This is a genomic window from Ureibacillus sp. 179-F W5.1 NHS, from assembly GCF_045369345.1.
In the GTDB taxonomy this organism is placed as follows: domain Bacteria; phylum Bacillota; class Bacilli; order Bacillales_A; family Planococcaceae; genus Ureibacillus; species Ureibacillus halotolerans.
Genome location: NZ_JBIQFG010000022.1, coordinates 1 through 53,692 on the forward strand (window position 1 = coordinate 1; position 53,692 = coordinate 53,692).

The window sequence follows — 53,692 nt, forward strand, 5'->3', positions numbered from 1 at the left end:
CAAGTATATAGAAATCGGTGATTACGTGCTTTTTTATTTATGAAATTTTTTTAAACCCCAACAAATATTATAGAGCCAAAAAGTAAACCGCCCGCCTTCCCAAGCCAACGGTTTACTTTAACCATGGTGCTGATTGCCCTTAAAGCAATCTGTTAAATTGCTAGGACTACTTGATGGCACCCATCAAGTAGTCTTTTTAATGTACTCGTAAATTAACTAGATTATAACATGGCGAATAGCCATTTAGAAAAAATATCATTTTTGTGCATCGGAAACGGGATAAGAAACGTTCCATTTTATAAACAACGAAGTAGTATATTTTATCTAAATTGAGAATAATCTGATTTTTGATGAAGTATTATACTAGCAATAATGGTATAATAAGGTTAGCGATTTAATAGGGTTTTGTGGGCGGTCAGCACTCGTTTTTCCTCTACTCTTTGAGGAGAGGGGGTGTTGCTATGACAATGACTGAAACATGATCGATATCATTTCCGAAAGAGTAATCGATTAGGAGGTGATATCGATTGTTGAGTATAGAAGCGTTGTCTCTTACGATTGATGTGGCTGTTCTTGTAGTGATGATTCTTACATTGTCCTACACGTTCACACAAAAAAAGTAAACCGCCCGCCTACCAAGCATACGGTTTACTCTTTACTGTGATGCTGATTGCCCTTGAAGCAATCTGTTAAATTGCTAGGACTACTTGATGGCACTCATCGAGTAGTCTTTTTTAATGTACTCTTAATTTAATTAGATTATAACATGGGAATTTTAATTTGGAAAATAAAAGCATAAATCTTTAAACAGAATTTTAAAAAAATCTATTGGAATGTACAGTCCAAAATATGCTGATAAAGTATGTTCCACTCGTGATGGTAGGCGGAAATGTCTTGAGGGTTTATGAACATACGCTTTGAAGATTCAAATTTTCCTTCAAAAGGGAGCAGTTTTGTAATAGTCATTTTGTAAAACAGTTGGTAGCCAATTTTAGGATATGGGCTACTCTCTGTCCAAAAAAGATTTTCACTATGATCAACGATTATGTATCCTAACAATTGGCTTTCGCCTTCTACATAACCTTCTTCTAACACCTCTCGTTTAAGGCAATTTTCCGGTGATTCACCAGATTCGATATGTCCTCCTGGAAAATCCCATCCTCTCTTATTTAAATGAACTAATAATAAGTTGCCACCTTGAAAACAAAAGCCATGGACACTTGTGATTAGATGCCTTTGAGGAAGTACCTCACTTTTCTTCCATGTTAATTTAACCTTTGATTCTCCCCAATGGACATAAGTAGTTGTCATGTTTCCCCTCCAAATTGATATGGGATAATGGTTTGGTTTAATCTAGAAAATCAGTTTTGCATATGTATCATGAGCGCGGATAAAAAAATGATCTTGTTCAAACTAATGCTTTGCTTGCTTTTGTATTCGATAGGTTGAATAGATGGAAAAACCCATTAAAAGACCTGATATTATAGGAATTCCTGTTTTTAATTCCACATGCGCAGAAAAACTATAAACCATTAAATAAACCCCTATACCAAACAAAATAATGAAATTCAAAACGAGAAAGCCATTAGTTTTCATAATAATCCCTCTTTTTCCCATTTATTAATAATTTAACCTATTCTCATCTTAAGTAATTTGTTTTATTTTTTCATCTATTAGGCATTAACTTTTCAAGGGGACCTTAAATGGCAGTATCATCAAACATGGTTTTTAGACAAATGAAATATATTTAGAATATTAAAAGTATTGACATATTGAACCGGATGATTTAAATTTGATACTAATTTTATTTTAAAAAGCGATGAAGAGGATACGAATCATTTTAGAGAAGATGAAAAGAGAGGGAAATCACCGGCTGAAAGTTTCCTAATTGGACGAAATGATTTACTACCTTAGAGCTGTGCTAGGAAACTAGTGACGTGTGCAGGCGTTATCTGCATTCAATGAGCTACTGATGCATTTGCATAGGTAGGAATTTGGGTGGAACCACGGGTAATCAACACATGCTCGTCCCTTAGTGGACAAGTATGTGTTTTTTATTTGCCTTAAAGGCAACAAATTAGAAAAGGAGTGTTAGGATGTCAAATCAACAAGTGTTAATTCAATTTCCAGATGGCAAACAAGCGCAGTTTGCAAAAGGTGTAACACTAACCGATATTGCAAAAGCAATTAGTCCGAGTTTAGTGAAAAAAGCCATTGTAGGAAGTGTAAATGAAACCACATATGATTTGGCGAGACCGATTCTAACCGATGCTCAAATTGCTATTTATGAGGCACATTCAGTAAAAGGTATGGAAGTCATTCGCCATTCGACAGCCCACTTATTCGCACAGGCTATAAAACGTTTATATCCAGATGTTCATTTAGGGGTAGGTCCCGTTATAGAAAATGGGTTTTATTATGATATAGAGATGGCACATTCATTAGTGCCGGAAGATTTAATTGTTATCGAACGAGAAATGCAAAAAATAGTTAAGGAAAATCTTAAAATTGTTCGTAAAGAGGTCACAAGGGAGGAGGCAAATCAACTTTTTGCACATGATCCATTAAAGTTGGAATTACTTGATGCAATCCCATTGGATGAACCGATAACAGTGTATGAACAAGGAGAGTTTTACGATTTATGTAGAGGTCCACATGTACCTTCCACAAATAAATTACAGTATTTTAAATTAATGAATATTTCGGGTGCTTACTGGCGTGGAGATAGTCATAATCAAATGTTACAACGCATTTATGGTGTGGCATTTGCCAGTAAAGAAGAAATGCAAAATTATTTCAACTTCCTTGATGAGGCCGAAAAACGAAATCATCGAAAGTTAGGAAAACAACTCGAACTATTTATGTTTTCAGAAGAAGCTCCAGGTATGTCATTTTATTTAGCAAATGGACAGATTATACGCAATGAACTTGAATCATTTCTTCGGGATTTACAAACAGCATATGATTATAAAGAAGTTCGAACACCTTTGATGATGAATCAGCGATTATGGGAACAATCCGGACATTGGCAGCACTATAAAGAAAATATGTATTTTACACAAGTAGATGAACAAAAATTTGCTTTAAAGCCAATGAACTGTCCCGGTCATATGCTTATTTATAAAAATGATTTGCACTCTTATAGGGATTTACCGATTCGCATGGCTGAATTTGGACAAGTCCATCGTCATGAATTTAGTGGGGCATTAAATGGTTTGTTACGTGTTCGAACATTCTGTCAAGATGATGCACATATTTTTGTAACACCTGAACAAATTGAAGACGAAATCACGTTAGCATTAAAGATTATTGATCATGTATATCAAGTATTTGGGTTTGATTATGAAATTGAGTTATCGACACGACCAGATGACTACATGGGTGATTTAGACTTATGGAACAAAGCTGAGCGGGCATTAGAAAATGTTTTAAACAATATAGGTTCACCATATAAAATCAATGAAGGGGACGGTGCATTTTACGGACCGAAAATTGATATCCATATTAAAGACGCGATTAACCGTAGCCATCAATGTGCAACAGTACAACTTGATTTCCAACTCCCTGAAAAATTTGATTTAACTTATGTAAATGAACAAAACGAAAAAGTAAGACCTGTTGTCATTCATCGTGCAGTATTTGGTTCAATTGATCGATTCTTAGGTATTTTAATTGAACATTTTGGAGGAGCATTCCCACTCTGGTTAGCGCCAAAGCAGGTTGAGATAATGGGTGTTACCGAAGTGCATAATGAATACGCGACAAAAGTATATAAGCTCTTGCAAAAAGCAGGAATACGAGCTTCTATCGATAGTCGTCATGAAAAGCTTGGAAGAAAAATTCGAGATGCACAAATAAAGAAAGTCCCTTACTTGATTGTTTTAGGTGACCAAGAGCAAAAAGACCAAACAGTTACAGTTAGGGGATATAAGCAGAGCGTACAAAAAACAATGTCCGTAGAGGAATTTTTACACGAAATATTAAAAGAAATAGATGAAAAGTCTCTACCAATGAATATGCGTTAAAAATAGTAATCCTAATTATCAAATTAAGAACGCCTTAAACCCTCTTTCATTTTTTGAAAGAGGGTTATTGCATTTAAATGAAGATGTTTATTGCTTGAAAGAAAGGTGCGGAATACTTAATAAAGTTTTAGTAAAGAATAGTGTCTAAAGAGGTGATTCTTTTTTGCTATGATCGGACTTATAATTGCCGTTATCCTTTTAAACACGGTTGCGTTTATTACGGTTAAGCGACTAACTAAAAATCAAATCGTCCATATGTGGACATTTACCGTCTTATTTCAACTAATTGTTGATCTCTATTTAGGTACTAAATATAACGCTTATTGGTATTTTAGCGATAGTGAAATTGAATGGTCTGATTTACCAGTGCGAATTATCTTGACGCCGCCTTTTATACTCATGTTTTTAAATTTTTTCCCGTTTCGCACTTCTTTTTTAAAGCGTTTCCTTTATATTGTATTTTGGTCTATAGTATGTGTCATTTATGAAGCACTAGCTTTGCTTCCAGAACCTTGGGGCTATTTCCATTATGGATGGTGGAAATTAGTTTATTCAGTACCTATTTATCCGATTTTACTTATCATTGAGTTGGCTTTTTATAAATGGATATGTAAATTGGAAAAAGCGTTATAAGATAACTAAGGGGTTGCAGCGGTATGAGGAATTTTACTAATAATAATACAGCCAGACGCTATAAAACCCATGTCAGTTTAGTTGGAACTACCCAACTCCATTTGCGAAACCCTTATATTATTGCTTGGTGGTCAGCTGCTTTTCCTGGTTTTGGCCATCTTCTATTATCGAAATATTTGAGAGGCTATGCCCTCATTTTATGGGAACTTCTTGTGAACAATATGGCCCATTTAAATTATGGAATTATTTATTCTTTTACCGGGAATTTTAAAATGGCGAAGGAAGTGCTAGAACCAAGATGGCTCCTTTTGTATCTTCCCGTCTATATTTTTGGTATTTGGGACAGTTACCGGAGTGCAGTGGATATGAACAAAGTCTACTTATTAGCGGAAAGGGAAAATGCTAATTTTAATTCTTTTATTATTGGGGCTGTAGAAGTGAATTATTTAGATAAAAGAAGACCGAGTATGGCGATATTTTGGTCCTTTTTAACACCGGGATTAGGTCAATTGTATATCCATCGAGTAATTACAGCCACTTTTATGGTGTCGTTTATGATTGTCTTTGTCTACTTTTCCAATGTCCTTGTCGCGGTTCATTTCCTCTTCATGGGTGAAATTAGCAAAGCGACTGAAGCACTTAACCCACAATGGTTTTTATTTATTCCATCACAAATTGGCTTTGGCGTGTATGACGCATACGTAAATACAGTGGAAAATAATAAACTATTTGATAGTGAACAACGAACATTTTTGCGAAAAAATTACAACCAATTTCGTATAAAAATACCAACATCTGATGAGGTGTAATCCATTGCAAATAATTTCTACCTTTGAGCATTCCACATATCTTGAGTTAGCGATTACGGCTATAGAACAATTAGGGGTACACAAAAGTCAAATTCTTGCTGTCCCGCTTGTGAATCGCACCCAAGAAAGAAGATTATTTGATACACTTCATCGAGCTGATGGTATTAGTTTGTTTGATAAGGGAGCGGCAATCGGAACGGCATTTGGTGTAATTGGAGCATGTATCGGTTTTCAATTAGAGTGGGGTCCGATTTATTGGGGGTTAATCGGTGGAGCGGTTGGGTTTGTGACGGGCTTTTTGATCGATTTCATCCTTTATAAAGTAATTTATAAAAGAAAAAGGGTGCTAAAAGGGAAGCATTCAGAGGTCGTTTTAGTCATCAATTGTCCGAATGAACTAAGTGAAAAAGTGGAACAATTGCTTTGGGATCACCTTGCATTAGGAGTGGCTAAATTAGAAGATTAATTCCAGGGGGAATGAAAGTATATAAAAAGTGCACGAACCGTAAAAAACGAGTTGATGTGCACTTTTATTGTTCTTAAAATGAGTAAAATTCACCGTCATCTGGCACTAAAACGTTAGAGATGCTTTTTTCTTTAATGAATTGTTTTAATTCCTCCCGAGACAACGTCCAATGATTAACGGCTTCCATATGAACGGAAATAATTTTTGCATTAGGGGCAGCCTTATACACTTCATAAATATCATCTATCCCCATAACGAGGGAACCGCCTTGCAGGAATTGATTATCTCCACCATTGACAACCAAGATGTCCGGTTCATGTGTTTCGATTACATCTTGAACCGCTTCATACCATACTGTATCTCCTGCAACGTATAAAGTTTTTTCCGTTACATGTTTGAAGACAACACCACACACTTGACCTGCAAGCTTTAAAATTTCTCCTCTGCCATGCTTGCCTTTTGTTTTTATTAATTGGATATCTTCAAAGACCGTATCCTCTTGTAAAACCTCGACATTTTGGAAACCAGCCTTTTGAATTTCCGTAGCATCTTCTTCATTTTGGGAAAAAAATTTGATGTCCTTTGGCAATGATTCCTTAGCTGCATCATCCCAATGGTCTAAATGCAAATGCGTAACAATAACCGCATCGATATTTTGAACGATCTTGTCAATGGAAGTGGGCAACTCAACGATCGGATTTTTTTGATCTTGTCTTGGTGAATTAGGGAAAGGAGGGTAAGTTCCTTTTTCCGCTAACATAGGGTCGATTAAAAACCTTTTCCCTCCATATTCAACAACCATCGTTGCATTACGAATTTGATGTATATTCATATTCATTAACTCCTTTTTCGGGTATTCTTTAAACTGTGTATAGTTTAAACTATGACCTATTGATGGATACATAGAAAAAATAAAGTCTTTTGCCTGTTTGACTTTATTAATGAAAGGAGTTAGTGACATGTTAGATCGCACGGACAGGCTGATTTTAGAGGAACTATCTAAAAACAGTCGACTCACTATGAAAGAATTAGGAGAGAAAGTGCATTTAACGGGGCCAGCTGTTTCAGCAAGGGTGGCGAAACTAGAAGATAGTGGCGTTATCGAAGGGTATACCGTTAAAGTGAACCAAGCGAAATTAGGCTGTCCAATCCATACTTTTATAACAATCATTACGCAAAATACGTATCATCAGCCTTACTTATCATTTATAAAAACGCAAGAACAATACATCTTGAATAACTATAAAATTAGTGGAGACGGTTGCTACCTTCTCGAATGTCGCTTCCCTTCAAACGAAGAATTGAATCAATTTTTGACCGCTTTAAATGAACATGCGAACTATAAATTATCCATTGTGATTGATAAATAACGAAAAGGGTGCATTTATAATAATGCACTCTTTTACTGTTGTTAGGGGAAGGAGAGTTGGTTGAGAGTCGAGAACTAGTATAGGGAAAGGGGGATGTGACGTTGGGACGTTATATCAGTATGTTTTTTCTAACGGTATTTACAGGGATACTACTTATGTTTTTAATTTTGTTGGTATTAGGTGATTTAGTTGGCGAAGTTGATATAGCTCTATGTATTCTATTCATTATTTTTGGTTCTTTTATCATCACCCAACTTTTTTACATAATCGATTTAATGAAGAAGGGCAGGAAATGAGGACTCATAATGAGGGAAGTACAATTATTTGAACAAATGAAATTGTGGCGTAAATGGACTGTTGACTTTCTTCGGACGATACCTGAGGAGATTGCGGACCAAATTCCAAATGGCCATCATAATAATATCCGCTGGAATGCCGGTCATATTTTAGCAGGGTGGGATAATACAATGTTTCCCGCAGTTCACCTGGAAAGACAAATGCCTCTATCTTATCATTTGATGTTTCCGAGCGGGAGTAAACCTGATAATTGGACAGAGCAACCTCCGTCAATGGAAGTACTAATAAAACAGTTGGAACAACAAGTACATGCGATTGAACAAGCTTGTAAAGGACACCTAGACGAACCGCTAAAAGAATTCTTTTTAGGTATGAAAACATTAGGGGATATGGTCGTTTTTCATATGAATCATGAGAGTTTACACATGGGGATTGTTAAAAGTATGAAGCAGATGCTAATAAGCGTTGAACAATCGTAGCCCAACGCTCGGTTAAAGTCTTATTAATTCAAGTATTTTAAATCAATTGCTGCTTCATAGGGTTTTAGAGGACGTTCTTCTTTTATTTTTTGAACGAAATCCGGATTTGCAAGTAGAGGACGTCCAAAGGCAGCAAGGTCAATAGTACCTTCCATAATCGCTTTAGAAGCACTGTCTGGATTTAAATTTCCGACCCCAATGATCATACCATCCCAATATTTTCTTACGAGTTGATGAAAAGTCATATCATTCACCATTTTTTCGGTAAAGTCATTTGTGGAAGGGTGTATAATGTGGAGTCCTACTTCGTGAAATACCTGAATAAAAGCCTTTATATTCTCTTCAGGATTGGCCCATCTATAACCTGGGATATCATCTTTCAATTCGGAAAATCGTATAATGGTTTTATCTTTACCAACTTCATTGATAACCGCCATTAATAATTCCTTCATAAAAGATAAGCGATTTTGTAAATTGCCTCCGTACTCATCCGTTCGCTTATTCGTCATTTCACAATTAAATTGATCAATTAAGTAACCATGAGCCCCGTGGATTTCAACTCCATCAAATCCAGCCTTGATGGCGTTTCGAGCAGCTAATGCATATTCTTGAATAACTTCCTTGATATCCATTAAAGTCATTTCTTCTGGAGTATCATATGGTTTTCGCAATCGATGGACAAGTCCATCCGCCTTTATAGGAGAGGGTGCTTGTGGTGGCAATCCTCCAGTCAGTTCTCGATGTGTCAATCTTCCTACGTGCCAAAGTTGAGCAACAATCGTTCCTCCTTCTTCGTGAACAGCTTCCGTTACTTTCCACCATGAATCCACTTGGCTGTCCGTATATAGCCCAGGTACACCAAAAGTTCCTTTTCCTCTAGGTGAAGGATTAATACCTTCTGTAATAATTAGCCCAATACCGTCTTTCGCTCTTTTCCGGTAGTAGTGGACAATATCTTCACCAACAGTACCTGTTTCATTATTAGCAAAGCTCCGTGTCATTGGTGCCATTACAATTTTTGTTTTCAAGTGCCAGTTACCAATCTGAGTTGAACTTAATAATTCATTGATCCCCATGTTGTCCTAACTCCTTTATAAAAGTATTAACTTCTAGGATTATTTTATATAATGAAAAGAAGGAGTTATATAGAAAAATCCAGTTTATAAAGTGCTATTAGTTTTAAATTAATTTTATTTTAAGTAATTTACTTAAAAAATAAAGGTGGTCGTTATTGTGGATGAATTGGATAAAGAAATCCTTTTGATTTTACAGGAGAAAGGTCGAATTTCCATGACGGAACTTGGAAAAGAGGTAGCCCTCTCTCAGCCAGCGGTTACAGAGCGAGTGCGCAGAATGGAGGAAAAGGGAATTATTGATCATTATCGGGCGATTGTAAGAGCAGAAAAAATCAACAAACCGATATCAGCCTTCCTGTTATTCCATACGAAAAACTGTGAAAACTTTGTAGAATTCTGCAATCAATCAAAGGATGTAGTGGAATTACATAGAATTAGTGGCCAATATAACTTTTTAGTAAAAGTAGTGACGGAAACCCTTCAATCCCTTGAAGTTGCCATAAACGAGATGGGGATATACGGAGATTCAACAACATTAATCGTACTATCTTCACCAATCGAAAATGATAAATTGATTCCAATAATAAAGAACGATTGAAGGTATCGGTAGGGCATCATTATTCTCACCATCTATCCTTTTAATCTATTTGATAAATGTTTTAGAAAACCAAATATTCAAGAAAACGATCCTTTAGATGTATGATACTATCTACTATGTACAAACCAAATGCATATATTATTAAACCTATTATAAGGATTACTAACGATTTAAAAGAGCTTTTCCAGCCCCCGATATTTTTCCGGCGTAAAATGTAATCCGTTATAAAAAATAAAACAGATGCTAATAAACTAGTCCAAAGTAAAATTAAACCGAAAAGTAAGTGGAAAGCGAACGAAATATAAATTTCGAATTTTTTGTTCGTGTAGTTTGAAAGAAAACGGGCTATGTAATCACTTATAGTAGAAGTAATCGCGCCATAGATGAAAATCATCGGAAAGCTGAATGCCAGATATACTGGAGTGGCTTGCAAAAACCAAAACAAGTATTCTCCAACAGTATCCAATTCATTATTAAGCATATGAATGATTGTGAAAATCAAACCTAATAGCACGCCAAATAAGGAACTGGAAATAACTGCAGCTATCGTTTTTCTAGACAATATAAGGCTAATTTCATGTTTAAAACTCATATCCTTCTCCCCTTAAAGTTACAATTCTTAACCAATTCGATAAAAAGTCCTTTTCCATATTGTAACAGTTTAAATTGTTGTATGAAAATGCCCTTATTTAGAGGGGATATTATTCTCTATATCGAAACCAGTAGTATTGAATTTTTATTGGGGGATATGAAATGTACATCACAACAGAAAGACTAATTATACGTAATTTTGAAATCGAGGATTGGCAAGATGTCTACGAATATATTTCGGATCACAATGTGATGAAATATATACCTGAAGGTGTCTTTACGGGAGAAGAGACGAAAGAATTTATCAATCAAAACATGGGGGAAAAAGCTGAGAAATTTGCGGTTGTATTAAGAGATGAGAATGTGGTTATTGGACACATCGCATTTTTTAAATATTTTGGGGAGCATACATATGAAATTGGGTGGGTGTTTAATCCGAAGTATTACAATAAAGGGTATGCCTCAGAAGCAGCCCAAGCCGTTTTAAAATTTGGTTTTGAAGAAATGAAGTTACATAGAATAATTGCAACATGCCAACCAGAAAATATCCCTTCCTACCGAGTAATGGAGAAGATTGGCATGCGAAGGGAAGGCTATTTTAAAAAATGCATTCCATCGGGAAATGAATGGTGGGACGAATATTATTACGCGATATTAGGCGAAGAATGGGAAAGTAATAAGTAGTCTATATGAGAAAAAGAGTTGACGATTAAATATGGGTCGTTAACTCTTTTTTATTGATGTTAAAAGGGATTTGAATTTCCAATCCCTTTTATGTAAACGAATGCTTATTAATCGTTTTTTGATGATCGTAGCAATAAATTTTCCCATCAAACTTTTTATTTGATAGACAATAGGATTTTACTTTATCTGACACGGATTTTTGACAGACAACACATATACTTTCCTTGTCCGTTTTTTCGTTCTCGTTTTTAGACGTTTTGATATTTTCAACGTGCTGCATTCGAATCGTAGGATCCGTAATATTAGCTTCCATTAGTTGTTGGTAGAGTAGTTCAATTTCATAATCCGATAAAAACGGTTCTTTATGTTGTAACTTGAGGATGGCAATTTTACGGTTAATAAATTCTGTTAGCTCAATATCATAAACAACGAGTTCGTTTGATTGTATTTTACGGAGTTCCTCATCTATCTTAAAGGTGCATCTTTTTGTAAAAGAAACCATTGAGATGAAGTAGTCATGATAGTGGGATTCTACTAAATTTTTTATTGCCTGAATATGACCATAGTTTTGTACTAAAGGACTCATCATTTTAAACTTCCCATTAACGAGCCACGTTTTTCGCTCCTTCCCACCATAAATCGTTCCTTGATAGTTTTTGGTTTCAATTACAAATAAGCCGTATGGTGTCATAATGATATGATCGATTTGGGAATAGCCAGTAGATGACTTTGAATTGATAATCATCAAGTCACTAATATGCTTATAATTTTTAGGGAACTGATCTAACTGAATATTAATTTTATACTCCCCAAGCTCTCCTTTTCTCTTTGCCCAATGCTCATTATTTTTATTTGAAACGGCTGTTTTCATAGGGGAAGGTGTCTCTTTTTGCTCTGTTTGACTTTGTTTCTTTTTGAAGAAGGAAAAAACCATGGTGTTACCTCTTTTCTTAGACTCAGTATATTTGAATAGTAGTAGTTACATCGGTAGGGAGGCAGTTAATTTTAAGAGGATAAAATATTTATATGAGTTTTACTAACTCCAATAGTTAATCGTAATGATTTTAATGCCGTTAAACCCTATAATTACCAATAATTTAAACTAATAATCTCTTTTTCTTCTAATTACTAAGAAACTTTAATTTGTTATAATATTACAATAGTTGTAGTAATTTAGTCAGAGAAGGAGATTGGGATGAAACCATTCTGGAATTTTCCAGCAGCAGCTGGTGGGACAATAAACTCGATAAATAATGCAGGAATTGAAACTTTTCGAGGGAACGAGTTGGATTCTCTTACACGGGAAATTTGCCAAAATTCACTCGATGCGGTAAAGGATGAATCCAAACCGGTTATCGTGGAATTTAAAAGTTTTCGCATTGAAAGTAACCGTTTTCCTGAGAAAGCCGAGCTTATCGATGTTTTTAATAAATGTGAGACGACTTGGAAAGGTAAAAATGCAAAAATTGAACAATTCGTCGAACAAGCTAAATACATATTAACGAATAATGAAATTTCATTTTTAAGAATAAGTGATTTTAATACAAAAGGATTGGAGGGTGCAAGAACTGGTGAACTAGGTACTCCGTGGAGTTCCTTAGTAAAAGAAGCTGGTTCTTCAAATAAAGGTGATAGTTCCGGTGGTTCCTTCGGTATCGGAAAATCAGCACCCTTTGCCAACTCAAAACTTCGAACACTCTTTTATTCTTCTTACGATATGTCGGACTTCAAGTCTCATATTGGTGTGGCAAATATTATGTCCTTTGAAGCGAAAAAGAATGTTAATACACTAGGGACAGGTTATTTTACGAATACAGAAAACTCAACAGCAATAGAAGGTTTATTAAACTTAGATCCTACTTTCCAAAGGAATGAAAGTGGGACAGATATTTTCGTAACGGCTTTTGATCCAAAAGAAAATTGGGTTGAAGCGATGCGTAACTCGGTTATATTTAATTTCTTCATCACAATTTGGCAAAAAAAGCTTGTTGTAAAAGTAGAAAATGAAACAATATCCCATGAAAATATAGGTTCATTAATTGCAAATCTAGATGATGCAATTGAAGAATATCGCCATGTAAAAGATTACTTCAAACTTCTTACGTCTGATGAGAGTATAAAAGTACCTTATCCAAAGAAAGTCTATAAAAAACTTGGGAATTTTGAAGAAGGTGAGGCAACCCTTTATATCATGAAAGGGGAAGACTTAAATCGTCGTGTTTTAATGACCCGTAAAGCTGGAATGCGTCTTTTTGAACAAAATCGAATTAGTGGAAGTATAAGTTTTACAGGTGTTCTCATTATTACAGGTAAACAGATGAACCAAGTGTTTAAACGGATGGAAAATCCTGCTCATACTGATTGGGAGCCAAATCGAATAGAAGAAGCACCAACAGAGGCGAAAAAAGTTTACAGTGATCTACGGAAGTTTGTTAAACAAACAGTTCAACAACAATTTCAAGCAGAAACAACCGAAACAATGGATGCCTTTGGGTTAAGTGATTTTCTACCAGACACAACGACTGTAGCTGGGGAAGGTGAAGACAAGAAAGAATCCCTATCCCTAAAGATAAAATCAATTACCCAAAAGAAAAAAGAGAAACCGAAGAAAAAATTAAAGAAAAAGCAACCGAAGGAAAATTTTGAGGATGAACTTGTGGACGCAGGAATAGCTCCAGAAGGTGAATTCGCTGGACATTCCAATGATGATCGAAATGAAGGTCAAGGAAAAGGCGGTGGCACTGGTAACGAGCATGGTGAACAAGGAGCTACAGAGGATGGTACGGGTGGCACACAAGACGGTAAAGGTGAAAAAGAAAAGATTAAGCCAATTGATGCAGATACTCGGTACATATGTTTGCAGAAGAATGAAGGATTATACCGTCTAAATATTCATCCGACAAAACGATTCGAAAAAGGGAAACTTGAATTTAAAGTTGTCGGAGAGCAAAGTGACTATATTCTTCCTGTGTTAGATGTGACGTCGGAAGATATTCAAATTACAAGTATTGATAAAAATATTGTACGTTTTATCAACCATTCAGGTAAAAAGCCAAAGAATATTCAGGTGAAGGTGGATTACGAACAATATTGTGTACTAGAGGTGGACTTATATGAAATTTAATAACTCATTCCCGTACCCTGTATTATCTAGTGAAAATGATAACTATAAAAATTCAAAGTTTGAAACAACTATAGAAGTACAAAAAATCTTTGGGCAACTTAGTATTAGTTTTAAAAGTAATTTACAGGATTCTACCATTACTCAACTAATTGCGGAAGAAAAGGCAAAATACGCTTTGCATATCGAATGTCCACAAACCAGTTACCGACAAATCTTCCAATCCGAAGAGCCCTATATACTAGAATCGATACCGGATAATCGGTTACGTGGAAAAGTGGATGTTCATCCATTTATTTTGGCAAGTGAGAAAATTGAAAACTACCAAAATCCTAATTTGAACGACTTTTATCAAGGATTCCCTATTACTTTTGAAAAGGGAAATATTTTAGCTATTGGGGAAGCAGTAGAAATTACTTTATTTGAAGAGGATGAAGAATCTCAAAACTTACCTTCCATTGTAACGATTCGCCGAGTGGAAAAAGAAAAGATTATGACAGTGGATATTGATTCGGATCAAATTATTATTAAACTTCCTAAGAATGAGTATGACCAATACGCTATAAATGCAAGTTCTAGATTAAAAGAAACGATTCTTTCAGTCGTAATACTTCCAAGTTTAATAGATGTGTTTTATAGAATAAAAGAAAATCAGGATGATTATGTGGAATATAAATGGTATCAAGTATTAACACAAATATTTGAAAAGAATAACAAGCCACTGAACCATGTAATTTCAGGGGCATTATCCCCATTAGAAGCGGCACAAATGGTTTTACAAAATCCATTAGAAAAAGCATTTATTGAAATTAAAAAAATTAGCGAGGCGGAGGACTAACAATGAAAATTAAATTTTTATCGGAAGAAGCATTGCAAGACCTTCGTGCAAATTTTGAAACTTATAAAACCCATTACTATAAAAAAGATGATGCATGGTTTGATGCATATTTTCAAAAAGAAGGCCATTTAATTGAATCAAAAATCGAATTTGAAAAAACGGTTTTTAACAATGATGAAAATTATATGGTCAGTGATTATGAAAACGTAAAAGTAATCTATGAATCATTAAAACATTTAACTGTTGCCCAAGCTACTCAAGAACGTCTTTGGTCAGGATTAGCCCATGTTCAAATGAGAGACTATATCTACTATAGAATTGCAAATGACATCGAAAAGAAAAACGATAAGCGTATTCAATCGGCAATTTTCTTTACAAATGGTGCAAAACGCTCCTTATTTGTTCATGCACTAGCACGGCTTTGGTGGGTTGGCTATATGACATATGATGAATTTAACAAAGAAAATCCATATTGGTTAACAGAATTTTTCTGCTCAGCAGATTTCTCAGCACGTTGCGTCGTATTTTTCTCAAGTAACTTCACATCCAATCCAGCTATCACAAAGGGAATATTACGTGCTTTAGTAGAATTACGTGATGAAGGTGTAGTTATCAAACGTGCACACTTTGTAGAAGCCACAAAATATTTAAATATTTCTGGTGGGGCGATGGTACTTGATTTGCTTGAAGAGGATGAAGTGAAAGAGATGATTGAGAAGAGAGTTAGAAAAGTTTTTGGTTTAGAATTGCAAAATGTTACTAGTGTTAAATAGTTGTATAGTAAAAAATTTCGGAGATGAATCTATGTATTTTAACAGTGAAAATGAACTGATTATAAAAGCAAAAGAAGCCCGTGGTAAAACTTTTAAAGAAATAGATAAATTTAATCGTTTAAGTAAAAAAGGTGCAACAGGTGCTTTAGGTAACATTATTGAAGAGAGTTTTTTTGGTTATGAAGTAAATAGTAAAGCTGAAGCAGATTTCTCAAATTTAGGTGTTGAATTAAAGGTTACTCCATTTAAACAAAATAAAAATAAAACACTTTCTGCTAAGGAGCGACTTGTACTAAATATCATAAATTATATGGATGAAGTACATAATGATTTTTGGTCATCTAGTTTTTGGAAGAAAAATGAAAAATTACTCTTAATGTTTTACGAGTGGAAGCCTGAAATTGACCGAGGAGATTATAAAATTATTGAAACCATTTTATTTACTTTTCCAGAAGAAGATTTAGAGATTATAAAAAAGGACTGGGAATTTATTGTAAATAAAATCCGAGCTGGTGAAGCGCATAATCTCTCTGAAGGAGATACGCAATATTTAGGCGCATGTACTAAAGGAGCAAATAAAAATTCGTTAAGAGCACAGCCATATAGTGATGAATTAGCCATGCAAAGAGCTTACTCGTTGAAACAGTCTTATATGACCACTTTAGTTAGACAAGTAATTTCAAATGAAAAGTTAGTGCAATTTGCAAGTGCAGATGAATTGAAGGAAAAAACGCTTGAACAATTACTTAAAGAACGATTTGAGCCATATACAGGTATGACAATGATGGAAATGGCTAACAAGCTAAATATAAAAATTAACCCTAAAAACCGTGCTGTGGTTGCAAATCTAATAAGTGCTTTGTTAGGTGTTAAAGGGACAAAGCTTGATAACATCGCAGAATTTGCAAAAGCAAATATCCAATTTAAAACAGTTAGACTTAAACAAAATGGTAAACCAAAAGAAAGTATGTCTTTTGTAAACATTGATTTTAATGAAATATTAGAAGAAACTTGGGAAGATTCTTTTATCCGAAATTATTTTTTAGAAACTCAAATTTTATTTGTAGTTTTCCAGTTCGATGAAGAAGATATTTTACGTTTTAAAGGAATTAAATTGTGGCATATGCCGCTTCAAACGATAGAAAATGAAGTGTTTAATTATTGGAGTGAAATTCGAAAAGTATTAAAAGATGGAGTCGTTCTAACTAAAACGAGTAAGGGAGTGGAAAATAATTTTCCAAAGTCCAATTTTAATGGAGTTTTACACGTTAGACCAAAAGGCGCTGATGCGAATGACAAAGTTCAGTTACCAGATGGACAATGGATTACAAAACAATGTTATTGGTTGAATGCTAGTTATATCGCTGAAATAGTGAGTAGTTTGGAGGTGTAATTATGGCGGGCTACATATTTACACTTAATAATATTGATTCACTCAATAAAATTATTGAAGATGGTATTTACAGTACAAATTTAAACATTCCGAAAAATAATACTTGGAAACCTCACCACGAAGGTACTCTTGCTGATTATCTTTCTATGACTGAAGGAGATAACGTTTATTTCTTTATTAAAAGAAAAATATATGGAATAGGTAAATTAATTACAATAGCTGGTGATTGTAAGCTATTAAATTTCCCTAAAGCAGATATTCCAATTGTTAATGACTATAAGAATCTTCAAGATAAAATGATATTAAACAGTTCGGAGGAAAATTTAAAGAATCGTTTTCTATGCACTTTTATAGGAGCACCTGCTTTTTTTAAAGAAGGTATTGATATGGATGATGTTTTAGAATCAAATCCAAATGCCTTTAAAATGTTAAGAGTTCTTTGGAAACTATCATTTATAAAAATTGATGATATTGAGAATAAAGCTCTCTTTGATATGATTTTAAAATCTAATGAGAAGTATATAAATAATCATTTATTTCACTTTAACTTCTCCTCTAACATGCATAATCGTGTTAAACAACTTTATAACGAAGAGTACACATTAAATTCTAAAAATACTTTAATTTTGGCTGCCCAAAATAATGAAATAAAGCATGAAATGGCAATAGAAGCTAGTTTAATTGATTATATTAAAAAGAACTCAAGTGGTATTTTTGGTCGTTGGGACTATTTATCCCATCAAGTTGTAGCATCACCTTTTAAACCAGTAGACTATATGGATAAAATGGATGTGTTTGGTTATCGATTTATTGAAGGGTATAAATCAACAATATCAAAATATCTAGTTGTTGAAATAAAAAAAGATGTTGCTAATGTCGATGTTGTAAATCAAGTAATGAAATATGTCGATTGGGTAAATAGAGAGTATAGTTATGGTGATTACAATATGATTGAGGCTTTTATTGTAGCTAAAGATTTTGAAATGGAAGTGATCGAACTTAAGGATTCTATTGCTAAACGAAATTTTACTCAAGGAAGAAGGCCACCCATCTCACATGAATGGTCCAATTTAAGATTAATAAAGTATAGTTATAATATAGATTCTCAGCAGCTGGAATTTGAAGAAGTTATTTAAAGTATTTGAAATATTAAATTTAGACAAAGTTAATTAAAATAGTTGATCTTTTCTTTAATTTTTATTATAATAGAGAAAAACAGAAAGGATGTTCGCTTATGGATAAAACTCTGAATGTAGTCGAGTTGTTTGCGGGCGTGGGCGGATTTCGATTAGGTTTAGAAAAAGCGAACTCGGACGTTTTTAAAACAGTTTGGGCAAACCAATGGGAGCCATCACGCAAAACACAAGATGCTTTTGATTGTTATATGAGAAATTTCTCAGAAGGAATTCACAGTAATGAAGATATTACTACAGTATCTGACGAGGTGTTTCAACAGCTTGAAATCGATTTATTAGTTGGTGGATTCCCCTGTCAGGATTACTCTGTTGCTCGCTCTCTCTCTGGTGAAAAGGGGTTAGAGGGAAAAAAAGGTGTTCTATTTTGGGAAATTAAAAGGGTACTTGAAAACTCCCATCCTAAATATGTGTTACTTGAAAACGTGGACCGTTTATTAAAATCTCCTTCTAAACAGCGCGGTCGTGACTTCGCCATTATGTTAGCAACATTTAGAGATTTGAACTATATCGTTGAATGGCGTGTTGTGAATGCAGCAGAATATGGCTGTGCACAAAAGCGGAGAAGGGTATTTATTTTTGCATATAAAAAAGATTTGGATTTTGCGGACAAGCAGTTAAGATTTAGTAAAAATGAAATCGTATTTAAAGAAGGTTTCTTTGCTAAGACTTTTCCTGTAAAACTTGAACCTTATAAAGGTAGAGAGTCTATGCATGAATTACCGCTAGATATTTTACAAATATCAGATGAATTTTCTTTTGGTTTCCATACTGCCGGTGTTATGATTGATGGAAAATTCTTCACTGCTCATACTGAAGTGGCAAATGAATCTTTTATTCCTCTAAAAGATATTCTTTTAGATGAAGATAAGGTAGAGGAGAAATTTTATCTAACAGAGGCCCAAGCAGAAAAGTTCGCATATTTACGTGGTCCTAAAAAGATTGAAAGAACCTCTGCAACAGGACATAAGTATATCTTTTCTGAAGGTGGAATGTCTCCAACAGATGACCTTGATGGACCGGGTAGAACAATGTTGACTAGTGAAGGTACTGTGAATAGAAGTAGCCATATAGTTGAAGTGAATGGGCGTAAACGATTTTTAACTCCAATTGAATGTGAACGTTTAAACTCCTTCCCAGACAACTGGACGGCAGGTATGCCAGATCGTATGCGGTACTTTTGTATGGGGAATGCTTTAGTAGTAGATCTAATAACAAAAATGGGGAAAACTATTTTAGACATTGATGCAGAGGAAAATGTAACATCTGAGCAAATTGAGTTACTAATTTAAAGACAAAGACTATGGGAGACCATGGTCTTTTTTATATGAAAGAACTAACCTATTGACTCTTAAATCTAATAATTTTCTCCACCGCTGGAATATCTGCTGGTGCAAAGTTGAGGGAACGAATTTCTTCACGCGTAACCCATTTTGTATCAGCGTGTTCCGATACGGTAGGTTGTCCATCAACGAGTTTTGCTTTGTAAGTTTCGAGTCTAACAACCATTTTATCGTACTCGTAAGTGGTATCTTCCACTTTTTCTCCAACTGAAATGGTACAGTTGAACTCTTCTTGGATTTCACGAGCCAATGCTTCTTCAGGAGTTTCCCCATCTTCAATTTTTCCACCAGGAAATTCCCAATAGTTCGGTAGAGACATTTTGGGACTTCTTAAAGCACAAAAGATTTCATTCTTGTCATTTTCGATAATCGCTCCGACTACATGAACTTGTTTTTTCATTGATTCCTCCATGCTTTTAACATTGGGTTTCCTGTATTTTATCATTAATAAAATAGAATTGTTTATAAATCAGCATATTCTCATAAATGACAAACAGCTCGTCTGTGTAAAAATATAGAGGGAACCCAAGTCTTATTGGTTTCCCATTATAACATCCCTTTAAATCATTTAATCGCTATAAAAACCTCAATTTCTCCATTAGGATAATATTTCTCAAAATCGTAAGTGTACGCTCTGTTCAGTGTACCTGATTCCTCGCGTTCCCAGATGGTTTTCCAAGTGTTTAAAGTGCCTTGTTCATCTGCTGTGTCTACATTAAAGATTTCATATTTTGTGTTATTCGGTATTTCGAGGGAAGGTTGGTTTTGGCTATCTTCTAGTGCAATACTTAATGTGTAATCACCTTTATAGTTACTCTCGTAGGTATGATAGACACCGTAGACAATACTATCTTGCCCCGTTAGACGACTAGATGCATCCTTCCACAATCCTGAAATTTTTTGTAGCAAAAGATCATCATTAAAATTATTCGTTCGCACACTATTGATTACTGTTAATTTCATAAGGTTATCACTCCACACTAATTTTTCCAATCTTTTATTAAACGCTTAACTTAATTCAAAAAAGGGAACATTTGTTCTTATAATGATTATAACGAAGAATCCTACTGGCATCAATACCAAAATTTACCTCGAGTAAATCTTTTATTTTCATCTTCCCAAAGGTATTTCCAGACCATTTGTTTAACTATTACTATAGCCGAATTGAATTAACAGAGGGGAGGAACTGTCTATGAAATGGGATACGCCGGAGAAGTTAAAAGGTTTATTATGTGAACTTGTGAGCTGGGAGAGCCAAACGCTGACAAAAGGAGAACAAGAATTTTCTAAAAAACTATATGCGAAGTTTCAACTCCTTCCGTACTTCCAAGAAAATCGTGACTATTTACAAACGGTAGAGGTGGAAGGGGGAAGACAGGTAGTATCTGCGTTATATAGGCATCCAAAGGCCAAAAAGACTGTGGTGCTCATTAGCCATTTTGATACAGTTCAAATCGAAGAGTATGGTGCACTCATGCCCCTTGCTACTTTGCCAGAAGAGTTAACTCAAGCGTTTAAAGAGGCAAAGGGGATGTTAAATGAACAGGCGCAAAAGGATCTGGATACAGGAGACTACTTATTTGGTCGCGGTGTTATGGATATGAAAATGGGGCTTGCCCTTCATATGCAAATGCTGGAGCGTGCCATTGAAGAGCAGTGGAACATGAACCTCCTTTTAATTACGGTGCCAGATGAAGAGGTAAACTCAGCTGGAATGCGTCAAGCCGCAAAGCATATCGCAGAAGTATCCAATCAATATGATCTTGACATTTGCCTCTTTTTAAATAGTGAACCTTCTTTTTCACAAGACCCTTATGATTTACAAGAATATATTTATACCGGGTCGATCGGTAAGGTAATGCCAGCTGCGTTATTTTACGGAAAAGAAACCCATGTGGGAGAGCCTTTAAAAGGTCTAAGTGCTCCTTTTATGAGTGCCTTTTTAGCAACTGAAATGGAATGGAACGACGCCTTTGTTGAAACGGTTTATGGAGAGCAAACACCATTACCTGTTGCATTAAAACTACGTGATTTGAAGGAGCAGTATTCTACCCAAACGCCTTACCGAGCAGTGGCGATGTACAACGTTTTTTTAATGAAGCGTAGTGCTGCCGAAATTTTAGATTTATTTGAACAAGTGACAGTCCGTGCGATGGAGAAGTGTCAAGCCCGCTATGATGAAGTGTGTGCAAAAATGAATGTGAATCCGATCGGTCGAATACGGACGATTCGTTATAGTAAACTACTGAACTATGCAAAGCAAAAGCTTGGTGAACAAGAGGTGGAACGATTAATTGGAGAAGTAATGGCTAATGCAGATTTAGATGAACGGGATCAATCATTTTTCATTGCAGACAAACTTATGATTCATTGTCAGGAATTAGCGCCGGCAGTTGTTGTGCTATTCGTTCCACCGTTTTATCCTGCGGTTAATTCGAGTGATCATCCATTAGCGAAAAAGGCGATTGAATTAGTATTACAAGCATCAAAGCCATATGAAATACCATTACAACAAGTGCATTATTTTAATGGCATTAGTGATTTAAGCTACTGCCAACAAAGTGAGGATACGGGTTGGCAAGCATATGAAATGAATACGCCTGTTTGGAAACGCTCATATGATATTCCTTTTGACCATATTGCTACATTTAATGCCCCTGTGTTGAATGTTGGGCCATATGGGAAGGACGCCCATCAAATTTCAGAGCGGCTCCATATGAAAAGTGCTTTCTATGAAATGCCTGACTTAATCTATCAACTTTTACGATTTGTTGAGAAGGAAACAGCAAATGAAATAGATGAAACATGAAGTGTAAAGAAGAAGTGGAGGGTCAACGATGAACATCCGTATATTAAAACAAGAAGATGCACAAGTCTATCAATCTTTGCGTTTAAGAGCATTGCAAACAAATCCGGAAGCTTTTGGGTCGACTTATGAGCGGGAAGTGGCCTTTACACAGGAAATGGTGGAAGAACGTATTCGGGCAACAGAAGATAGTTACGGACTAGGGGCATTTGATGAAAAGGGTGAGTTGCTCGGCGTTGTACGATTTGTGCGAGAGACGGGTATGAAAGAAAAACATAAAGGAACGATTTACGGGATGTATGTAGCACCTGAGACGCGCGGTCAAGGAGTCGGTAAGGCGCTACTACAGGAAGTCATTTCACGAGCGAAGGATTTTGACGGGGTGGAACAAATTCGTTTACAAGTTGTCTCAACCAATGAATCCGCCAAAAAACTATATCAGTCTCTCGGATTTGAAACGTACGGAGTGGAACCAAGGGCACTAAACCACAACGGTCAATATCTCGACGAAGACTTGATGTTGTTGTTTTTAAATAAATAATCCTCCAAACCCCAGTGAAACCTATGTCTCCTTGGGGTTTTTTAGCTCCATTAAAACTGCGTTTGTTATTTATTGTTAAAATAGCCAATTTTCGAAACTTCCTATCTTCCGATAACGTCCTTATACGCAAATAGAACTAATACTTTTTCTTTACTTACTACTCCCTTTTTCATGCCCAAAAATATGCCTACTGCATAAGCTACATAACGAAAGGTGATAGGCGTGACAGCAAAGAAGAACGCAAATCAAACAAAAAAACGAATCTTAAAACGGGTGCTCCTCGTATTACTTACTATCTGTTTGCTAATAGCGGGGATAATTGGATATGGGGTTTACTGGCTTTTCTTTGATTGGAGCCGTTTTAAACAAGATTTCATCACAGAATCCACATCTCCTCAAGGCACTTATACTATTCATGCTTATCGATCAGACTCAGGGGCGACGATTTCCTATGCGGTTCTTGGAGAACTCATCTTTAATAAAGAAGAGAGGAAATCGAAAAAAATTTATTGGCAATATCGGGAAGAGGACGCAGAAATCGAATGGATCGATGATGATACGGTTCGCATTAACGATGTGACATTAGAACTACCTGAACAATCTTATGATTATCGAAAAGGAATCAACTAGTCGAAAAAAGAATGATAGGAATGAATTCATATGGAAAAGATAACTGTACATAAGTGGATGGAATACGATTCAAAATTCAACTTTGTAGGTGGTCAAATCGCCCATGATGGAACATTATTGCTCATTGAAAGTAGTTTGGAAGAATTGGATTTTTTCAATCGCCCGGTCCCTAAAAAGGATTGGACGATTCGCATTATAAACGGAGAAACGATTGAAACGGTCATATTACCTCATGTGCCACTTATGCCGACGGAAGTTGATTTATTTTCTGATGGGACACTTTTACTTGTTCAAGGGCGCTGTGTAAAAGATGGTGATTACGTTGAAAGAAATGCCCGCAGATACAATCAAAACGGTCAATTAATCGACGCCTTTACATTAGGAGATGGCATCAATCAAGTTCAAATCGATGAGAAGGACACAATTTGGGTCAGCTATTTTGATGAAGGCGTATTTGGTAATTTTGGCTGGGAAGAACCGATGGGAAGTGACGGACTCATTGCTTACACTCAGAATGGAGAAAAATTTTGGGGTGCCCAACACTATGACATTTGTGATTGTTATGCGATGAATGTCGTGAGCTCAAAGGAAGTGTACTTCTATTATTATGATGATTTTTGGTTCGTTCAGCTGTCCGATCTGAAAGAAATCCAACGAAACCGTATAGAAGGTAGCCCGATGATCCATCAATTTTTAGTCGATGAAGAAGGAATCATCGGCCAATTAGATCAGTCTACGCTTATCCGTTATCGTTTAAAGGGGAAAACCTTTGCTTCCAAAGACAAAGTTCAGTTTGTCGATGAAACGGGTAAACGGGTATTAGGCCACACATTCATGCGCGGGAACTATTTGTACGTTTGTGGGAAAGATGGAATCTATCGAAAATAAATCTTCCTATTAAAAAAATTTTTTCAACTTCTAAAAAATTTTAATCCCTTCCTAAATAAACCGCTTTCAATAAGGAATGAATCTATACGAGAAATTCAATTACGTTAAGTAGCATATAACCGTAAATGTGATGGAACCCCTTCCGCAAAACCCGTCTAAATCTTTGGTTTTTAAGCGTTCTTTGGAGATAGTGGAAGGAATTTTCTCTTACTTATTTGACATAAAAGGAGTATTATTATTGTTAGATAATAGTAGATATTTTAACCATAATATTTATAATAGACTATGGTATGATTATAATAAATACAGAAAAGGTGAGTCTCTAGGTTTCCTAGGAATTGTAACACCAAAGCGAAAGCGCCTACATCTTTTTTGCAAATATAGGGGAGATAAGGAAGGTTATTATGAGTACTAGATATGAAAAAACAGACGTTATCTTAATTGGTGCCGGAGTCATGAGCGCGACTTTGGGAGCTTTACTTAAAGAGTTAGCACCAGATTGGGAAATTAAAGTGTTCGAAGCACTGGATAAACCAGGTGAAGAAAGCTCGAACGAATGGAATAATGCGGGAACAGGGCACTCTGCATTATGTGAGCTTAACTATACTACTGAAAAACCAGATGGTTCTATCGATATTGCAAAAGCGATTAAAATTAATGAGCAGTTCCAACTTTCTAGACAATTTTGGTCTTACCTTGTAAAAAGTAACTTAATTAGCAATCCGCAAGACTTCATTATGCCAATCCCACACATGAGCTTAGTAATGGGAGATAAAAATGTAGAGTTCTTGAAAAAACGTTTTGAAGCACTTTCGAACAATCCGTTATTCCAAGGCATGGAATATTCTGAGGATCCAGAAAAACTAAAACAATGGATTCCACTTATTATGGAAGGTCGTAATACAGACGAACCGATTGCTGCAACGAAAATCGACTCTGGTACGGACGTAAACTTCGGTAATTTAACTCGTATGTTATTTGAACACTTACAAAACCAAAACGTAGAAGTAAACTACAGACATTCGGTTTCAGATCTTAAACGTACAAAAGACGGTATGTGGGAAGTAAAAGTACACGATCTTGACGGTTGCCGTATGGAATACCATAAAGCAAAATTCGTCTTCATCGGTGCTGGTGGCGGAAGCTTACCATTACTACAAATGACAGGTATTCCTGAGTCAAAACATATCGGTGGTTTCCCAGTAAGTGGATTATTCATGGTATGTAACAACCAAGAAATCGTGGAACAACACCATGCGAAAGTTTACGGCAAAGCAAAAGTGGGTGCACCACCAATGTCTGTTCCGCATCTTGATACTCGTTATATTGATAACAAAAAATCATTATTATTCGGACCATTTGCAGGCTTCTCTCCGAAGTTCTTAAAAACAGGTTCTTATATGGATTTAATCGCATCTGTAAAACCTAACAACGTATTTACAATGTTAGCAGCAGGTATGAAAGAAATGTCTCTAACAAAATACTTGATCCAACAAGTATTGTTATCAAACGAACAACGTTTAGAAGAGTTACGCGAGTTTATTCCAAATGCGAAACTGGAAGATTGGGATATTGTAGTAGCTGGTCAACGTGTTCAAGTTATTAAAGATACAGAAGCTGGCGGTAAAGGTACACTTCAATTCGGTACAGAAGTTGTAACAGCTGCGGACGGTTCAGTAGCTGCATTACTTGGAGCTTCTCCGGGCGCATCAACAGCTGTTCACGTAATGCTTGAAGTAATCGAAAAATGCTTCCCTCAACACGTGAAACAATGGGAGCCAAAAATTAAAGAAATGATTCCTACTTACGGCGTTTCTTTAACTGACAAACCAGAGTTAATCCAAGAGGTTCAATCATCTACTGCAGAAGTACTTGGTTTAAACGATAAAGAATTATCTCATAGCTAATTTGATATAAACGATACAAATCACCTCAACTCTATCATTTCGATAGGGATGGGGTGATTTTTTGTTTTGTTCTTATGCTAAAAGAACTATCCTTTCGGTATAGCATAGGGCTAAATATCAATCGTTTTTTCCTCTTTTAGTAAAGTATTTTCTACTTATGTCGATATTCTTATTGAAAAACATACTCATTCGGGAGGTTTTAACATGGACATTCAACAGCTTGGCAAACAGTTTATTGCAGGTGAATGGAGAGACGGGCAAAGTAGTCGAACGCTCAACAATATTAATCCGTACAACGATGAAATCATTACAACTTACAAGATCGCAAATGTTGACGATATCGATGGAGCTTACAAAGCTGCTGCAAAGGCAAAGTTAGAGTGGGATAAAGTAAACCCGTATAAAAAACGGGATATTCTTGAAAAGGCAGTTCAGTATATCGAAGACCATGAAGAAGAGATTACGGCCATTATTATGGACGAACTAGGGGGAACAAGACTAAAAGCAGCCTTTGAAATTGGTCTTGTTAAGAACATTATTAAAGAAGCGGCTACGTTCCCATTAAGAATGGAAGGCAAAATTTTACCGTCTACAATCGATGATGTGGAAAATCGCTTATATCGAATTCCTGCTGGAGTAGTAGGCGTCATTAGTCCATTTAACTTCCCATTTTTCCTATCGATGAAATCTGTTGCCCCAGCCCTTGGTGCAGGTAATGGTGTCGTGTTAAAACCCCATGAAGATACACCAATTATGGGCGGAACATTAATTGGGAAAATTTTTGAAGAAGTGGGAGTTCCTAAAGGGTTAATCAACGTCGTAGTAACGGATATTAACGAAATTGGCGATGCCTTTGTAGAACACCCAATTCCTCGAATTATTTCCTTTACGGGTTCAACCCAAGTAGGAAGTTACATCGGACAGCTAGCTGTGAAAAACTTTAAAAAGCCTTTATTAGAATTAGGTGGTAACAGTGCCTTTATTATATTAGAGGATGCTGATCTGGAATATGCGGTCAATGCAGCTACATTCAGCCGATTTACTCATCAGGGGCAAATTTGTATGTCCGCTAACCGAATTCTTGTTCAACAATCTATTTATCACGAGTTCATTGAAAGATACGCGAAAAAAGTTGCTTCATTGAAAGTGGGCGATCCAAAAGATCCGGAAACGATTATCGGGCCAATTATTAATGACCGCCAAGTGAACAACCTCGTTGCTTTAGTGGAAAAAGGAATGGCAGAAGGGGCAACACTACTTCTTAAAGGAAAAGTGAATGGAAGATTGCTAGAGCCAACGATTTTAACGGATGTAACGCCGGATATGACGGTAGCTCAAGAAGAGTTATTCGGACCAGTCGTATGTGTCATTCCGTTTGAAACGGAAGAAGAGGCAATTGAAATTGCGAACAATACCCGTTTCGGTTTAAGTGGTGCGATCCATACGTCCAACGTTGAGCGGGGAGTGGAAATGGCGAAGAAAGTACATACCGGAATGATCCATGTTAATGATTTAACAATCAATGACGAACCAATCGTAGCCTTTGGTGGAGAAAAACAATCCGGCTTAGGCCGCTTAAACGGTGAATGGAGCTTAGAGGAATTTACAACTTTAAAATGGATTTCGGTGAACTACGGTCAAAGAGTTTTACCATATTAAGAGGAAAAGAGTGAAAATTGATGTCACAACATGAATTAATTAATGCCTTTTTAAAAGTAGCACCATTGTTAAATGACCTTATTCAAGACGATATTACGGTAGGAATTTATGATACTGAAAAACTTCTTTTAAATATTCCCGGAAAAACCTTTTCATTAAATGTAAAACCTGGTGATCCATTAGTTGAAGGGGATATTGTAACGGATGCAATTCGAACAAACTCTAGTTTATCGGCGATTGTTCCGAAAGAGTTATTCGGATTCCCATTAGTTGCTCGTGCCATTCCATTGCGAGATGAGAGAGGGAAAGTCATCGGCGGAGTTGGTATCGGAACAAGTTTAGAAAAGGCGAACAAGCTATTTGAAATGGCGGAAAGCTTCTCTGCCATCGTTGAACAAACGGCTGCATCGATTGAAGATATTAGTGATTCGGTTACCCAACTCTCAGGTCGTGTAACAGACATTACGGGCCAAATGAAAGACGTTAGCTCAAGTGCTGTACAAATTAGTGAAATCTCTGCCGTTGTAAAAGGAATTTCTGACCAAAGTAACTTGTTAGGGTTAAATGCGGCGATTGAAGCAGCAAGAGCAGGGGAAGTCGGTAAAGGCTTTTCCGTTGTTGCTGATGAAATTCGTAAGCTTGCTACCTATTCAAAGGAAAATGTAAATCAAATTAACGTTATTACAAAAGATATCCACGAACTTTTAACAACGTTGAATCAAGCCTTTTCCGAGATTAATTCATTAACAGATACTCAATCAGGCTCAATTCAAGAATTTTCCGCTACAATCCAAGAAATTAATAGAAAAGCTTTAGAACTAGCCCAATTAGCAGAAGACTCGCTATATGGGGATAGTAAGAAGTAAACCTTTAATTAACCTATAAACATTCAATCCTATTGATTGTTTATAGGTTTTTTGTTTTCGCTTATTTTGGACATTCTAAATGACCTAAACGTAAGTGGTAATGTATGACTATTTATTCTCAAAATATGATACCTATGATAGACTTAAATTGAATATTTTAACAGAATAAAAATTTAGAGGAGATGTTTTGATGGGGTTCTTTGACTTAAAGGCTATTTGTGGGGTATGTAATGAAGAAGTAGGGTTAAATCGGTTTAAAATTAAGAAATCCGATGCTTGGATCTGTCCGAGTTGCTTAAAAAAAGCTGGTGGTGTTACGGTTGTTAATTTAAATAAAATCACAGCAGAAGAAATCCAAAACATTATCCAAGAAAAAGAAGACAAACTAGGCGACGATCCAATGTCACGAGCTGAAAATATGTACCAATATTGTAAAGACAATAATTTCGGCTCAGGATTTACAGATAAGTGGGGAGTTAAACATTTTAAAGTATTACAAGACAATCTTTTACGGGGCGAAAAGGTATTAATGACGTTTATAGGATTACATAATTATATATCAGCTACCAAACACGACAGTAACTACGCCTATGCTATTACGAATAAAAGAATCCTTTTTGGTCAGAAGTCTTTAACTGGAGAGAAATTCAAAGCTGTTCAGTTCGACAAAATCAATGACATTACTTTTGAAAAAGGGTTAGTGTTCGGGATACTAACAATCGATACGCCTCAAGAAAAATTTAATGTTGGATTAGATGCCGGTTCTGCAACTTCTATTAATAACAAAATTCACGAGGTATTCGATAACTTAAAATCTGCCAGTTTTCAAGGAAATATTCCACAGCCTACAAACCCATCCATTTCTGCTGCAGATGAGATTTTAAAATTTAAAGAGTTATTAGATGCAGGTATTCTTACACAAGAAGAATTTGAAGCAAAGAAGAAACAACTATTAGGAATATAATTCATAGATAGCCATCCTAAGTCAGTAAAAGTTAATGGCATGTTATCAAAAAAGCATTTTATCCATAAAGGATGAATGCTTTTTTACCTAATATAAGCATACCCCCGTCCTAAATTGTAGAACGGGGGTTATGCTGCTACTTCTCATCTTCTGAACGATTTTCAATACGCTCATCTAGTTCTTTCTTTTCATCGTGCCACCATAATGCTTCTTCTGGTTCTTCTAAAATTTCTTTTATTTCAATTTTCTCTTCAACCGCTGGCGGTGAACCTCGAAGAGCCTTACCGGAAGTCTCTTTTAGAAAGATGGTTACTACAATAATTCCGACAATCGATGCAAAAATGAGATAGTAGGCAGGTATCATTTCATTCATCGTTTTGCTAATTAACCAAGAAATAAGTAATGGTGTCGTACCACCGAACAATGATGCGGAAATATTAAATGTAATCGCCAGTGCCCCATTGCGTACATTCGTAAAAAATAGGGAAGGTAATAACGCTGGCATGGTCCCTTGAAAAGAAGAGGAAAATATGCCGAGAATCATTAATCCTAAAAATACAAGTATGGTGTTATCACTAGCAATCAAATTAAAGGCAGGTATACTTAAAAGGATCAACCCAATTAAACCGCCTTGAATGATTTTCTTTGCTCCAATCCGGTCACTAAAATAACCCATTAATAGAACTATTGGAATCATTATCACCATCACAATGACAATTAACAAAAGTCCTTCTGTTTCTCCATAGCCAAGAACAGCCGTTAAATGGGACGGCATGTAAGATAAAACGGTATAGTTTACAACGATATAAAAGAAAACAACGAACATACCGATCAGGATAGCTCTCCAATGGAACAGTAAAATATCCTTTACAGATACATCTTCATCTTCTGATTTTTCTTCCTTCATTGCCTCAAAAGCAGGGGTTTCTTCTAAATTATTTCGCAAATAAAAGCCAATTAACCCAATTGGGGCAGATAAGAAGAAGGGAATACGCCAACCCCAATCTAACATGGTTTCTTCCCCTAAAATATAGGTGAGTAATGTAACAAGGCCAGCTCCTGCGATATAGCCAACTAAGGTACCGACCTCAAGAGCACTAGACATAAATCCTCTTTTCTTATCAGGAGTGGATTCGGCAATAAATGTCATAGCCCCTGAATACTCACCACCCGATGAAAATCCTTGAACTAAACGAGCGATGAGTAAAAGGACAGTAGCAGTGTAGCCAATCGATGCATGACTTGGGATTAAACCAATACTTAACGTAGCCAGAGCCATCATGATTAAGGTGATGGCTAAAACCTTTTTACGGCCTAACCGGTCCCCAAGCATCCCAAAGAAAATGCCACCAAGTGGGCGAGCAACAAAGGCAACGGCAAAGGTTGCAAAAGAAAATACTAATTGCATAGGACCGCTTACTTCAGGGAAAAATACTTGTCCAATTGTTGCAGCGAGATAAGAGTAAATACCAAAATCAAACCATTCCATTCCATTACCAACAGCAGTTGCTACAACGGCCTTCCGTGCTGATTTCGTGTCAACGATGGTAATTTCTTCTTTCTTCAACTTTGGTTTCGATTTTTGGCTATATTCGTTTTTGTTATCAGCCAATCGAAAAGCCTCCTTGTTGATTTATTGGTACTTATCTTAAAATGTCCAAAATTTATTGATTTATATCTTTTCATATTTCCTCAGTTTGAGAAAAATAAAAAACGCTTTTCCTATTTTTAGAAAAGCGCATCATGGGTAGTTTATTTTATCTTCGGCTACTTCTTTGAATCAAAAAAGTTCGAAATGAACTCCTCGGATTATTCTTTTAACATTGAATATTTACGATATGCTTTATAAAAACTGAAACCAAAGAAAACGAGCATAAGGGCAGGAAGCAATCTTAAAAGGGCAAATGGAGTTTCAAATAACAATGCTTTCCAGAATAAGGAACCTTCCATGCTCCAAAGACCTTCTGTTAAATATAAACCTGAATCTTTAAAAAGCAAATAAGAGACAAACAATAACAGTACACATAAACTAGATGAATAACCCATCAATCTTTTATAATAATTACTCTTCGATTGGCGATCCGAGAAGATTTCATTTTGATTATCGTCTTCTTTTTGCCAATATTGAATGCCACCAAGCCAGGAGCCATTTATATAATGCCAACCGAAATCTTCATATATTCCTTTGTACTCTTCGTACTTTTTCTTTGATAAATAATCTTGATAATCCAGTCGCATCACATATTTTTTGTCGGTTTTTTCGAAAGTATATACTCCGAATCCGCTAGTATTTGTACATCGATAACCTTTTTGTAATTGCTCGTTCAGCCATTGTTCCTCTTTTTCGATATCAAAAAATATCTTATATCTCTTCATTTGATGCACTTCCTTCATACAGAGATAAAATATGCAATAACCTGTTTTGTTCCATTTTCAAAATCGCTCTTCCTTCCTCTGTTATCATATAAACTTTTCTCCGGCCTTCCTCTCCAACAGGTTCAATCCAACCATGCTTACTTAAGTTCTCAATCGCACCATATAATGTACCAGCTGCTAAAATAACAGATCCGTTACTCATCGTTTCTATCTTTTGCATGACGGCATAGCCATGGAGTGGCTCACGCAAAGCTAATAAAATATAATGCATCGTTTCAGACAATGGTAATAATTTATGTTTCATCTTCTCATCCTTTATTCAGTTCGACTATATAGTTCAACTTAATAAGAATATAATACAGTTCAACTGAATAGTCAACAAATTTCAAAAATAATTAAAGAAACTAAAGTAAAAAGCTTGATAGCAAGGGGAAATCAAGCTAAAAAGCCGCTTTCCTTATGGAACGGAAAGCGACTTGCCCTATAACGGAAAAAAGCGATTTTCTTTAATGAAAATCGCATCCGATTGTGGAATATATTTACTTAAAAGTAACCCTTTAATGGAATAACTACGATATTAGTAGGCGATACCTACACGCGTTTTTATATAATCGTTACTTTGTATTTGGCTAAATGCAAATTCTGCTGTATCCGGGACTGAAATTTTACTACCACCCTCCGGTAAAAAATGGCGTTCTATTCGATAGTTACCTAATCTTTCTCCATCCGGCAAATATGTAGGACAGACGATTGTCCATTCGAGGTTTGATTGTTGGAGCATATCGTACACTTTATTATGTTCTTCGGCAGCACGTACGGACTTTTGTTTTGATTCACTTGACTGATAACGCAATAATTTTGGGCTAATTCTACTTTGCAGGATTCCGGCAGTTCCTATAGTGATAATTCGTTTTATACCTTCTTTTTCCATAGCTTCTATAATAAGTGGCATACTTTCTGATAAAGTGTTTCCTCCATCAGTATTGAGTGCACTAATAATGACATCAATCCCATGCATCGCACGTATGATATCATTTTTATTTAAAACATTACCTTGAATTATAGTTAAATTTTCTTGATTTGTTTGAATCTTCTCTGGAGTGCGAACTAGTACAGTAACCTGATGTCCGTCATGAAGGGCATAAGAAACTATTTGACTTCCAACTCGTCCAGTTCCACCTAAAATTAATATATTCACTAGTGAACCTCCTTGTATGAATCCGAACATAACACTGAGCTACTATTACTAAAGTATATTATATAATTTCACAATCCCTTTATAAATGAGGAAAGAAATCTAACTTTATTTAAAATTATCCTTTCCGTTATAAAAATATTTTTTTCGGAAATTCAAGCAAAGACATTATATGTAGGTGGAAGGGCGGATTCAGGAAGGGGAATTACTAAAGGAATGTAAAGTTGTAGGCCTATTGTAAATGAAAATAACCAGAGCAGTACAGGCTACTCTGGTTTCTTGGTGGTGGGTATCTTATTTTCTAAATGAATCAACAGATAAAGTTTTACACATATGTTCATATTGATGGCCACTAATGACTAAATCAGCAACTTTCTTGTATCCTAAATTAGCATATAATTTTTTCGCTTTCGGATTCGCCATATCAACATTAAGACCAATCGTATGATAACCGGCATCTAACGCCGTTTTACTCATTTCGTTCAGTAAAGCAGAGCCAATCCCCATTCCTCTAAATTTTCCGTTTACGACGACGGAATCGATATACCATTCATCTGGAAGTGTCTCTTTATCGACAAACAAATTTTCATTAGGATCAAAACCGTTTTTACTTAATACATTTCTAAATGGCTCATCAATGATCGATTCGTCTTCTGCGGGATAGCCAAAAATAATCCCAGCAATTTCGCCATTTACCTCATATACTAAGCCTCTTTTAAAACCAAATCGATATGTAGGGTCGGCAACGGATTCTGCTACCATTTCAAGTAATTTATTTTTAGAAATTTTCTTAAGTAAAGGTAACTCCATATCCTCAAAGATTACCCATAACAGTTTTGCAATTTCCATACGATCGTTTTGGGTGGCCATTCTAATCATTCATATCCAACCTTCCATATTTTCACTATTCAATTGTTAAGTCTAACCCTTTTATATTTCTAGGGCAAACGGTGGGCCTACTCGTTGCATGGGTTAGTTTGTTAGGGTGTAAATTTTTTCCTTGTCTTCTTAAAGTTATTTCCATCTACATCAATATTTCGATTATAGTTGAAATATAGGGCTGTTATAATGAACAGACAGATTGGTCATTCAATGAAGTAGGGAGATAAAAAAATGAATACGTTCAAATTTACACTGTTAATACTTTTAACCACATTTTTAATGGGTTCTTCTTTTGCTGTCGTAAAGTTTGGTTTACCATACTCGTCCCCGTTGTTATTAGCAGCACTTCGCTTTACCCTTGCCGGACTTATTATGGCGGTAATTGTGTTTATTTTAAAAAGACCGCATCCGACATCTATCAAAAATTGGATGAAAATGTTTACGATTGGTGCTTTTCAAACGGCTGGTGTTATGGGGTGTATTTTTTTAAGTTTACGGACCATCACAGCGAGCGAATCTTCCATTCTTACATTCACGAACCCGTTGCTCGTTGTAGTATTGAGTACGATCTTTTTAAAAACAAAATATAGACTTTATCAATGGGTTGGTGTTCTTTTTGGATTAGTAGGGGTAAGTATTACAATGGGAGCACAAATAGATTTTAAGATTGGTATTCTCTATGGTATTCTTTCTGCCGTTTTTTGGGCAATTGCTACTTTGTTAGCGAATAAATGGGGAATCCATTTCGATACGTGGGTTTTATCCGCCTATCAAATGCTTTTTGGTGGATTACTGCTTTTACTTAGCAGCTTTATGTTTGAAAAATCATTTTTTATTTTAAACAGTCATTCATTACTTATTTTATTATGGTTAAGTATTATGTCTTCAATTGTTCAATTTGCCGTCTGGTATTATCTTTTACAAAAAGGCGATCCTGGAAGAACGAGTGCTTATTTATTTTTAGCACCTTTCTTTGGTGTCATATCTGGCTGGTTACTATTAGGGGAGCCATTATACCCTTCCATTATCGTAGGCGGCATGTTTATTATTATTGGAATCTATCTTGTAAATAGCAATTTTCAGAAGAAAACCGTAGAAAATAAAATTTAATTATAGCCCCCTCATAATACTAGTCTGTCTAGTAAGGAGGGGGTTATTCGATTCTCCAAGGAGGAACGTTGTTACTAACATTTTGCATTTAAATTTTAATTATAGGAAAATAGTAAAGTATCATTTTTGGGGAAGGAATAAATAACGTGAAAAATAGTAATAGTAAAACGATCATTAGTCTAATTTCACTAGTCTGTATATGGGGATCGGTATGGCCGATTTATAAATATGCTTTACAGTTTTCGCCACCAGTATTATTTTCAGGAATCCGTTCAATAATCGCAGGATTGTTATTTGCTTTAATCCTACTACCACAATGGAGACAAATAAAATGGAGAGAAAATTGGTCCATTTATGTGATTTCGAGTATATTTAATGTCATTCTCTTTTATGGTATGCAGTCGATTGGGTTGCAATATTTACCGGCTGGCTTATACTCGGTCATTGTGTATTTCCAACCGGTGCTTGTTGTTGTGCTAGCATGGCCCTTCCTAAAAGAACCGCTTACTCGAAACAAAATGATCGGTGTGTTTATAGGATTTTTAGGGGTTGTGATGGTAAGTTTAGATGGAATTAGCGGGAAGGTTGCACCGATTGGATTTGTATTTGCGTTAATTACCGCTATTGGTTGGGCGATTGGCACCATTTATGTAAAAGTCAAGAGCAATGTCGTACATGGGTTTTGGTTAGTTGCTTTACAAAATATAATTGGTGGTTTTTGTATGTTGTTTTATGGTTTAGGAGCAGAAGACATTCGGACAATTGAATGGAACGCGTCATTTATCGTTTGTTTAATATACGGTGCAATTTTTGGTGTAGCTATAGCATTTGTTTTATATAATCGATTAATGAGTAAAGGAGAGGCGGGAAAAGTCAGCTCTTTCACATTTTTAGTCCCTTTAATTGCAGTGCTACTCGGTACGATTTTCTTAGATGAACCATTTACCATATCTTTAATTTTAGGAATGGCCCTCATCATACTAAGTATTTATTTAATTAATAAAAAGTCCCACGTTGTGACAGAAGAGTAATTAAAAAAGCTGATGAGTTATTTTTATAACCCATCAGCTTATATATTTTACTGACGAAAATCCAAGAAAATCAAAGGATTATATATCTCTTTTGAAGAAGTAACATAGAGAGATTGTTCTTCTTAATGTGAAATTAAGAACATAATGATGGGCAGTTGCAAACTTCATTTAATAAGTGGAAAAGGGGATTGAAAATGGACGTAAAATACCCGATTGGACAATTGCAGGTTCCTGAAAAAGTGACACTAGAAAATGTTCGAGAATGGCTAAAGGAAATTGAATCTTATACGATTCGATTAAGGGAAACGGTTAGCTCATTAAGTGAAGAGGAATTCAACAAAACGTATCGTGATGGAAGCTGGACAGTTCGTCAACTTGTTCATCACATTGCAGATTCTCAACTGAATATGTATCAACGTTTGAAGCTGGCTTTAACAGATGACAATCCAATAGTACCAGCTTTTGATGAAGAGAAATGGGCTATACAACCAGATACAAAGCTCCCTGTACTAAGTTCGATTAAAATGCTAGAAGGTATAAATGAGCGCATCGTATCTTTAGGACAAAGTTTAACGGAAGAGCAATTAGATCGAGCTTTTACCCACCAAAAAAACGGTAAAATAACCGTCGCAACAAAAGTTGCAAAATTAGCTTGGCACGAAGAGCATCACTTAGCCCATATAAAAATTGCATTATCAAAATAGTACACTATGTTGAAATTGGCTTATTGAACTTCGATAAGCCGATTTTTTTATTTTAACGTTTATGTTCAATTTAAATAAACGTGCATAACGCTTTCCTAGAGGAAGGAAAGGGTTTTTTTATTGACGGCAAGATTGTGGAAATTAGTAATTATGCCCATTTTAATTACAATAAACGTAAAGTTTATCAAATAAATTAAGGAGGTATATAAATAAAAAATAAATTTCGATATTTTGAAAGGGGAAATCTATGGATAAAATGAGTCAGATTTTAGTTGAATTTCCGCTTGTACTCATTTTAATGTTTATCGTTTTTCGTTTTATGGGGAATAAGGAGTTAAATCAATCAACTCCAATTGACTTTGCGTTTATGGTACTGATGACAAGTATCGGATGGGACGTAACGCTTAACCAAGATTATCCTTTATGGTTTACAATCGTACTTTTTATTCTATTAGTAGTAACCATTTATCTATTTGATTGGATCACAACGAAGTCAAAAAGGGCAGAAAAAATGTTTATCGGGGAGCCTCTCCTTTTAATAAAGCATGGTGAAATCAATAAGGAGGCTTTAGAAAAAGAAAGAATGTCCGAAGATGAACTACTTGCACTTTTACGATTAAAAGGCTTTTTTGTACTTGATGACGTCGAACTATGCTATCTCGAGTTTAATGGAGATATATCGGTGAAAGAAAAAATTAGTAAATTTACTTGAGGGTAAGCATATTTAATCACTTATAACTATTAATAATCTATGAACAATTTGGCGCAATTCTTTAAGAAATGTGCCTCTTCCAGTGTATTGGAGATTGTAAATACATATTCATTTTTCTACTCTTTAGTTGTATAACCAACATGTAAATACAAATACTATTTTCAGTGAAAAATGCGGAAAATAGGAGTGTATCATCTTATGATTGAAAAACCGAAAATGAGTTCCTCTGAGCTTGGAGCACTATGGATGACTTATCAAAAAAATCAATGATTTTGCGTATATTGGAATATTTTATCGAGAAATCGGATGATCAAAGAGCAAAGGATCTCATGTCGGATCTCTGGAATCAACTTCACCCAATCATTATGGAAATGAAGACTACGCTTGAAAATGAAGGGGCAGTTATTCCAGAAGGTTTTACTAAAGAGGATGTAAATTTAGACGCACCAAAGTTATGGGACAATGGTTTTGACATTATGCTTTGCCGAGTACTGAAGGAAATCAGCATGGGGATGTACGTACTCCACTTAACAATGGCATACCGTCAAGACATTATCAAACTTTACAAGAAAATGTCTGAAGTAACGGAAAACTTTTATGGCCATTTTACACAGTATTTGCTTGATAAAAACCTTTATACACGCCCGACTTTTGTTGTGATGCCAACATCAACCAATTATATATCGGGTGAGGATTACTTAAAAGGTACCAACATTTTTGGGAATAAGCGTACATTAAATACAGTTGAGTTTGGGAATTTATATCGTATGATTGAAACAAATATAACGGGTATCTTCATTTCTCATACAACCGCCAGTGTGTTTGCATATAGGGCAACATTCACGATAGTATTCATACCAACCTTTTAACTTTGTACGTCTTAAAGTGCTAGACATTTTTTCCTCTCCCTTCAGATACTTCCGAAAATGCAAAAAAAATAGCCTACGGAACAATTTAAAGGGCATAAAATACCCAAGTAATTGTCCATAGACTATTTGTGTTCTTCCCTAACGTTATTGCAAAAGCAATAAGTTTAAAAAATAAATACATAATATATAATTTTAGATTACTTGATTAATCCTAGGCTTTCAAGAAAGAAGTATAAATTTTTTGGAATAAATTTGTTGGCTTTGTACTAGGAACTTCACTTTTAAGGCTCTATAATATTTGCGTCGATATAACGGAATTGGCTGGGATAACTTAGACCCACATAATGTCTTTGCTCCACCCTCTTATGAGCTACCAACATTTGATGAATCTAAAATCAAATTTGCTTATAAAGAAGGAGTTGTAAGCCTAGTATGATTAGTCTAGTACGTCCTTTTAGTAATGAAACTATTCCCTTTATCGTACAAGTTGGTGTTGGAGGTACAGGCAGTAATGTAGTACAACTTGTTTCTCAAATGTTATCAATTACAGGCAAGCACCATGTCTACGTATTGACTGACCCCGATTTAATTGAAGAGAAAAATAAAGGCAACCAATTATTTATCGACGGAGAAGAAGGTTTACCAAAGGCAGAAGTATTAGCTGAAAGGTATTCGCAGTCATTTGGATTAAACCTCTGGTCTTATACTAATCACTATATTGAGAGTGTCGAAGCGTTAAAAAGTTTATTTCAAGTTGATTATACTAACGCGTTAGAAGCCACTTCATATTACTTACCCATTCTAGTTGGTTGCGTAGATAATAACTACTCAAGAAAAATTATGAATCAATTTTTCGATAGTGTGCCTACATGTATCTATTTAGATGCTGGTAATGAATCAGTTGAGGTTCCTTCAGATTGGCAAACGAGACCTATCGAACAATGGAATGAAGCAGAAAAAGAAGCTTATTACAATAGCGGTTATAGCGGACAAGTTGTTGTTGGAGTGAAAATTGACAACAAAGTTCTACAAGAACCTGTTGTGAAAATGTTTCCTGATATTTTAGAGGATACAGATACGATTGCTCCAAGTGAGTTATCTTGCGCGGAATTATCAGCAAGTGAGCCACAACGACTAATCACAAATAAATTTGCAGCATTATCAATTGCTAACGTGATCCAAGAGGTATTGTTTGAGAAAACCATTACTCATCATATGACATTGTTCCATGCAAAAAAAGGATATATGCGAAGCATAAAAAAACAAGAATGTGAGGACTTATTAAATGGACAAATTTAAGGTTAATCAAAAAGTCTATTACGCAATGAAAGAACTTGAATCTTGGGTTGGTGTAGATAAACACCGGAGTGAAAAGGTATTAAAAATCGCTGAACTACTAGCGTATGGATATGAAGTTGAGCATACCTCTGAAGAACAACTGATTAATTGGTTTAAAAACTCTAAAGAGAAATTAGATAAATTAGAAGTAATGAGTGTTGATCATTTTGATGAAGATTCTCGAAAAGAACACTTTACAACTCTTGATTATCACCGTGTAGAGGTTGCAACTTTAAGTGCTGTTTTAAACATGCTAAAAATTAATGTCTAGGAAGCAATTAATCGTTATTCCTGATTAAACCTTATTCATAGTGGAAATATGCAGATAATAGCTACAAAAGCTTAATGTTCAGTTAAGAACGGAGGAATTAAAATGAAATTAGTAATAAGAGAAACACTTGAAAGAATTATAGATTTAGAAGGATATGAAAGTAAAGAAGAAGCATTAGCGGAATTAAAACGTGCTTATAAAAACGAAGAAGTTGTTTTAGATTCGGACGATTTTGTTCATGTTGAATTTGAAGCATGTTGAGGTGAAAAATGAGGACTGCAATAATGCAGTCCTTTTTATTTAAATTGGTGATTTTCGACTACTCTCTAAATAATCATTACTCTACCGGAACCGCTGGAATTATTTTATCTGCTCTAGGAATTGGAGTAGGATAAGGACTACCAACCTCAGCAGAACTATCATAAGAAGGTGTTGTTTCATGGATATACTTTAGTGCTTCTTTATATTGTTTTCTTTGCAGCTCTTCAAATTGATTTGGAGACATATTTGATACACTTTTATAAAATTTTTCTTTATCTTCATCTGAAACATACATTTTTATTCCATATTCATTACTAAGCTTTTCTAAAATTTTCACATATGGAATAATGGCCAAATCAATATCATTATTGTTGTCTTTTGTTTTTGCATTAGGAGTAGAAGTTGAACAAAATACAGATACTAGCAAAAGGGCTAATGAAATATTCAATATTTTCTTCATGTTTTATCTCCTTTTTATTACTCATTATAAATCATTTTAATAAAAATTAAACAAATTAATTCGAAATATCTGGAAAATTTTAAAAACAGACATACTTAAAGCATGTCTGTTTTTAATTGTTAATTCGCGTAGAATGTTAAATTTGCAGTTAAAGCATAAGCAAGCGCAACTCCATTTGCATCTTCTGGATGACCATAAAGTGTGACTTTACAACTTTTTCTATCACTACTTAAACTATGAAATTTTCTATCAACTTCCCAATGAAAACCGGAATGAGACCAAGTTGTACCATATGAATTAATACTTTGATATGTGAAAGTTCCTGGGTTTCCTGTAGAGCTAAAAACAGTTGATTTTAAATAAGCTGAAGTGTTGTAACTTAAAGATTTGTATTGTGTAATATTTTCAGTTATAGATAAAGGAGTAACTATTGGGTTTTGAATTAGTATCATTGAGATCTTGTTTTAAGTATTCTTGATACTGTTCTCTTTGTTTTTTCTCAAATTCTTCAATACTCATATTCTTTACTCTGTCATAAAAATAATCTTTCTTTTCCGGATTAATATAAAATTCCACTCCATATTCCTTTGAAAGTTTATTTAGTATTTCTTCATACTCACTTAAGGGTGCTGTTTGCGTTTCAATTTGGCTTGCGGATGCATATGAATTTAAAGATAGAGAAACGCCTATCCCCATGAATAGTGCAAATACTAATTTAAAAACGTGTTTCATATAAACAACCTCCAAGTAAAAAATTTACCCTAAAATGGTATTAATTGTATTTTAATGTAAAATTTTTAATTTTCAATATTGTAATAATTACTATTATTCAAAGACTAGGTACAAGGAGAAAGGTTAAAATATCTCAACTTATAACAATACTTTCTAAACCATTTGATTTTTTGATTCAATAGTAACGATTAGAAAAGTTAAAATATGATATTCTTCAGCAATTGAGCACTAATTTTGAATAAATTTAAACCCCGTTCTTATTTAGACCGGGGTTTTTGTTTGTATGAATTTTAAAATTAGATTATTTTACTATTATTTAATAATTTATTTAGCTTGTACTGCTACATTTTCAATAACATAAGTATTTGTTGTAGAGACGTTGAAATGATTGATGAATATTGTTTTTTCATTATCCGCAACTTTAGTAGTATTCTTTAAAATATTCATAATTAACGAGATAATTTCATTTTTTTCAGCTGCAGCGATTAAATCGGATAACATGATTTCAGCTAAAAGAGAATCACCATCCTTTTTAAATGGATTGAATTGAACTCTTCCTAACCACTGGTTATTTAAAATTGAACCTGCCCATCCATATAACTCGTACGTTAATGATTCATCATTGGGCTTTTGATACATATACACTTGTGGAGTTAAAAAATGTAATCCTTCAAAAGACGTTAATTCATTTTTATGCTCTCGGATAATATTCTCTTCATATTTATGAATATAAGCATAACATCCACCGTAGTATGCAATTTCGTTAAATGAATTGGTAATAACCTCATATAAATCCTGATCCATTGCAGTTAATACATCAATTGCGAATTCATTACATATTTTCACATTTAATACTTCAGGATGTTCCTTGAATAATGTACGAATTATATTGGGTATTTCCTGAATTACTTCTTCATAAGTAATGGGTTCTTTTGGAGTTTCTAACAAGTCTTCATTTTCTTTCATTGTTTCATTCATTACAAGATATCCTTGTAAAAACATTAGATTAAACATCCTATCCAAATCCTCAAAAATCCAAGAGTTTCTCTCATTATTTTCAAGATTCATCGTACATTTTTTATAATAATATATGAAAATGTTATCTATATCATTTTGAAACTCAGGTTCTTGAAACTTTTCTTTTAAAATTTTAGTGTATTTTTTTACAAGATCCACTTAATGTTCCTCGCTTTCATCTTCATAACTAATTGTTGGTACATCATCTACTAATAACCATTGGCCATCTTCCAACTTAACAGTATTTTCATAATATATAGAGCTGTTATCTTCTAAAGTATATTTACGAAAAAATACAGCTTCGTCAGCAATATCATTTTTTTCAGAAGTTGTTGTTACATACGATTTTAATTTGCTATTTAAATTATCAGTGAACAATTGTTGTATAGTGCTAAACATGTCAATACGAGCATCTTCATCTTCTGGTAACTGTTCAATAAAATATTCATGTAAATGGGGTGTTATTAAGTCCAATAATTCTTCGCTATCAATAGCCCCGGAATGATAATTGAAAAATACTTCTGAAATAAATGCACTAAATTCATTAATATCAGTGTATTTATCTTTCTTTTCGATTTCGATTTTTTCTAACTCTTCGACATTCACATTATCTTCGATATTTTCTACAGCATCTTCAGGTTTAACAGTCTCCATTTCCTCCATCAACTTTTTTTGTTCTTCTGAAATCTCATCCTCTTTCTTTTCTGTTTTAGTACTTTCTTCTGCTTCCTTTATTTCTGGAATTGCATCCTCTAGACAACCGTTCAATATTGATAGAGAAAATAATAAGCCACTTGCAATAAGTGATGTTCTTATCAGCCCTTTTTTATTAACGGTACTCAAAATTAACCCTCCTTAAACCAAATCGCTCATTACTTAATAAATGAATCAGTTTCGTGTATTCGTTATCAGAAAGAAATTCGAGAAAGCGATATATTTCATAGTGCGGTCGCTTTAATTTCAAAGCTAAAACTACTATCTCCTTAATACCGTATAATGCAAACTGAAGGTTATTTGTAGTAATGGATATACCTGTATAATCTTCAAATAAATTTGCTAAAGTTAATGCAGCTTCATTTGAAAGATGTGAATTAGGAATTCGAATAAAGTTTTTCCTTTGCTCTGCAAACAAACTAATCCAAAGCATATAAACATTCATATTGAGTAGAGATGGTGAAATGGCAATAATTTTATTGTCAAATGTCCAATCATTGACTGGTTTCATCCAAACTACTGAGGACGAAGATGTTAAAAAGTATTTTATGCAAGGAATAGAGCTTTCCAAAAAAATTATAGGCGAAACTTCTAATTTTCTTCTTGAGGATAATATCCAACCGCCTGCAACACCTGGAGGAACCGTTACAAATTCAACAATAGCTCCTTTTTCGGAAAAATTAATGATGTTCTGTAATTACCTGTTGAGTGGATTTTCCCTCGGAGGCGGTGGCTTTAGTGCAGGCTTTAGTTTACGCAATGATCTACACGCCAAAAATATGACGTTTGGTAAAGACATCTATCAATATCAAATGGACGGGGTTAAGCTCATGGTGTCTAAAGGATGGTTTGAAGAACCACCAAAAATGGATGTATAAAAGAAATATAAAGACGGATTGATAATAAAATTGCTAATGGAAAAGACGTTAAGTAAGAATAGTTATTTAAAGATTGGCGCTATCCTTGGAACGAGGATAAGCGCCAATTTTCTTTTCTAAACTGGAGTCTATAAATGATTTGGTATTTTCTTGAAACTTATTTTAAAAATTATCGTATAAAAATAAGAACATAAAAAAATTTAGACGTAATTATGTAAGTTTAAGGAGTTTTAATAATGACAACCAATCGAAAATATTTCATCGCAATACTAACTGTAGTAGTCACGCTTTTAGCTGCCTGTGGCAATTCATCTGATGAGTCAAAGGTTGAATCGAACAACGAGTCATCCAATAGTAACTCGACACAAAGTGTAGATAATAATACAGCAGATACAAATGAGAATGCCGAAACGGTCACGGAAAGTGCGGACAACAGCGAGTTAAATAACCAAGAAGACAATGCTTCTAATTCATCTCTAGGGTCAACGCCTAGTAATCAAAAGGATGAATATCTTAAGCAACTTAATGAGATGGAAGAAGCAGATCGAAATGAAGAAGCAAAAACAACGATGGTTGAAATGGAAGAACAAGAGGCGGAAAGATATAAAAAATGGGATGAATCATTGAATGAGATTTATGGGGTATTGATGGAACAGCTTAATACCAAACAGAGGGACCAATTAAGGGAAGAACAGCGGAAATGGATTGAACATAGAGATGCAACTGCAAAAGAATCATCCCTTAAATATAAAGGGGGTTCGACGGAATCATTAGAATATGTGGCAACCCAAGCAAGTCTTACGAAGGAAAGATGTTATGAGCTCGTTGCAAAATATATGAAGTAGTTTTGCAACTAACACTTTAAGGAGGGACTTGATGAAAACATATAAAATCATTTTATTAGCAATCTTGGCAGGTATCTATTCGGGCATATTGGATGATTTTGAACTTCATTACATGATCAGAGTACTTTTATTAATCGTTTTAGTGTTTATAACTGGATTTGTATTAAATACTATTGGTCGTAAACCAAAAGATTAAAAGTTAATAGTTTCAACTGAAGTGCTAAACTAAATGTAAAATACTTTTTTCATAATATGAATGGTAACTAGAAGGGAGTGAACTATGCGCAGATATCAATATTTCCAACTCACCCAATCATTGAAATGGAGGAAAGGATATTGATGACAAATTTATACACAGAAAGATTACTTTTAAGAAAAATGAGGACTACGGATTCTGCTAGTTTATTTAAAATTTGGTCGGACCCAGAAGTGGCTAAATTTATGAATATCGATCCATTCACAGAGGAAAGCCAAGCGGTAAATATGATTTCCCATCTTGATAAACTAGCTCATGATAATAAAGCGATTCGTTTTTCAATTATTAAATTAAGCACCAATGAATTGATTGGTTCTTGTGGTTATAACTTTTTAGATTTTGAAAATGAGAAGGCAGAAATAGGGTATGATATTGCGAAAGAACATTGGGGGAATGGCTATGCACCAGAAGCAATTAGTGCCCTTGTTGAAAATGCTTTTAATACGCTGAACTTAAATAGGGTGGAAGCGAAAGTGGAGCCTGAAAATATAAATTCCATTAAAGTTCTGGAAAAGTTGAATTTTACGTGGGAAGGTACCCTTAGACAAACAGAAAAGTCAAAGGGGAAGTATATTGATCTAAAAATCTTTTCGAAACTAAAATCCGATTAACCGATTCGCCTATATTTCACTAAAATGAAATATAGGCTTTTTTATTTAAGGATGGAACGCCATGGTAAATGGTTAATTTCTCCATTCTTTTCACTTTCAGCATTGCAAGTATTTTTAATCTGTCTTTTTATTGATATAATGTCTAATGTTGGAATTAGTAATGGTGAAGGAGGATGACAAATGGGAGCATTAGAGTTATTAACAGGTATTATACCACTTCTTATTTTATTCATTATTTATGTCGTACCGATCGTTTTTGTGATTTGGTTTGCCCTAACGGTAATAAAACTACAAAAGGAACAGATTCAACTATTAAAATCTATCTCTGACAAATTAAAATCTTAATGAATTAGATTGAGTTGGAACTCTATTAAAATAATACTAAGTATTTGAAGCATTTCTTTGTAATAAGAAGTGCTTTTTCTTTTGGGATAAAATGATGGATAAATATATAGGACAATAAAAAAATGATTAAAATCAATAATAATTTATTGTAAAACGATAAATTCTATGTTAAATTCAAATGGACAAATAATAAAGTGAGGTGCTTTTTATGAAAAGAGGGTCAACACTCTTTTTAAAGACAGCCGTTGTTCTGATGGGAGTCCCAGTTCTTCTTTTGTGCATTTTTTAGTGCCTGAGATTGCCAACTTCGCAGCAGAACTATATCCCGATCATACGTATTTAAAATATCTTGTTTTTCTTGTGATGTATGCAGCAGCCATACCGTATTACATTGCGCTGTACCAAGCTTTTAAACTGCTTAGCTATATTGATAAAAACGATGCCTTTTCTCAAATTTCTGTAGAGGCTTTAATGAAAATAAAATATAGTGCCATTTCGATTAGTGTGATCTATGTGTTAGGGTTGCCGCTCTTTTATCTCATCGCGGAGAGGGATGATGCTCCAGGGGTTATCCTTGTCGGATTAGGTTTAATCTTTGCTCCATTGGTCATTGCTGTCTTTGCCGCTGTGCTCCAAAGACTTTTACAAGAAGCGATCAATATGAAATTAGAAAATGATTTGACGGTCTGAGGTGAAAAACAATGGCAATTATTATTAATATTGACGTCATGTTGGCGAAAAGGAAAATGAGCGTAACGGAGCTTTCTGAAAAGGTTGGAATCACAATGGCGAACTTGTCGATTTTGAAAAATGGTAAAGCAAAAGCAATCCGATTATCAACTTTAGAAGCGATTTGTAAAGCGTTGGATTGTCAGCCTGGAGACATTTTAGAATATCGAAATGATGAAGGAAACGACAATGACTAAAGTTGGAATCGTTAAGTTGGAAAGGGAAAGTAAGGTCATAAGAGCTTTCATACAGCTTACCCACTTCGGTTGGGAGCAGGCTCTATCTTGTTTATTTCCGGTCGTCATTTTTTCCGCTTTAGCTATAACCCAATTCATTCCATTGCCTTTTTTACCACGGTATGACTGGTTACTTATCATTTGCTTGTTGATGCAATGGTGGATGTTACGTTCCGGACTTGAAACGAAGGATGAATTAAAGGTGATTACATTATTCCACTTGATTGGTCTTGCCCTTGAAATTTTTAAAGTCCATATGGGCTCCTGGTCTTATCCAGAAGAAGGCTATTTTAAAATTTTTGGAGTTCCATTATACAGTGGATTTATGTACGCAAGTGTTGCGAGTTACTTATGTCAGGCATGGCGAAGAATCAAGGTCGAATTAGTGAAATGGCCACCTTTCTATATCGTAGTTCCATTGGCAGCGGCCATTTATTTAAACTTTTTTACCCACCACTATTGGATTGATATACGTTGGTGGTTATCAGCACTTGTTCTCATCGTCTTTTGGCGCTCCTGGGTTTTCTATGAAGTAAATGGAACGCGTTACCGTATGCCCATTGCACTCTCCTTTGTCCTCATCGGGTTTTTTATATGGATAGCAGAAAACATCGCCACGTTTTTCGGTGCTTGGCAATATCCGAATCAAACAAATGCGTGGAGCCTTGTGCACCTAGGGAAGGTCAGTTCATGGCTTTTACTAGTCATTGTTAGTTTCCTAATTGTAGCAACGTTAAAACGGACAAAGGGGAAGAATGCAACGAAAGTAAATGATGTTCATTTAAATCAAAACTAACAATAAAAAGTCGAATTTCTCTTATAACGAGGGTTCGACTTTTTGTTTGTTTTGCAGGAGGCTCCTTTCGTTTAGACATACTTATTTTGGTAATACTGAACTTATAAAATTAATGAAAGAGGTGTAAAGCGATGCCACGAAAATCTGCTCAAAATAACGAAGAATCCGAAAACGAATTGGTACCATTCCCAAACACAGAACAAAAGCAAGGAGAAGTAGAGGACCTTACCCGGATGTTAGCAGCTGTATTGGAATATTTGTCCGATGACAGTAACGAAGAAATCGATGTTGGCTACCTGTTCGATAGTACGGAAGGTTTACGAGAATGGTGGACACAATATCAGGAAAACAACCGAAAAAAAATTGAAGATGAAATTACCGCATCTTTAGGTGAATTAACTTTGGAAGATTTAAATAAAATTCGTGATCAAGTAAAAGGAAAAAAAGGGTAGGCGTTTTTTAATAAACTGTTCGCTTTCCCTTTAGAGTAAGGAATATAATGGATATATATGTAAAGGGGGATGATTATGGTTTATATTGCGCTTCTTCGAGGCATTAACGTTGGTGGAAATAATAAGATTGATATGAAGTTACTTAAACAAACCTTTGAACGAGTCGGAATGAACGATGTAGTCACCTACATCAATACGGGGAATATTATTTTTTCAAGCGAAAGCTTATCAAAAGATGAACTATCAATGATCTTGGAAGAAGCGATACATAATGATTTCGGATTACAAATTAAAGTCATGGTACGAAGTGTCGATGATGTAAGAGAAATCATGAACGCGATTCCGGACACATGGAAAAATGACAAAGAAATGTCCAGTGATGTAATGTTTTTATGGGATGAAGTGGATAATGAATCGGTCCTTGAAAACATCGTCATGAAACCGAATATTGACACAGTAAAATATACTCCAGGGGCCATTCTATGGTCGGTGGATAAGAAAAATATTACGAAAAGCGGAAAGTCAAAAATCATTGGAACGAAGCTATACAAACAAATGACAGTGAGAAATGTGAACACCGCTCGTAAAATTTACGAACTGATGCAAGCTCAAAATAGTTAGTAAAAGAAAAGAAAGTCTATGAAACGATAAAGTTCAGAGACTTTCTTTTTTTCTGAATTCTAAATTTTAATCCATTGACAGTAAGTAAATTTTGGGGTACATTTTTGATAATGATAATCGTTTTCAATTAAACATAATGATAATTTAGAAGGGTAGGAATACATATGAAAAACAAAAAGTCATTTTTATTCATGTTAACGTTTGCGATTGTGGCCATTTTTGCATTAGTAGGCTGCTCGAGTGATTCTTCAAAAAAGGAAACAGAAGAAAAGGATTCAACAGCTTCGACTGAAACAGATTCCCAATATCCAATGACGATTAAACATGCGTTAGGGGAGGCTGTTATTAAAAGTAAACCAGAACGAGTTGTGACAATCCAATGGGGAAATCAAGATGTGGCTTTAGCTCTTGGTGTAGTACCAGTCGGTTTTTCAGCGGCAAACTTTGGTGTTCAAGATGATAGCGGTTTATTACCATGGACAAAAGAAAAGTTAGATGAACTAGGGGCAACAGACCCGAACGTTTTCCAAGATACAGATGGTTTAGATTTTGAAGCAATTTCCGATGCAGATCCGGACGTTATTCTTGCTGCATATTCTGGTATTACAGCTGAAGATTATGAAACATTAACGCAAATTGCTCCCGTAGTCGCTTATCCAGATGCACCATGGGCAACAACTTGGCGTGAACAAGTGGAACTTAATGCACAAGGTATGGGCATGAAAGAAGAAGGCGAGCAATTAATTAAAGATATCGAAAGTTTAATTGATGAAAAATTATCTGCGTACCCTCAAATCGAAGGGAAAAAAGTTGTGTGGGTGAACTTCTCAGCAGATGATTTATCCCAATTACATATTTATACGCCAATTGATTCCCGTGTGTCCTTCTTAAAGGAGTTAGGTCTGACGTATCCAGAAAGTGTAACGGAACTGATTACGGATCCTTCAAGCTACTCATTAAATTTAAGTGCTGAAAACGTTGAAGCCTTATTTGATGCAGACATTATCGTTGGTTATGGCGATGATGCCCTTTACGAAACAATTAAAGCGGATCCTTTACTTGGAAAAATTCCAGCTGTTGAAAGAGGTTCTGTCGCGTTTATTACAAGTGATACGCCTCTAGTTGCAGCGGGTACGCCAAACCCACTTTCAATCGAGTATACAATTGATGAATATTTAGAATTAATTGGTGGGGCAATTGATAAAATTGAAGAATAATCATTACGACTCTAACAAAAAGAAACTAGATTTACATGTACCGAAACATTTTTCCCTCATTTTAACGGTTGGATTTATTTTATTAATCGTCACGATCATTGCTTCTTTAGTATTAGGGGCTCGGGTAGTGAGTTTCCAAGAATTAATGGATGGGTTATTTTATCAAAATCAAGATTCTTACGGTGCCAACGTAGTGCAAAAGCGAATGTCACGGACAGTTTTTAGTTTGTGTTGTGGTGTTGCGTTAGGGATTGCGGGCGTACTAATGCAAACAGTGACCCGTAATCCATTAGCTGACCCGAGTATTTTAGGAGTCAATACAGGTGCAGCGTTGTTTGTAGTAGGTGGTATTTCATTTTTTAATATTACGACAGCAAGCCAATATATTTGGTTAGCTTTAATCGGAGCTGCCGTCACAGCAGTTTTCGTATTTGGAATAGGCTCTATGGGGCGTGGTGGTGCAACGCCAATTAAATTAGTGTTAGCTGGAGCTGCAACTACTGCAGCTCTTTCTTCGCTTGTCACAGCCATTATGATTCCAAGTCAATATGCAATGGATCAATTTCGCTATTGGCAAGTAGGAAGCGTTGGCTCGGGATCGTGGGATTCCATCACGATTTTCATTCCCTTTTTACTAATTGGGGTATTGATTGCCTTTGTATCCGCACCGGCATTAAATGCCTTAGCATTAGGTGACGATGTGGCATCTGGCCTCGGTGTACGACCTGGTGTGGTGCGGGTATTTGCAATTTGCGCGGGGGTTATTTTATGTGGCGTAACAACTGCTTTAGCCGGTCCTATCGGTTTTATCGGTCTTTTAGCTACCCATGCGATGCGTTTAGTAATTGGACCAGATTTACGCTTCTTAATTCCGATGTCAGCCTTAGCTGGGGCAATTATTTTAACGATTTCTGATGTGTTTGGTCGATTGCTTGGAAGTCCTGGAGAACTAGAAGTTGGTATTGTGACAGCCTTTATTGGCGCACCTATCCTCATCTTACTAGCAAAAAGATCGAAGGTGAGGTCATTATGAGAAATCAGACGGTTGAAACGAATTTTATCGTAAAAGGAATGCGTCAACGAAGAAGACGTTGGATTTTTGTTACGAGTTTATTAAGTATATTAGCAGTCATCCTTTGTGGTGGGATGCTTTTATTAGGAAACACGATTTATCCAGTAGATGTCGTTATTCGTACATTAATGGGGGAAGATATTGCAGGGGCTAATTTTGCCATCAATACAATTCGTCTTCCCCGAATGATTACGGGCTTATTTGCAGGATTTGCCTTTGGGGTAGCAGGTTACATTTTTCAAACGATGTTACGTAACCCATTAGCGAATCCAAATATTTTAGGTATTACATCCGGTTCCAGTGTGGCCGCTGTATTTTGTATAATCGTCCTCCATACAAGTAATACCGTTGTATCGATTGCGGCAGTCGTTGGGGGATTAATTACAGTCATTGTGATGTATCTTTTATCCCGTGGTCGTTCCTTTTCAATTGGTCGTTTAATCATTATTGGGATTGGGATGCAAGCGATGTTAGATGCGGTCATTTCGTACTTGATTCTGAAAAGTGCCCAACAAGATATTACGGTAGCTTTAAGGTGGTTAAGTGGGAGTCTAAATGGTTCCAAAATGAGTGAAGTACTTCCGTTAATTTTAATTGTCGTTATTTTCACACCTATACTACTTGCCCTTGGTAAACAGTTAAACATGCTAGAATTAGGGGAGCAAATGGCAACTTCTCTTGGCATCGCTACCGATAAATTGCGTATTACTTTAATCGTAAGTGCCGTATTTATCATTGCGATTGCGACAGCAACAACGGGACCAATTGCCTTTGTTTCCTTTTTAGCAGGACCAATTGCGAATCGACTAGTTGGTGCTAGTGTGTCAAATATTCTCCCAGCAGGTCTAGTCGGAGCGAATCTCGTATTATTTGCAGATTTAATAGGACAGTTTGCATTTGAATATCGATTCCCAGTAGGGGTGATTACCGGATTACTCGGAGCACCTTATTTAATTTATCTGCTAATTCGAATGAACCGAAAAGGAGAATTATAATGAGCAACACACATGTTTTTCGAGCAGAACGTCTTGTTTCTGGCTATGATCATAAGACGATCATTCATGGAATTGATCTCGACATTCCACAAAATAAAATCAGTGTCATTATCGGTGCAAATGGTAGTGGGAAATCAACCCTTTTAAAAACGATGGCCAAACTGATTAAACCGACAGAAGGTGATGTCACGCTAGATGGGAAAGTGATTAACAAATATCCGCCGAAGCAATTGGCCCGTATGTTAGGCCTTCTCCCGCAATCACCAGTCGTTCCGGATGGGATTACGGTGGCCGATTTAGTCGGTCGGGGAAGATTTCCGCACCAATCATTATTTAGTGGATGGTCGAAACAAGATTATGAAGCGGTAGAAGAAGCGATGGAATTTATGAATATTATTGAATTTGCGAATCGCGATATCGACGAACTTTCAGGTGGTCAAAGACAACGGGTTTGGATTGCGATGGCCCTTGCCCAACAAACCGATATTTTACTGCTAGATGAACCGACTACCTTTTTAGATATTACGTATCAAGTTGAAATTTTAGATTTACTTACAAATTTAAACCGTAAATATGGTACGACGATTGTTATGGTATTGCACGATATTAACTTATCAGCCCGGTATGCAGACTATATTTTTGCGGTAAAAGAAGGAAAGCTGATTGCAGAGGGAAAAACGACAGAAGTGCTAACGAGTGATTTAGTCGAATCGGTTTTCGACTTAAACTGTGTTGTCATTCCAGATCCCGTTTCTGATACGCCATTAGTCATTCCAAAAGGGCGTTATCATGTAAAAGATGGGGATATTTAAAACATTCAACAAATCACCTCTATATGAAAAATAGAGGTGATTTTCTCTTTAAGGGTTTAAATTAATTATGGAGAGGGTATAGGAAAAATTGGCGCTAAGGTTAATGAAACCTTTCATATAAAGAGAACCACTAATGTCGCATAAATTTTAACTGAATTTTCAGTCTTCTACCTTTTTCGTTTTAGAAGAAAAACAAAGACACTTG

62 protein-coding genes and 1 pseudogene are annotated in these 53,692 nt (G+C 35.3%); 44 read left to right on the forward strand and 19 right to left on the reverse strand.

Translation table 11 applies throughout. The features are described from left to right. Nucleotides 1–825 precede the first annotated feature (825 nt). Together ACH0B5_RS10835 and ACH0B5_RS10840 are read right to left on the reverse strand one after the other, a co-directional pair. Nucleotides 826–1,311 (reverse strand): NUDIX hydrolase, encoded by a 486-nt coding sequence (locus tag ACH0B5_RS10835; RefSeq protein WP_122971629.1) that lies wholly within the window; start codon nucleotides 1,309–1,311, stop codon nucleotides 826–828. 102 nt (nucleotides 1,312–1,413) lie between these two features. After that, on the reverse strand, nucleotides 1,414–1,596 hold the full coding sequence (locus ACH0B5_RS10840) for a hypothetical protein (RefSeq protein ID WP_122971630.1): 183 nt from the start codon (nucleotides 1,594–1,596) through the stop codon (nucleotides 1,414–1,416). Between the two features lie 500 nt (nucleotides 1,597–2,096). Between ACH0B5_RS10840 and thrS the strand changes: the two genes are divergently transcribed. The 4 genes from thrS (at nucleotide 2,097) to ACH0B5_RS10860 (ending at nucleotide 5,933) form a co-directional block, all read left to right on the forward strand. Continuing rightward, on the forward strand, nucleotides 2,097–4,025 hold the full coding sequence (gene thrS, locus ACH0B5_RS10845) for a threonine--tRNA ligase (protein ID WP_341361642.1): 1,929 nt from the start codon (nucleotides 2,097–2,099) through the stop codon (nucleotides 4,023–4,025). A 168-nt stretch (nucleotides 4,026–4,193) separates the two neighbouring features. Next, entirely contained in the window at nucleotides 4,194–4,658 is a 465-nt protein-coding gene (locus ACH0B5_RS10850; RefSeq protein WP_341361643.1) for a hypothetical protein, read from the forward strand. Between the two features lie 23 nt (nucleotides 4,659–4,681). Beyond that, nucleotides 4,682–5,467, forward strand: a complete 786-nt coding sequence (locus ACH0B5_RS10855) for a hypothetical protein (RefSeq protein WP_341361644.1) — start codon at nucleotides 4,682–4,684, stop codon at nucleotides 5,465–5,467. Nucleotides 5,468–5,471: 4 nt separating this feature from the next. Then, nucleotides 5,472–5,933, forward strand: a complete 462-nt coding sequence (locus ACH0B5_RS10860; RefSeq protein WP_122971634.1) for a hypothetical protein — start codon at nucleotides 5,472–5,474, stop codon at nucleotides 5,931–5,933. A 73-nt stretch (nucleotides 5,934–6,006) separates the two neighbouring features. Here ACH0B5_RS10860 and ACH0B5_RS10865 read toward each other — a convergent pair whose 3' ends face one another. Then, the gene (locus ACH0B5_RS10865; RefSeq protein ID WP_406927810.1) at nucleotides 6,007–6,765 is read right to left on the reverse strand and encodes an MBL fold metallo-hydrolase; all 759 of its coding nucleotides are present in this window, start codon (nucleotides 6,763–6,765) and stop codon (nucleotides 6,007–6,009) included. Between the two features lie 127 nt (nucleotides 6,766–6,892). Between ACH0B5_RS10865 and ACH0B5_RS10870 the strand changes: the two genes are divergently transcribed. Both ACH0B5_RS10870 and ACH0B5_RS10875 read left to right on the forward strand, forming a co-directional pair. Further along, nucleotides 6,893–7,303: an Lrp/AsnC family transcriptional regulator gene (locus ACH0B5_RS10870; protein WP_406927811.1), complete on the forward strand. Its 411-nt coding sequence runs from the start codon at nucleotides 6,893–6,895 to the stop codon at nucleotides 7,301–7,303. 305 nt (nucleotides 7,304–7,608) lie between these two features. Continuing rightward, a complete protein-coding gene (locus ACH0B5_RS10875) occupies nucleotides 7,609–8,079 on the forward strand; it encodes a DinB family protein (RefSeq protein WP_406927812.1) in 471 nt (156 codons plus the stop codon). Nucleotides 8,080–8,102: 23 nt separating this feature from the next. Here ACH0B5_RS10875 and ACH0B5_RS10880 read toward each other — a convergent pair whose 3' ends face one another. Then, complete coding sequence (locus tag ACH0B5_RS10880) at nucleotides 8,103–9,155, reverse strand: alkene reductase (RefSeq protein WP_406927813.1); 1,053 nt, start codon at nucleotides 9,153–9,155, stop codon at nucleotides 8,103–8,105. A gap of 157 nt (nucleotides 9,156–9,312) precedes the next feature. Here ACH0B5_RS10880 and ACH0B5_RS10885 point away from each other — a divergent pair, with 157 nt between their 5' ends. After that, entirely contained in the window at nucleotides 9,313–9,753 is a 441-nt protein-coding gene (locus ACH0B5_RS10885; RefSeq protein WP_406927814.1) for an Lrp/AsnC family transcriptional regulator, read from the forward strand. 61 nt (nucleotides 9,754–9,814) lie between these two features. Here ACH0B5_RS10885 and ACH0B5_RS10890 read toward each other — a convergent pair whose 3' ends face one another. Further along, nucleotides 9,815–10,345, reverse strand: coding sequence for a hypothetical protein (locus ACH0B5_RS10890; RefSeq protein ID WP_406927815.1), 531 nt, complete (start codon nucleotides 10,343–10,345; stop codon nucleotides 9,815–9,817). Nucleotides 10,346–10,506: 161 nt separating this feature from the next. Here ACH0B5_RS10890 and ACH0B5_RS10895 point away from each other — a divergent pair, with 161 nt between their 5' ends. After that, the gene (locus ACH0B5_RS10895; RefSeq protein ID WP_406927816.1) at nucleotides 10,507–11,028 is read left to right on the forward strand and encodes a GNAT family N-acetyltransferase; all 522 of its coding nucleotides are present in this window, start codon (nucleotides 10,507–10,509) and stop codon (nucleotides 11,026–11,028) included. A gap of 88 nt (nucleotides 11,029–11,116) precedes the next feature. Here the strand turns inward: ACH0B5_RS10895 and ACH0B5_RS10900 are convergent, their stop codons facing one another. Further along, entirely contained in the window at nucleotides 11,117–11,962 is an 846-nt protein-coding gene (locus ACH0B5_RS10900; protein ID WP_341361652.1) for a nuclease-related domain-containing protein, read from the reverse strand. Between the two features lie 261 nt (nucleotides 11,963–12,223). On the opposite strand from ACH0B5_RS10900, the gene ACH0B5_RS10905 reads away from it, so the two are divergent. The 6 genes from ACH0B5_RS10905 to dcm all read left to right on the forward strand — a co-directional run bounded on the left by ACH0B5_RS10905 (nucleotide 12,224) and on the right by dcm (nucleotide 19,638). Beyond that, nucleotides 12,224–14,152, forward strand: a complete 1,929-nt coding sequence (locus ACH0B5_RS10905; RefSeq protein WP_406927817.1) for a hypothetical protein — start codon at nucleotides 12,224–12,226, stop codon at nucleotides 14,150–14,152. Continuing rightward, nucleotides 14,142–14,987 (forward strand): hypothetical protein, encoded by an 846-nt coding sequence (locus ACH0B5_RS10910; RefSeq protein ID WP_406927818.1) that lies wholly within the window; start codon nucleotides 14,142–14,144, stop codon nucleotides 14,985–14,987. The genes ACH0B5_RS10905 and ACH0B5_RS10910 overlap by 11 nt, the downstream gene beginning before the upstream one ends. Before the next feature lie 2 nt (nucleotides 14,988–14,989). Beyond that, nucleotides 14,990–15,760 (forward strand): DUF6339 family protein, encoded by a 771-nt coding sequence (locus tag ACH0B5_RS10915; RefSeq protein WP_406927819.1) that lies wholly within the window; start codon nucleotides 14,990–14,992, stop codon nucleotides 15,758–15,760. Between the two features lie 31 nt (nucleotides 15,761–15,791). After that, nucleotides 15,792–17,153, forward strand: coding sequence for a Sau3AI family type II restriction endonuclease (locus ACH0B5_RS10920; protein ID WP_406927820.1), 1,362 nt, complete (start codon nucleotides 15,792–15,794; stop codon nucleotides 17,151–17,153). Nucleotides 17,154–17,155: 2 nt separating this feature from the next. Beyond that, on the forward strand, nucleotides 17,156–18,289 hold the full coding sequence (locus ACH0B5_RS10925; RefSeq protein WP_406927821.1) for a hypothetical protein: 1,134 nt from the start codon (nucleotides 17,156–17,158) through the stop codon (nucleotides 18,287–18,289). 98 nt (nucleotides 18,290–18,387) lie between these two features. Then, on the forward strand, nucleotides 18,388–19,638 hold the full coding sequence (dcm, locus tag ACH0B5_RS10930; protein WP_406927822.1) for a DNA (cytosine-5-)-methyltransferase: 1,251 nt from the start codon (nucleotides 18,388–18,390) through the stop codon (nucleotides 19,636–19,638). 49 nt (nucleotides 19,639–19,687) lie between these two features. Here the strand turns inward: dcm and ACH0B5_RS10935 are convergent, their stop codons facing one another. Both ACH0B5_RS10935 and ACH0B5_RS10940 read right to left on the reverse strand, forming a co-directional pair. After that, nucleotides 19,688–20,089: a (deoxy)nucleoside triphosphate pyrophosphohydrolase gene (locus ACH0B5_RS10935; RefSeq protein ID WP_341361658.1), complete on the reverse strand. Its 402-nt coding sequence runs from the start codon at nucleotides 20,087–20,089 to the stop codon at nucleotides 19,688–19,690. Between the two features lie 164 nt (nucleotides 20,090–20,253). After that, nucleotides 20,254–20,652, reverse strand: a complete 399-nt coding sequence (locus ACH0B5_RS10940) for a GyrI-like domain-containing protein (protein ID WP_341361659.1) — start codon at nucleotides 20,650–20,652, stop codon at nucleotides 20,254–20,256. Between the two features lie 229 nt (nucleotides 20,653–20,881). Between ACH0B5_RS10940 and ACH0B5_RS10945 the strand changes: the two genes are divergently transcribed. The 8 genes from ACH0B5_RS10945 (at nucleotide 20,882) to ACH0B5_RS10980 (ending at nucleotide 29,950) form a co-directional block, all read left to right on the forward strand. After that, nucleotides 20,882–22,498, forward strand: coding sequence for a M20/M25/M40 family metallo-hydrolase (locus tag ACH0B5_RS10945; RefSeq protein WP_406927823.1), 1,617 nt, complete (start codon nucleotides 20,882–20,884; stop codon nucleotides 22,496–22,498). A gap of 28 nt (nucleotides 22,499–22,526) precedes the next feature. Then, complete coding sequence (locus tag ACH0B5_RS10950; RefSeq protein WP_406927824.1) at nucleotides 22,527–23,036, forward strand: GNAT family N-acetyltransferase; 510 nt, start codon at nucleotides 22,527–22,529, stop codon at nucleotides 23,034–23,036. A 222-nt stretch (nucleotides 23,037–23,258) separates the two neighbouring features. After that, nucleotides 23,259–23,666, forward strand: a complete 408-nt coding sequence (locus ACH0B5_RS10955; protein ID WP_241559296.1) for a DUF5412 domain-containing protein — start codon at nucleotides 23,259–23,261, stop codon at nucleotides 23,664–23,666. 30 nt (nucleotides 23,667–23,696) lie between these two features. Then, nucleotides 23,697–24,554, forward strand: a complete 858-nt coding sequence (locus tag ACH0B5_RS10960) for a hypothetical protein (protein ID WP_406927825.1) — start codon at nucleotides 23,697–23,699, stop codon at nucleotides 24,552–24,554. A gap of 404 nt (nucleotides 24,555–24,958) precedes the next feature. Beyond that, a complete protein-coding gene (locus ACH0B5_RS10965) occupies nucleotides 24,959–26,461 on the forward strand; it encodes a malate:quinone oxidoreductase (RefSeq protein WP_406927826.1) in 1,503 nt (500 codons plus the stop codon). A gap of 204 nt (nucleotides 26,462–26,665) precedes the next feature. After that, nucleotides 26,666–28,120 carry a benzaldehyde dehydrogenase gene (yfmT, locus tag ACH0B5_RS10970; RefSeq protein ID WP_406927827.1) on the forward strand — a complete coding sequence of 485 codons (1,455 nt, stop codon included), beginning with the start codon at nucleotides 26,666–26,668 and terminating at the stop codon, nucleotides 28,118–28,120. A gap of 20 nt (nucleotides 28,121–28,140) precedes the next feature. Continuing rightward, nucleotides 28,141–28,986: a methyl-accepting chemotaxis protein gene (locus tag ACH0B5_RS10975; protein ID WP_406927828.1), complete on the forward strand. Its 846-nt coding sequence runs from the start codon at nucleotides 28,141–28,143 to the stop codon at nucleotides 28,984–28,986. Nucleotides 28,987–29,176: 190 nt separating this feature from the next. After that, the gene (locus ACH0B5_RS10980; protein WP_406927829.1) at nucleotides 29,177–29,950 is read left to right on the forward strand and encodes a PH domain-containing protein; all 774 of its coding nucleotides are present in this window, start codon (nucleotides 29,177–29,179) and stop codon (nucleotides 29,948–29,950) included. A gap of 136 nt (nucleotides 29,951–30,086) precedes the next feature. Here the strand turns inward: ACH0B5_RS10980 and ACH0B5_RS10985 are convergent, their stop codons facing one another. The 5 genes from ACH0B5_RS10985 to ACH0B5_RS11005 all read right to left on the reverse strand — a co-directional run bounded on the left by ACH0B5_RS10985 (nucleotide 30,087) and on the right by ACH0B5_RS11005 (nucleotide 34,400). Continuing rightward, entirely contained in the window at nucleotides 30,087–31,562 is a 1,476-nt protein-coding gene (locus tag ACH0B5_RS10985) for an MFS transporter (protein ID WP_122971662.1), read from the reverse strand. Between the two features lie 197 nt (nucleotides 31,563–31,759). Next, nucleotides 31,760–32,326, reverse strand: coding sequence for a DUF2812 domain-containing protein (locus ACH0B5_RS10990; protein WP_406927830.1), 567 nt, complete (start codon nucleotides 32,324–32,326; stop codon nucleotides 31,760–31,762). Continuing rightward, nucleotides 32,313–32,630, reverse strand: a complete 318-nt coding sequence (locus tag ACH0B5_RS10995; RefSeq protein WP_122971664.1) for a PadR family transcriptional regulator — start codon at nucleotides 32,628–32,630, stop codon at nucleotides 32,313–32,315. The genes ACH0B5_RS10990 and ACH0B5_RS10995 overlap by 14 nt, the downstream gene beginning before the upstream one ends. Nucleotides 32,631–32,903: 273 nt before the next feature. Beyond that, complete coding sequence (locus ACH0B5_RS11000) at nucleotides 32,904–33,524, reverse strand: NAD(P)-dependent oxidoreductase (protein ID WP_122971665.1); 621 nt, start codon at nucleotides 33,522–33,524, stop codon at nucleotides 32,904–32,906. Nucleotides 33,525–33,815: 291 nt separating this feature from the next. Beyond that, complete coding sequence (locus ACH0B5_RS11005) at nucleotides 33,816–34,400, reverse strand: GNAT family N-acetyltransferase (protein WP_122971666.1); 585 nt, start codon at nucleotides 34,398–34,400, stop codon at nucleotides 33,816–33,818. A 234-nt stretch (nucleotides 34,401–34,634) separates the two neighbouring features. Between ACH0B5_RS11005 and ACH0B5_RS11010 the strand changes: the two genes are divergently transcribed. From ACH0B5_RS11010 to ACH0B5_RS11045, 8 genes are all read left to right on the forward strand, one after another. Further along, on the forward strand, nucleotides 34,635–35,513 hold the full coding sequence (locus tag ACH0B5_RS11010; protein WP_122971667.1) for a DMT family transporter: 879 nt from the start codon (nucleotides 34,635–34,637) through the stop codon (nucleotides 35,511–35,513). Nucleotides 35,514–35,659: 146 nt separating this feature from the next. Continuing rightward, nucleotides 35,660–36,544 carry a DMT family transporter gene (locus ACH0B5_RS11015; RefSeq protein WP_122971668.1) on the forward strand — a complete coding sequence of 295 codons (885 nt, stop codon included), beginning with the start codon at nucleotides 35,660–35,662 and terminating at the stop codon, nucleotides 36,542–36,544. Nucleotides 36,545–36,738: 194 nt separating this feature from the next. Continuing rightward, a complete protein-coding gene (locus tag ACH0B5_RS11020; RefSeq protein ID WP_122971669.1) occupies nucleotides 36,739–37,248 on the forward strand; it encodes a YfiT family bacillithiol transferase in 510 nt (169 codons plus the stop codon). A gap of 247 nt (nucleotides 37,249–37,495) precedes the next feature. Further along, nucleotides 37,496–37,960, forward strand: a complete 465-nt coding sequence (locus ACH0B5_RS11025) for a DUF421 domain-containing protein (RefSeq protein WP_122971670.1) — start codon at nucleotides 37,496–37,498, stop codon at nucleotides 37,958–37,960. Nucleotides 37,961–38,202: 242 nt separating this feature from the next. After that, a complete protein-coding gene (locus tag ACH0B5_RS11030; RefSeq protein ID WP_122971671.1) occupies nucleotides 38,203–38,829 on the forward strand; it encodes a DUF3231 family protein in 627 nt (208 codons plus the stop codon). A gap of 432 nt (nucleotides 38,830–39,261) precedes the next feature. After that, the gene (locus ACH0B5_RS11035) at nucleotides 39,262–40,128 is read left to right on the forward strand and encodes a ubiquitin-activating E1 family protein (RefSeq protein ID WP_122971672.1); all 867 of its coding nucleotides are present in this window, start codon (nucleotides 39,262–39,264) and stop codon (nucleotides 40,126–40,128) included. After that, nucleotides 40,115–40,438 carry a hypothetical protein gene (locus ACH0B5_RS11040; RefSeq protein WP_122971673.1) on the forward strand — a complete coding sequence of 108 codons (324 nt, stop codon included), beginning with the start codon at nucleotides 40,115–40,117 and terminating at the stop codon, nucleotides 40,436–40,438. Before ACH0B5_RS11035 ends, ACH0B5_RS11040 begins: the two co-directional genes overlap by 14 nt. A 102-nt stretch (nucleotides 40,439–40,540) precedes the next feature. Next, nucleotides 40,541–40,699 carry a DpnD/PcfM family protein gene (locus ACH0B5_RS11045; protein ID WP_122971674.1) on the forward strand — a complete coding sequence of 53 codons (159 nt, stop codon included), beginning with the start codon at nucleotides 40,541–40,543 and terminating at the stop codon, nucleotides 40,697–40,699. A gap of 76 nt (nucleotides 40,700–40,775) precedes the next feature. Here ACH0B5_RS11045 and ACH0B5_RS11050 read toward each other — a convergent pair whose 3' ends face one another. The 6 genes from ACH0B5_RS11050 to ACH0B5_RS11075 form a co-directional block, all read right to left on the reverse strand. Continuing rightward, nucleotides 40,776–41,159 (reverse strand): hypothetical protein, encoded by a 384-nt coding sequence (locus tag ACH0B5_RS11050; protein ID WP_122971675.1) that lies wholly within the window; start codon nucleotides 41,157–41,159, stop codon nucleotides 40,776–40,778. Nucleotides 41,160–41,278: 119 nt separating this feature from the next. Further along, nucleotides 41,279–41,611: a hypothetical protein gene (locus ACH0B5_RS11055; RefSeq protein ID WP_122971676.1), complete on the reverse strand. Its 333-nt coding sequence runs from the start codon at nucleotides 41,609–41,611 to the stop codon at nucleotides 41,279–41,281. After that, on the reverse strand, nucleotides 41,565–41,891 hold the full coding sequence (locus tag ACH0B5_RS11060) for a hypothetical protein (RefSeq protein ID WP_122971677.1): 327 nt from the start codon (nucleotides 41,889–41,891) through the stop codon (nucleotides 41,565–41,567). The genes ACH0B5_RS11055 and ACH0B5_RS11060 overlap by 47 nt, the downstream gene beginning before the upstream one ends. Nucleotides 41,892–42,215: 324 nt before the next feature. Continuing rightward, complete coding sequence (locus ACH0B5_RS11065) at nucleotides 42,216–42,869, reverse strand: hypothetical protein (protein ID WP_406927831.1); 654 nt, start codon at nucleotides 42,867–42,869, stop codon at nucleotides 42,216–42,218. A gap of 198 nt (nucleotides 42,870–43,067) precedes the next feature. Next, nucleotides 43,068–43,751, reverse strand: a complete 684-nt coding sequence (locus ACH0B5_RS11070; RefSeq protein ID WP_122971679.1) for a hypothetical protein — start codon at nucleotides 43,749–43,751, stop codon at nucleotides 43,068–43,070. After that, a complete protein-coding gene (locus ACH0B5_RS11075) occupies nucleotides 43,738–44,133 on the reverse strand; it encodes a hypothetical protein (protein WP_122971680.1) in 396 nt (131 codons plus the stop codon). Before ACH0B5_RS11075 ends, ACH0B5_RS11070 begins: the two co-directional genes overlap by 14 nt. On the opposite strand from ACH0B5_RS11075, the gene ACH0B5_RS11080 reads away from it, so the two are divergent. The 14 genes and pseudogenes from ACH0B5_RS11080 (at nucleotide 44,120) to ACH0B5_RS11145 (ending at nucleotide 53,487) form a co-directional block, all read left to right on the forward strand. Next, entirely contained in the window at nucleotides 44,120–44,500 is a 381-nt protein-coding gene (locus tag ACH0B5_RS11080) for a DUF3231 family protein (protein ID WP_206613374.1), read from the forward strand. The genes ACH0B5_RS11075 and ACH0B5_RS11080 overlap by 14 nt on opposite strands. A 236-nt stretch (nucleotides 44,501–44,736) precedes the next feature. After that, nucleotides 44,737–45,345 (forward strand): lysozyme inhibitor LprI family protein, encoded by a 609-nt coding sequence (locus ACH0B5_RS11085; RefSeq protein ID WP_122971682.1) that lies wholly within the window; start codon nucleotides 44,737–44,739, stop codon nucleotides 45,343–45,345. A gap of 31 nt (nucleotides 45,346–45,376) precedes the next feature. Further along, nucleotides 45,377–45,541: a hypothetical protein gene (locus ACH0B5_RS11090; protein WP_158599680.1), complete on the forward strand. Its 165-nt coding sequence runs from the start codon at nucleotides 45,377–45,379 to the stop codon at nucleotides 45,539–45,541. Nucleotides 45,542–45,681: 140 nt separating this feature from the next. After that, nucleotides 45,682–46,212: a GNAT family N-acetyltransferase gene (locus tag ACH0B5_RS11095; protein ID WP_122971683.1), complete on the forward strand. Its 531-nt coding sequence runs from the start codon at nucleotides 45,682–45,684 to the stop codon at nucleotides 46,210–46,212. A 180-nt stretch (nucleotides 46,213–46,392) separates the two neighbouring features. Further along, complete coding sequence (locus ACH0B5_RS11100; RefSeq protein ID WP_158599681.1) at nucleotides 46,393–46,557, forward strand: hypothetical protein; 165 nt, start codon at nucleotides 46,393–46,395, stop codon at nucleotides 46,555–46,557. A gap of 208 nt (nucleotides 46,558–46,765) precedes the next feature. Then, a pseudogene (locus tag ACH0B5_RS11105) lies at nucleotides 46,766–47,247 on the forward strand (DUF2975 domain-containing protein). Nucleotides 47,248–47,258: 11 nt separating this feature from the next. Continuing rightward, on the forward strand, nucleotides 47,259–47,483 hold the full coding sequence (locus tag ACH0B5_RS11110; RefSeq protein WP_122971685.1) for a helix-turn-helix domain-containing protein: 225 nt from the start codon (nucleotides 47,259–47,261) through the stop codon (nucleotides 47,481–47,483). Nucleotides 47,484–47,520: 37 nt separating this feature from the next. Next, nucleotides 47,521–48,318, forward strand: a complete 798-nt coding sequence (locus tag ACH0B5_RS11115) for a DUF817 domain-containing protein (RefSeq protein WP_122971700.1) — start codon at nucleotides 47,521–47,523, stop codon at nucleotides 48,316–48,318. A gap of 131 nt (nucleotides 48,319–48,449) precedes the next feature. Beyond that, nucleotides 48,450–48,770 (forward strand): hypothetical protein, encoded by a 321-nt coding sequence (locus tag ACH0B5_RS11120; RefSeq protein WP_122971686.1) that lies wholly within the window; start codon nucleotides 48,450–48,452, stop codon nucleotides 48,768–48,770. Nucleotides 48,771–48,845: 75 nt separating this feature from the next. Then, nucleotides 48,846–49,391: a DUF1697 domain-containing protein gene (locus ACH0B5_RS11125; protein WP_122971687.1), complete on the forward strand. Its 546-nt coding sequence runs from the start codon at nucleotides 48,846–48,848 to the stop codon at nucleotides 49,389–49,391. Nucleotides 49,392–49,555: 164 nt separating this feature from the next. Continuing rightward, nucleotides 49,556–50,608, forward strand: coding sequence for an iron-siderophore ABC transporter substrate-binding protein (locus tag ACH0B5_RS11130; protein ID WP_122971688.1), 1,053 nt, complete (start codon nucleotides 49,556–49,558; stop codon nucleotides 50,606–50,608). Beyond that, nucleotides 50,589–51,641, forward strand: coding sequence for a FecCD family ABC transporter permease (locus tag ACH0B5_RS11135; protein WP_241559298.1), 1,053 nt, complete (start codon nucleotides 50,589–50,591; stop codon nucleotides 51,639–51,641). Before ACH0B5_RS11130 ends, ACH0B5_RS11135 begins: the two co-directional genes overlap by 20 nt. Continuing rightward, nucleotides 51,638–52,675: a FecCD family ABC transporter permease gene (locus ACH0B5_RS11140; protein WP_122971689.1), complete on the forward strand. Its 1,038-nt coding sequence runs from the start codon at nucleotides 51,638–51,640 to the stop codon at nucleotides 52,673–52,675. The genes ACH0B5_RS11135 and ACH0B5_RS11140 overlap by 4 nt, the downstream gene beginning before the upstream one ends. Then, nucleotides 52,675–53,487 (forward strand): ABC transporter ATP-binding protein, encoded by an 813-nt coding sequence (locus ACH0B5_RS11145; RefSeq protein ID WP_406927832.1) that lies wholly within the window; start codon nucleotides 52,675–52,677, stop codon nucleotides 53,485–53,487. Before ACH0B5_RS11140 ends, ACH0B5_RS11145 begins: the two co-directional genes overlap by 1 nt. The last annotated feature ends 205 nt before the right edge of the window (nucleotides 53,488–53,692 follow it).

Excerpts from the sequence above, each read along its gene's own strand:
- dcm (WP_406927822.1), top strand. The coding sequence starts at position 18,388 with ATGGATAAAACTCTGAATGTAGTCGAGTTGTTTGCGGGCGTGGGCGGA.
- ACH0B5_RS10980 (WP_406927829.1), top strand. The coding sequence starts at position 29,177 with ATGGGGTTCTTTGACTTAAAGGCTATTTGTGGGGTATGTAATGAAGAA.
- ACH0B5_RS11090 (WP_158599680.1), top strand. The coding sequence starts at position 45,377 with ATGAAAACATATAAAATCATTTTATTAGCAATCTTGGCAGGTATCTAT.
- ACH0B5_RS11010 (WP_122971667.1), top strand. The coding sequence starts at position 34,635 with ATGAATACGTTCAAATTTACACTGTTAATACTTTTAACCACATTTTTA.
- ACH0B5_RS11075 (WP_122971680.1), bottom strand. The coding sequence starts at position 44,133 with ATGAAACCAGTCAATGATTGGACATTTGACAATAAAATTATTGCCATT.
- ACH0B5_RS11030 (WP_122971671.1), top strand. The coding sequence starts at position 38,203 with ATGGATGACTTATCAAAAAAATCAATGATTTTGCGTATATTGGAATAT.
- ACH0B5_RS10950 (WP_406927824.1), top strand. The coding sequence starts at position 22,527 with ATGAACATCCGTATATTAAAACAAGAAGATGCACAAGTCTATCAATCT.
- ACH0B5_RS11025 (WP_122971670.1), top strand. The coding sequence starts at position 37,496 with ATGGATAAAATGAGTCAGATTTTAGTTGAATTTCCGCTTGTACTCATT.
- ACH0B5_RS10915 (WP_406927819.1), top strand. The coding sequence starts at position 14,990 with ATGAAAATTAAATTTTTATCGGAAGAAGCATTGCAAGACCTTCGTGCA.
- ACH0B5_RS10900 (WP_341361652.1), bottom strand. The coding sequence starts at position 11,962 with ATGGTTTTTTCCTTCTTCAAAAAGAAACAAAGTCAAACAGAGCAAAAA.
- ACH0B5_RS11100 (WP_158599681.1), top strand. The coding sequence starts at position 46,393 with ATGGGAGCATTAGAGTTATTAACAGGTATTATACCACTTCTTATTTTA.
- ACH0B5_RS11145 (WP_406927832.1), top strand. The coding sequence starts at position 52,675 with ATGAGCAACACACATGTTTTTCGAGCAGAACGTCTTGTTTCTGGCTAT.
- ACH0B5_RS10895 (WP_406927816.1), top strand. The coding sequence starts at position 10,507 with ATGTACATCACAACAGAAAGACTAATTATACGTAATTTTGAAATCGAG.
- ACH0B5_RS11005 (WP_122971666.1), bottom strand. The coding sequence starts at position 34,400 with ATGATTAGAATGGCCACCCAAAACGATCGTATGGAAATTGCAAAACTG.
- ACH0B5_RS10865 (WP_406927810.1), bottom strand. The coding sequence starts at position 6,765 with ATGAATATACATCAAATTCGTAATGCAACGATGGTTGTTGAATATGGA.
- ACH0B5_RS11045 (WP_122971674.1), top strand. The coding sequence starts at position 40,541 with ATGAAATTAGTAATAAGAGAAACACTTGAAAGAATTATAGATTTAGAA.
- yfmT (WP_406927827.1), top strand. The coding sequence starts at position 26,666 with ATGGACATTCAACAGCTTGGCAAACAGTTTATTGCAGGTGAATGGAGA.
- ACH0B5_RS11055 (WP_122971676.1), bottom strand. The coding sequence starts at position 41,611 with ATGATACTAATTCAAAACCCAATAGTTACTCCTTTATCTATAACTGAA.
- ACH0B5_RS10890 (WP_406927815.1), bottom strand. The coding sequence starts at position 10,345 with ATGAGTTTTAAACATGAAATTAGCCTTATATTGTCTAGAAAAACGATA.
- ACH0B5_RS11040 (WP_122971673.1), top strand. The coding sequence starts at position 40,115 with ATGGACAAATTTAAGGTTAATCAAAAAGTCTATTACGCAATGAAAGAA.
- ACH0B5_RS10870 (WP_406927811.1), top strand. The coding sequence starts at position 6,893 with ATGTTAGATCGCACGGACAGGCTGATTTTAGAGGAACTATCTAAAAAC.
- ACH0B5_RS10850 (WP_341361643.1), top strand. The coding sequence starts at position 4,194 with ATGATCGGACTTATAATTGCCGTTATCCTTTTAAACACGGTTGCGTTT.
- ACH0B5_RS10855 (WP_341361644.1), top strand. The coding sequence starts at position 4,682 with ATGAGGAATTTTACTAATAATAATACAGCCAGACGCTATAAAACCCAT.
- ACH0B5_RS10905 (WP_406927817.1), top strand. The coding sequence starts at position 12,224 with ATGAAACCATTCTGGAATTTTCCAGCAGCAGCTGGTGGGACAATAAAC.
- ACH0B5_RS11140 (WP_122971689.1), top strand. The coding sequence starts at position 51,638 with ATGAGAAATCAGACGGTTGAAACGAATTTTATCGTAAAAGGAATGCGT.
- ACH0B5_RS11130 (WP_122971688.1), top strand. The coding sequence starts at position 49,556 with ATGAAAAACAAAAAGTCATTTTTATTCATGTTAACGTTTGCGATTGTG.
- ACH0B5_RS10995 (WP_122971664.1), bottom strand. The coding sequence starts at position 32,630 with ATGAAACATAAATTATTACCATTGTCTGAAACGATGCATTATATTTTA.
- ACH0B5_RS10880 (WP_406927813.1), bottom strand. The coding sequence starts at position 9,155 with ATGGGGATCAATGAATTATTAAGTTCAACTCAGATTGGTAACTGGCAC.
- ACH0B5_RS10945 (WP_406927823.1), top strand. The coding sequence starts at position 20,882 with ATGAAATGGGATACGCCGGAGAAGTTAAAAGGTTTATTATGTGAACTT.
- ACH0B5_RS10960 (WP_406927825.1), top strand. The coding sequence starts at position 23,697 with ATGGAAAAGATAACTGTACATAAGTGGATGGAATACGATTCAAAATTC.
- ACH0B5_RS10965 (WP_406927826.1), top strand. The coding sequence starts at position 24,959 with ATGAGTACTAGATATGAAAAAACAGACGTTATCTTAATTGGTGCCGGA.
- ACH0B5_RS10925 (WP_406927821.1), top strand. The coding sequence starts at position 17,156 with ATGGCGGGCTACATATTTACACTTAATAATATTGATTCACTCAATAAA.
- ACH0B5_RS11110 (WP_122971685.1), top strand. The coding sequence starts at position 47,259 with ATGGCAATTATTATTAATATTGACGTCATGTTGGCGAAAAGGAAAATG.
- ACH0B5_RS11035 (WP_122971672.1), top strand. The coding sequence starts at position 39,262 with ATGATTAGTCTAGTACGTCCTTTTAGTAATGAAACTATTCCCTTTATC.
- ACH0B5_RS10840 (WP_122971630.1), bottom strand. The coding sequence starts at position 1,596 with ATGAAAACTAATGGCTTTCTCGTTTTGAATTTCATTATTTTGTTTGGT.
- ACH0B5_RS11020 (WP_122971669.1), top strand. The coding sequence starts at position 36,739 with ATGGACGTAAAATACCCGATTGGACAATTGCAGGTTCCTGAAAAAGTG.
- ACH0B5_RS11065 (WP_406927831.1), bottom strand. The coding sequence starts at position 42,869 with ATGAATGAAACAATGAAAGAAAATGAAGACTTGTTAGAAACTCCAAAA.
- ACH0B5_RS10875 (WP_406927812.1), top strand. The coding sequence starts at position 7,609 with ATGAGGGAAGTACAATTATTTGAACAAATGAAATTGTGGCGTAAATGG.
- ACH0B5_RS11120 (WP_122971686.1), top strand. The coding sequence starts at position 48,450 with ATGCCACGAAAATCTGCTCAAAATAACGAAGAATCCGAAAACGAATTG.
- ACH0B5_RS10935 (WP_341361658.1), bottom strand. The coding sequence starts at position 20,089 with ATGAAAAAACAAGTTCATGTAGTCGGAGCGATTATCGAAAATGACAAG.
- thrS (WP_341361642.1), top strand. The coding sequence starts at position 2,097 with ATGTCAAATCAACAAGTGTTAATTCAATTTCCAGATGGCAAACAAGCG.
- ACH0B5_RS10910 (WP_406927818.1), top strand. The coding sequence starts at position 14,142 with ATGAAATTTAATAACTCATTCCCGTACCCTGTATTATCTAGTGAAAAT.
- ACH0B5_RS10940 (WP_341361659.1), bottom strand. The coding sequence starts at position 20,652 with ATGAAATTAACAGTAATCAATAGTGTGCGAACGAATAATTTTAATGAT.
- ACH0B5_RS11125 (WP_122971687.1), top strand. The coding sequence starts at position 48,846 with ATGGTTTATATTGCGCTTCTTCGAGGCATTAACGTTGGTGGAAATAAT.
- ACH0B5_RS11050 (WP_122971675.1), bottom strand. The coding sequence starts at position 41,159 with ATGAAGAAAATATTGAATATTTCATTAGCCCTTTTGCTAGTATCTGTA.
- ACH0B5_RS10920 (WP_406927820.1), top strand. The coding sequence starts at position 15,792 with ATGTATTTTAACAGTGAAAATGAACTGATTATAAAAGCAAAAGAAGCC.
- ACH0B5_RS10975 (WP_406927828.1), top strand. The coding sequence starts at position 28,141 with ATGTCACAACATGAATTAATTAATGCCTTTTTAAAAGTAGCACCATTG.
- ACH0B5_RS10990 (WP_406927830.1), bottom strand. The coding sequence starts at position 32,326 with ATGAAGAGATATAAGATATTTTTTGATATCGAAAAAGAGGAACAATGG.
- ACH0B5_RS11060 (WP_122971677.1), bottom strand. The coding sequence starts at position 41,891 with ATGAAACACGTTTTTAAATTAGTATTTGCACTATTCATGGGGATAGGC.
- ACH0B5_RS11085 (WP_122971682.1), top strand. The coding sequence starts at position 44,737 with ATGACAACCAATCGAAAATATTTCATCGCAATACTAACTGTAGTAGTC.
- ACH0B5_RS10835 (WP_122971629.1), bottom strand. The coding sequence starts at position 1,311 with ATGACAACTACTTATGTCCATTGGGGAGAATCAAAGGTTAAATTAACA.